The 57,671-nt window shown below is 63.9% G+C and carries 49 protein-coding genes and 1 tRNA gene (1 of these 50 running past the window's edge); 18 read left to right on the top strand and 32 right to left on the bottom strand.

Features of this window, described 5'->3' with window-relative positions; translation table 11 throughout:
* Positions 1-543, bottom strand: the start of a protein-coding gene (locus NKI79_RS19255) for a PAS domain S-box protein (RefSeq protein WP_352803453.1). The gene continues 1,545 nt to the left of window position 1, outside the view; the window shows 543 of its 2,088 coding nt (coding positions 1-543); its start codon is at positions 541-543; its stop codon lies beyond the left edge, outside the window.
* A 44-nt stretch (positions 544-587) separates the two neighbouring features.
* Complete coding sequence (locus NKI79_RS19250; protein WP_254817757.1) at positions 588-1,367, bottom strand: response regulator; 780 nt, start codon at positions 1,365-1,367, stop codon at positions 588-590.
* Positions 1,368-1,413: 46 nt separating this feature from the next.
* Between NKI79_RS19250 and NKI79_RS19245 the strand changes: the two genes are divergently transcribed.
* Positions 1,414-2,100: a response regulator transcription factor gene (locus tag NKI79_RS19245; protein ID WP_292663715.1), complete on the top strand. Its 687-nt coding sequence runs from the start codon at positions 1,414-1,416 to the stop codon at positions 2,098-2,100.
* Between the two features lie 76 nt (positions 2,101-2,176).
* On the opposite strand, the gene NKI79_RS19240 is transcribed toward NKI79_RS19245, so the two are convergent.
* The gene (locus NKI79_RS19240) at positions 2,177-2,344 is read right to left on the bottom strand and encodes a hypothetical protein (protein ID WP_352803450.1); all 168 of its coding nucleotides are present in this window, start codon (positions 2,342-2,344) and stop codon (positions 2,177-2,179) included.
* A gap of 600 nt (positions 2,345-2,944) precedes the next feature.
* On the opposite strand from NKI79_RS19240, the gene NKI79_RS19235 reads away from it, so the two are divergent.
* Complete coding sequence (locus NKI79_RS19235; protein ID WP_254817760.1) at positions 2,945-3,409, top strand: L,D-transpeptidase; 465 nt, start codon at positions 2,945-2,947, stop codon at positions 3,407-3,409.
* 69 nt (positions 3,410-3,478) lie between these two features.
* On the opposite strand, the gene NKI79_RS19230 is transcribed toward NKI79_RS19235, so the two are convergent.
* Together NKI79_RS19230 and NKI79_RS19225 are read right to left on the bottom strand one after the other, a co-directional pair.
* Positions 3,479-6,562: an efflux RND transporter permease subunit gene (locus NKI79_RS19230; protein ID WP_352690248.1), complete on the bottom strand. Its 3,084-nt coding sequence runs from the start codon at positions 6,560-6,562 to the stop codon at positions 3,479-3,481.
* Positions 6,559-7,836 (bottom strand): efflux RND transporter periplasmic adaptor subunit, encoded by a 1,278-nt coding sequence (locus NKI79_RS19225; RefSeq protein ID WP_502894189.1) that lies wholly within the window; start codon positions 7,834-7,836, stop codon positions 6,559-6,561. The genes NKI79_RS19230 and NKI79_RS19225 overlap by 4 nt, the downstream gene beginning before the upstream one ends.
* A gap of 150 nt (positions 7,837-7,986) precedes the next feature.
* On the opposite strand from NKI79_RS19225, the gene NKI79_RS19220 reads away from it, so the two are divergent.
* From NKI79_RS19220 to NKI79_RS19205, 4 genes are all read left to right on the top strand, one after another.
* Positions 7,987-8,523: a TetR/AcrR family transcriptional regulator gene (locus tag NKI79_RS19220; protein WP_352803446.1), complete on the top strand. Its 537-nt coding sequence runs from the start codon at positions 7,987-7,989 to the stop codon at positions 8,521-8,523.
* A gap of 210 nt (positions 8,524-8,733) precedes the next feature.
* A complete protein-coding gene (locus NKI79_RS19215) occupies positions 8,734-9,378 on the top strand; it encodes a carbonic anhydrase (RefSeq protein WP_352480025.1) in 645 nt (214 codons plus the stop codon).
* A 15-nt stretch (positions 9,379-9,393) separates the two neighbouring features.
* Complete coding sequence (locus NKI79_RS19210) at positions 9,394-9,801, top strand: nuclear transport factor 2 family protein (RefSeq protein WP_352803624.1); 408 nt, start codon at positions 9,394-9,396, stop codon at positions 9,799-9,801.
* Between the two features lie 90 nt (positions 9,802-9,891).
* On the top strand, positions 9,892-11,946 hold the full coding sequence (locus NKI79_RS19205; protein ID WP_352803623.1) for a M3 family metallopeptidase: 2,055 nt from the start codon (positions 9,892-9,894) through the stop codon (positions 11,944-11,946).
* A 297-nt stretch (positions 11,947-12,243) separates the two neighbouring features.
* On the opposite strand, the gene NKI79_RS19200 is transcribed toward NKI79_RS19205, so the two are convergent.
* From NKI79_RS19200 to NKI79_RS19185, 4 genes are all read right to left on the bottom strand, one after another.
* Positions 12,244-13,581 (bottom strand): LGFP repeat-containing protein, encoded by a 1,338-nt coding sequence (locus NKI79_RS19200; RefSeq protein ID WP_352803444.1) that lies wholly within the window; start codon positions 13,579-13,581, stop codon positions 12,244-12,246.
* 223 nt (positions 13,582-13,804) lie between these two features.
* Positions 13,805-17,017 carry an AfsR/SARP family transcriptional regulator gene (locus NKI79_RS19195; RefSeq protein WP_352509084.1) on the bottom strand — a complete coding sequence of 1,071 codons (3,213 nt, stop codon included), beginning with the start codon at positions 17,015-17,017 and terminating at the stop codon, positions 13,805-13,807.
* Positions 17,018-17,137: 120 nt separating this feature from the next.
* Complete coding sequence (locus NKI79_RS19190) at positions 17,138-17,596, bottom strand: hypothetical protein (RefSeq protein ID WP_352480022.1); 459 nt, start codon at positions 17,594-17,596, stop codon at positions 17,138-17,140.
* A 233-nt stretch (positions 17,597-17,829) separates the two neighbouring features.
* Positions 17,830-17,905: transfer RNA gene (locus NKI79_RS19185), tRNA-Ala, on the bottom strand.
* A 164-nt stretch (positions 17,906-18,069) separates the two neighbouring features.
* Here NKI79_RS19185 and NKI79_RS19180 point away from each other — a divergent pair.
* Together NKI79_RS19180 and NKI79_RS19175 are read left to right on the top strand one after the other, a co-directional pair.
* Complete coding sequence (locus NKI79_RS19180; RefSeq protein ID WP_023678162.1) at positions 18,070-18,360, top strand: YggT family protein; 291 nt, start codon at positions 18,070-18,072, stop codon at positions 18,358-18,360.
* A 13-nt stretch (positions 18,361-18,373) separates the two neighbouring features.
* Entirely contained in the window at positions 18,374-18,694 is a 321-nt protein-coding gene (locus tag NKI79_RS19175) for a DUF167 family protein (protein WP_352509085.1), read from the top strand.
* 254 nt (positions 18,695-18,948) lie between these two features.
* On the opposite strand, the gene NKI79_RS19170 is transcribed toward NKI79_RS19175, so the two are convergent.
* The 7 genes from NKI79_RS19170 to NKI79_RS19140 all read right to left on the bottom strand — a co-directional run bounded on the left by NKI79_RS19170 (position 18,949) and on the right by NKI79_RS19140 (position 26,101).
* Complete coding sequence (locus NKI79_RS19170) at positions 18,949-19,917, bottom strand: ABC transporter ATP-binding protein (RefSeq protein ID WP_352803442.1); 969 nt, start codon at positions 19,915-19,917, stop codon at positions 18,949-18,951.
* Positions 19,917-20,927, bottom strand: coding sequence for an ABC transporter ATP-binding protein (locus NKI79_RS19165; protein ID WP_352803621.1), 1,011 nt, complete (start codon positions 20,925-20,927; stop codon positions 19,917-19,919). The genes NKI79_RS19170 and NKI79_RS19165 overlap by 1 nt, the downstream gene beginning before the upstream one ends.
* Positions 20,924-21,841 (bottom strand): dihydrodipicolinate synthase family protein, encoded by a 918-nt coding sequence (locus tag NKI79_RS19160; RefSeq protein WP_352480019.1) that lies wholly within the window; start codon positions 21,839-21,841, stop codon positions 20,924-20,926. Before NKI79_RS19160 ends, NKI79_RS19165 begins: the two co-directional genes overlap by 4 nt.
* Positions 21,842-21,859: 18 nt before the next feature.
* Positions 21,860-22,762 (bottom strand): ABC transporter permease, encoded by a 903-nt coding sequence (locus NKI79_RS19155; RefSeq protein ID WP_352480018.1) that lies wholly within the window; start codon positions 22,760-22,762, stop codon positions 21,860-21,862.
* Positions 22,762-23,721, bottom strand: a complete 960-nt coding sequence (locus NKI79_RS19150) for an ABC transporter permease (protein WP_352803440.1) — start codon at positions 23,719-23,721, stop codon at positions 22,762-22,764. The genes NKI79_RS19155 and NKI79_RS19150 overlap by 1 nt, the downstream gene beginning before the upstream one ends.
* Before the next feature lie 65 nt (positions 23,722-23,786).
* The gene (locus tag NKI79_RS19145) at positions 23,787-25,367 is read right to left on the bottom strand and encodes an ABC transporter substrate-binding protein (RefSeq protein WP_352803439.1); all 1,581 of its coding nucleotides are present in this window, start codon (positions 25,365-25,367) and stop codon (positions 23,787-23,789) included.
* A 20-nt stretch (positions 25,368-25,387) separates the two neighbouring features.
* Entirely contained in the window at positions 25,388-26,101 is a 714-nt protein-coding gene (locus NKI79_RS19140; protein WP_352803437.1) for a FadR/GntR family transcriptional regulator, read from the bottom strand.
* A 100-nt stretch (positions 26,102-26,201) separates the two neighbouring features.
* Here NKI79_RS19140 and NKI79_RS19135 point away from each other — a divergent pair, with 100 nt between their 5' ends.
* Genes NKI79_RS19135 through NKI79_RS19125 form a run of 3 tightly spaced genes read left to right on the top strand, consistent with a single transcriptional unit; the run spans position 26,202 to position 29,105 of the window.
* On the top strand, positions 26,202-27,173 hold the full coding sequence (locus tag NKI79_RS19135) for a Gfo/Idh/MocA family protein (protein ID WP_352480014.1): 972 nt from the start codon (positions 26,202-26,204) through the stop codon (positions 27,171-27,173).
* The gene (locus NKI79_RS19130; RefSeq protein ID WP_352480013.1) at positions 27,170-28,165 is read left to right on the top strand and encodes a Gfo/Idh/MocA family protein; all 996 of its coding nucleotides are present in this window, start codon (positions 27,170-27,172) and stop codon (positions 28,163-28,165) included. The genes NKI79_RS19135 and NKI79_RS19130 overlap by 4 nt, the downstream gene beginning before the upstream one ends.
* Positions 28,155-29,105 (top strand): dihydrodipicolinate synthase family protein, encoded by a 951-nt coding sequence (locus NKI79_RS19125; protein WP_352649417.1) that lies wholly within the window; start codon positions 28,155-28,157, stop codon positions 29,103-29,105. Before NKI79_RS19130 ends, NKI79_RS19125 begins: the two co-directional genes overlap by 11 nt.
* Before the next feature lie 34 nt (positions 29,106-29,139).
* On the opposite strand, the gene NKI79_RS19120 is transcribed toward NKI79_RS19125, so the two are convergent.
* On the bottom strand, positions 29,140-30,087 hold the full coding sequence (locus NKI79_RS19120; RefSeq protein ID WP_352803434.1) for an LLM class flavin-dependent oxidoreductase: 948 nt from the start codon (positions 30,085-30,087) through the stop codon (positions 29,140-29,142).
* 555 nt (positions 30,088-30,642) lie between these two features.
* Here NKI79_RS19120 and NKI79_RS19115 point away from each other — a divergent pair.
* Positions 30,643-31,410 (top strand): SDR family NAD(P)-dependent oxidoreductase, encoded by a 768-nt coding sequence (locus NKI79_RS19115; RefSeq protein ID WP_352480010.1) that lies wholly within the window; start codon positions 30,643-30,645, stop codon positions 31,408-31,410.
* Between the two features lie 14 nt (positions 31,411-31,424).
* Here NKI79_RS19115 and NKI79_RS19110 read toward each other — a convergent pair whose 3' ends face one another.
* The 10 genes from NKI79_RS19110 to NKI79_RS19065 all read right to left on the bottom strand — a co-directional run bounded on the left by NKI79_RS19110 (position 31,425) and on the right by NKI79_RS19065 (position 44,408).
* Entirely contained in the window at positions 31,425-32,369 is a 945-nt protein-coding gene (locus NKI79_RS19110; RefSeq protein ID WP_352480009.1) for an ABC transporter permease, read from the bottom strand.
* Positions 32,366-33,421 carry an ABC transporter permease gene (locus NKI79_RS19105; RefSeq protein ID WP_352803431.1) on the bottom strand — a complete coding sequence of 352 codons (1,056 nt, stop codon included), beginning with the start codon at positions 33,419-33,421 and terminating at the stop codon, positions 32,366-32,368. The genes NKI79_RS19110 and NKI79_RS19105 overlap by 4 nt, the downstream gene beginning before the upstream one ends.
* Positions 33,421-34,905 carry an ABC transporter ATP-binding protein gene (locus NKI79_RS19100; protein ID WP_502909828.1) on the bottom strand — a complete coding sequence of 495 codons (1,485 nt, stop codon included), beginning with the start codon at positions 34,903-34,905 and terminating at the stop codon, positions 33,421-33,423. Before NKI79_RS19100 ends, NKI79_RS19105 begins: the two co-directional genes overlap by 1 nt.
* 211 nt (positions 34,906-35,116) lie before the next feature.
* Entirely contained in the window at positions 35,117-36,148 is a 1,032-nt protein-coding gene (locus NKI79_RS19095) for a BMP family protein (protein ID WP_352803428.1), read from the bottom strand.
* Positions 36,149-36,317: 169 nt separating this feature from the next.
* Positions 36,318-37,523, bottom strand: coding sequence for a 3-oxoadipyl-CoA thiolase (gene pcaF / locus NKI79_RS19090; RefSeq protein ID WP_352803427.1), 1,206 nt, complete (start codon positions 37,521-37,523; stop codon positions 36,318-36,320).
* Positions 37,524-37,716: 193 nt separating this feature from the next.
* Entirely contained in the window at positions 37,717-39,780 is a 2,064-nt protein-coding gene (locus NKI79_RS19085; protein WP_352803424.1) for a 3-hydroxyacyl-CoA dehydrogenase NAD-binding domain-containing protein, read from the bottom strand.
* 120 nt (positions 39,781-39,900) lie between these two features.
* Entirely contained in the window at positions 39,901-40,848 is a 948-nt protein-coding gene (locus NKI79_RS19080) for an ABC transporter permease (protein ID WP_352803421.1), read from the bottom strand.
* Between the two features lie 2 nt (positions 40,849-40,850).
* Positions 40,851-41,825 (bottom strand): ABC transporter permease, encoded by a 975-nt coding sequence (locus tag NKI79_RS19075; protein ID WP_352480003.1) that lies wholly within the window; start codon positions 41,823-41,825, stop codon positions 40,851-40,853.
* A 1-nt stretch (position 41,826) separates the two neighbouring features.
* Entirely contained in the window at positions 41,827-43,320 is a 1,494-nt protein-coding gene (locus NKI79_RS19070; protein WP_352803619.1) for a sugar ABC transporter ATP-binding protein, read from the bottom strand.
* A 74-nt stretch (positions 43,321-43,394) separates the two neighbouring features.
* Positions 43,395-44,408: an ABC transporter substrate-binding protein gene (locus tag NKI79_RS19065; RefSeq protein ID WP_254817784.1), complete on the bottom strand. Its 1,014-nt coding sequence runs from the start codon at positions 44,406-44,408 to the stop codon at positions 43,395-43,397.
* Between the two features lie 218 nt (positions 44,409-44,626).
* Between NKI79_RS19065 and NKI79_RS19060 the strand changes: the two genes are divergently transcribed.
* The 5 genes from NKI79_RS19060 (at position 44,627) to NKI79_RS19040 (ending at position 50,836) form a co-directional block, all read left to right on the top strand.
* Positions 44,627-47,053, top strand: coding sequence for a glucan 1,4-alpha-glucosidase (locus tag NKI79_RS19060; RefSeq protein ID WP_352803418.1), 2,427 nt, complete (start codon positions 44,627-44,629; stop codon positions 47,051-47,053).
* Positions 47,054-47,067: 14 nt separating this feature from the next.
* Positions 47,068-48,084 carry a phosphogluconate dehydrogenase (NAD(+)-dependent, decarboxylating) gene (gnd, locus tag NKI79_RS19055; RefSeq protein WP_352649406.1) on the top strand — a complete coding sequence of 339 codons (1,017 nt, stop codon included), beginning with the start codon at positions 47,068-47,070 and terminating at the stop codon, positions 48,082-48,084.
* A 22-nt stretch (positions 48,085-48,106) separates the two neighbouring features.
* Positions 48,107-49,483, top strand: a complete 1,377-nt coding sequence (gene zwf, locus NKI79_RS19050) for a glucose-6-phosphate dehydrogenase (protein WP_352479999.1) — start codon at positions 48,107-48,109, stop codon at positions 49,481-49,483.
* Positions 49,484-49,502: 19 nt separating this feature from the next.
* Entirely contained in the window at positions 49,503-50,207 is a 705-nt protein-coding gene (locus NKI79_RS19045; RefSeq protein WP_352509110.1) for an ROK family protein, read from the top strand.
* 164 nt (positions 50,208-50,371) lie between these two features.
* Positions 50,372-50,836: a Ros/MucR family transcriptional regulator gene (locus NKI79_RS19040; RefSeq protein WP_352479997.1), complete on the top strand. Its 465-nt coding sequence runs from the start codon at positions 50,372-50,374 to the stop codon at positions 50,834-50,836.
* Positions 50,837-50,993: 157 nt separating this feature from the next.
* Here the strand turns inward: NKI79_RS19040 and NKI79_RS19035 are convergent, their stop codons facing one another.
* Positions 50,994-51,278 carry a GIY-YIG nuclease family protein gene (locus NKI79_RS19035; RefSeq protein WP_352803617.1) on the bottom strand — a complete coding sequence of 95 codons (285 nt, stop codon included), beginning with the start codon at positions 51,276-51,278 and terminating at the stop codon, positions 50,994-50,996.
* 341 nt (positions 51,279-51,619) lie between these two features.
* Here NKI79_RS19035 and NKI79_RS19030 point away from each other — a divergent pair, with 341 nt between their 5' ends.
* On the top strand, positions 51,620-52,861 hold the full coding sequence (locus NKI79_RS19030) for an MFS transporter (protein ID WP_352803413.1): 1,242 nt from the start codon (positions 51,620-51,622) through the stop codon (positions 52,859-52,861).
* On the opposite strand, the gene NKI79_RS19025 is transcribed toward NKI79_RS19030, so the two are convergent.
* The 4 genes from NKI79_RS19025 to NKI79_RS19010 are packed head-to-tail and all read right to left on the bottom strand — an operon-like array spanning position 52,862 to position 57,261.
* Complete coding sequence (locus tag NKI79_RS19025; protein ID WP_352803411.1) at positions 52,862-53,578, bottom strand: glutamine amidotransferase; 717 nt, start codon at positions 53,576-53,578, stop codon at positions 52,862-52,864.
* 18 nt (positions 53,579-53,596) lie between these two features.
* Positions 53,597-54,076: a tellurite resistance TerB family protein gene (locus NKI79_RS19020; RefSeq protein WP_352803409.1), complete on the bottom strand. Its 480-nt coding sequence runs from the start codon at positions 54,074-54,076 to the stop codon at positions 53,597-53,599.
* 39 nt (positions 54,077-54,115) lie between these two features.
* Positions 54,116-55,732 carry a heme biosynthesis protein HemY gene (locus NKI79_RS19015; protein WP_352803407.1) on the bottom strand — a complete coding sequence of 539 codons (1,617 nt, stop codon included), beginning with the start codon at positions 55,730-55,732 and terminating at the stop codon, positions 54,116-54,118.
* An 8-nt stretch (positions 55,733-55,740) separates the two neighbouring features.
* Positions 55,741-57,261, bottom strand: coding sequence for a COG4223 family protein (locus tag NKI79_RS19010; RefSeq protein WP_352803404.1), 1,521 nt, complete (start codon positions 57,259-57,261; stop codon positions 55,741-55,743).
* Positions 57,262-57,671: the final 410 nt, after the last annotated feature.

Genomic DNA, 57,671 nt, shown 5'->3' with positions numbered 1-57,671 from the left:
GGCATCGCCGATGGCGAGTGCCACCATGTGCAGCGCCGCCTCTTCCTGGTCGGTCCATTCGCGTTCGTGGATGCAGTCGTTGATCGCCAGCGTGCCCCACAAATTACCGTGCGAAAAGACCGACACCGACAGGAACGACTTGATGTTCTGCTTTTCGAAATCCGTCCGCAGAAAGCCTTCGAGATCGCGTGTGTGCCCGGCGAAGATCTTGCCTTGACGCTCGTCCTCCGCCAGCCGTTCCAGCAATGGGTCCGAATCGACGACCGACTGCATGATAACGGTCGGTGACGCCAGCTCGCCGCCAAACCGGGGGGCGATCCAATAAGCGGCGACCGACTGGGCGAAGCCCTGGCCGGGCAGTTCGCGCAGGCGAAACAGGATGCCGCGGTGACAATCCATGGCTTCGCAAAGCGTTTGGAGGATACCCTCCATCTCGCGCTGCCAGTCACCGGCTTCGCGCAGCCGGCGAACCACATGCACGGCCACCATCGCCGCGCCCTGTCTGGCGCCCTGCACGTCCACGCGTGTTGTTTCAGCCGTCATGATCAGCCGTCATTTCCTGGCCGCGGCTTCCTCAAGCCGCCGCCTTAGTTATTTTCACCGACTGGCAGCGAGAAGATATAGCCTTCGCCGCGCACCGTGCGCAGGAATTTCGGATTGGCCGGATCCGCCTCGATCTTCTTTCTCAGCCGCATGATGCGGATGTCGACGGCGCGGGACGATTCCGGATCCTCGACGAAACCGATCGCCTCGGAGATCGCCGCCCGCGTCAACAGCCGGTTGGCGCGCGTCAGGAACACCTCCAGCACGTCGAACTCGCTCTTGGCCATGTCAATGACCGCGCCGTTGGCGCCGGTGACGAGCCTGCCGTCGAGATCGGCGTGAAAGGGTCCAAAGCTCACGGACCGGCGGCCGCCGGATGTTTCAGCCTTGGCCTTTTGTGGCTCGGTCGGCTCCGGAACGCGGCGCAGCACGCTGCGCACCCTGGCCAGCACTTCGCGCAATTCGTAAGGCTTGACGATGTAGTCGTCAGCGCCGAGCTCCAGTCCGACGATGCGGTCGAGCGCAGTACCGGCGGCCGTCGCATAGATGATGCCGATCGGCATTTTCGACCGCATCCAGCGCCCGAGCGACAGGCCGTCCTCGCCCGGCATGGCGATGTCGAGAATGGCAAGATGGAAGGACTGCACTTCCAAGAGGTCGCGCGCCGCCGCCGCACTTTCGGCCGTGGCCACATCATAGCCGCTGGCGCCGAGATACTCGGCGACCGCGTCCCTCAGGTCGGGCTCGTCCTCGACGATGACAATTCGTGCACGCACGATGCTTTCGCTCCCGCTTTCAGTGGAAAGTAGATTGGGTATAAACATGATGTCCAGCACTCTTCTTGGGTTGCCGTATGCGGGGTAGAAAAACATGGCTGCACGATCCGTTATCGCGCTTGTTTCCGTCGCTGAAGTAATTGCCACCGATCTCGCCGATCATCTCGAGCGGCGCGGTCATGACGTCCGTGCGGCACGACAGCCGTGGGAGGCCGAATCGCTGCTTTCGGAAAAGGGTATCGATGTCGTGGTTGTCGGCGACAGCGTCAGCCAGGCGGAGGGGCGCGACCTGCTCAGGCGACATGGCGGCGAAGGTGGACCGGATTTCATCCTGATCTGCCGCCCGGCCGATCTGGTCGACAAGGTTCTGGCGCTCGAACTCGGCGCCGCCGACGTCGTCGAAAGCCCGCTCAATGTCAGGGAGCTTGCGGCTCGCGTCGGCGGCCTTCTGGCTCGGCGCGGCAGGAGCGCCGGGGAACTGATCGTGCTGGAGAACGCGACCGTCGATCTCCGATCGGCCATTGTCATGCACCGCTCGGGAACGGAAGAACAGCTGTCCCCCGGGCAGGTGGCGCTGCTCAGGCTGTTCCTGGCCAGCCCGCGCAAGGTGCTGACGCGGGACGACATCATCGCCGCCGCGCCCGCCGAAAATGCCGAAGCCTTCGATCGGTCGATCGATTCGCGCATCGTGCGGCTGCGCCGCAAGCTCGATACCGAAACCATCACCACCATACGGGGTGCCGGTTACCGGTTCGATCCGCCGACGCAATTCGCCGATTGAATGCAGGACAGCCACCCTTTTGTCTTGAACATCGGGTTTTCCCAAAACCGGTTTCCACTTTGGGGTCCGATGCTCTTCAGCGCACCACGAGAAGCGATGGGCCGGACGGCATGTCACCGATCGTACTGACCTCGCCGGCATGAGCACGTTCCTTCAGCAGCACGGTGGCGAGGCCGGCAATGCCGAGCAGCCCCTGGACGTAAAGCAGGGCGGAAAGCACGGAAGCGGCGAATTTCGTTTTCATCCTGTTCGTTCCTCAAAATTGGAATTTACGGGCACTTCAGGGGACCCCCCGAAGCGCCCGCGCCGCCAGCGGAGCCCCCCGTTGCGGCGCGGGCCTTCGGTCCTCTCGGCTGCAAGTTGCCGGAGGCGCCGCGCATCCTCAACGGCCCTAAGCCGCCCCCGCCAGAGGGGCTTGAGCCGGTCGACGCGCAGGCTGGAAAGTGTCCAGATCAATCCAGGCCGTAGCGAAAACAGTGTTGGCTTCCGATCGTTCGTTGCCCGCTGTTTTCGTTAGATCAACTTTGCCTGTTCGCTGTATCCGGATCATGCCGCCGACGCTGCGCTTTGTTGCAGCTCGGTTTCGGAGTCAGGTGAATTCCTATCAAACGAAAGGCAATCGCGTATTGGCGCCGCGGTTTGGCCGATCCGCCTAGGCAAACACGCCACCCGTCATGACGACGTCGTGCAACTGCAAGCTGCTTTGCACGGACCTTTTCTGTTAACCAGGGGAAACAGAATCGAAACACAAACGAGCATCTTGCGAAATCGGCTTGAAACATGACGCCCCGATAAGCCGGTCATGAATTGGGCCGGCCCCGACCGGCAGAATAGGGGAGACATCATGTACACTGCCATTTCCGCCAAGCTCATCAACATCGCCGCCGCCGTCATCACCGGTACTGCCTTGCTTGTCAGTGCCGGCAACGGCGCAGCCCACGCCGCCGCCAACAAGATCGTCGCGCGTGTGTCGCTATCGCAGCAGACCATGGAAATTCTGGTCGACGGCCGGCCGACATTCGCCTGGAAGGTTTCGACGGGCGACAGGACGCACGTCACACCGACCGGTTCGTTCAAGCCGACCCGCATGCATGAAATTTGGTATTCGAAGAAATACGACAACGCCCCGATGCCGCATTCGGTGTTCTTCAACGGCGGCTACGCCGTACATGCGACAAGCGCCATCAAGCGCCTCGGCCAGCCGGCCTCGCATGGCTGCGTGCGTCTGCATCCGGACAACGCCGCCGATTTCTACCAGCTCGTCGAGGTCTTCGGCCCGGCCAACACCAGCATCGTCATCGTCAAGTGAGCGATGCTGCTCTCGTCGCTCTCAAAAAGGCCGGAAATCCGGCCTTTTATTGTACAATATCAGTACAATCTAATCCGGCATCGCCGGCATCAGCTTCGGATCCGGCTTTTCGGCGTGATGCGGCAGGTCCTTGCTGGCGATAAAGGTGTAGAACATCGGCACCACGAACAGCGTGAACATGGTTCCGACCAGGATGCCGGTGAAGATCACCAGGCCCATCGAATAGCGTGCCGCGGCACCGGCGCCGCTGGAGATGATCAGCGGCACCACGCCTAGCGCCATCGCCGCCGTCGTCATCAGGATCGGCCGCAGCCGCACCCTGGCCGAGGCGATGATCGCATCGCGCCGCCGCATGCCGTGCATTTCACGCTGCTGGTTGGCGAACTCGACCAGAAGGATGCCGTGCTTGGTGATCAGGCCGATCAAGGTGATCAAGCCGACCTGGGTGTAGATGTTGAGGGTGCCGAGCCCGATATTAAGCGGCACGATCGCGCCGAAGATCGAGAGTGGCACCGCCATCATGATGATCAACGGATCGCGGAAGCTTTCGAACTGCGCCGCCAGCACCAGGTAGATGACGAGCACTGCCGCCGCGAAGGCGATGATGATCGTGTAGCCCTGTTCCTTCTCCTGCCGCGATTGACCGGTATAGTCGATGAAGAAAGTGTCCGGCAGGCTCTCCTTGGCGATATCCTCGATCGCTTTCAAACCGTCGCCGGTGGTGACGCCAGGAAGCGGCAAGGCGGAAATCGTTGCGGAATTCAACTGGTTGAATTGCTCGATCGCCGCCGGCGACGCGTTGGTCGAGATCTTCACCACCGCAGAGAGCGGCACCATCTCACCCGAGACGCTGCGCACGAAATACTCCCCAAGTTTTTCGGGATTGTCGCGGAATTGCTGCGGCACCTGCGGGATGATGTCGTAGCTGTTGGATTCGCGGTCGAATTGCGCCACCTCGGCGCCACCGACCAAGAGGGTCAGCGTCCGGCCGATTTCGGCGATCGGCAGGTTGAGTGCCGCGGCGCGGTCGCGGTCGATCGTCACTGTCACTTGCGGCGCATCGTAGGACATGGAATTCTGCACGGCGAGGAAGCGACCGGAGGCCTGCGCCTTGTTCTTGATATTCTCGGCGGCCTCGTACACCTGGGAGGCCTCCCCGGTCGAGCGCACCACCATCGTGATTGGCAGGCCGCCGCCGGAGCCGGGCAGCGTCGGTGGTGCGAAGACGAAAGCCTCGACGCCTGCCACCTTGGCAAGGCGGGCAGTGATGTCTTCCTGAAGTTCCTTCGAGCTGCGCGCGCGCTCGGCCCAGTCCTTGAACGCAAAGCCGACGAAAGCGCTGTTGGTCGGGCCTTGGAACGCGACGGCGGAGAACCGTGCCCTGGTTTCGGGGATATCATTCACCAGCCCGAGAATCTGGTTCACATAGGTCTCGGTGTAGTCCGACGTCGCGTAACGCGGCGCGTTCACAATAGACAGCAAGAAGCCCTGGTCTTCTTCCGGCGCCAGTTCGCTCGCGGTCTTTGTGAACATGAAGCCGGTCGTGGCGACCAGTGCGATGACGATCATCAGCGTCACCGGGCGATATTTCAGCGAGCCGCTGACCAGCCGCTCGTAGACGTGTTCGACGCGCCCGAACGTGTTGTCGACAATGCGCTGGAAGCGGCTGTGCGACCCGGCCCTCAGGATGCGTGCCGACATCATCGGCGTGACGGTTAGGGCGACGACACCCGAAAGCACCACCGAGCCGGCAAGCGTCACCGCGAATTCGCGAAACAGTGCGCCTGTCAGGCCGCCGGTGAAGGCCAGCGGCGCGAACACCGCGGCCAGCGTTATCGTCATGGCGACGACGGCGGACGAGATCTCCCGCATGCCGTTGAAGGCCGCCTGCATCGGCGACAAGCCGTCTTCCTCCATGTGGCGGTGGATGTTTTCCACCACCACGATGGCATCGTCAACAACCAGTCCGATCGCCAGCACCATGGCCAGCAACGATAAAAGGTTGATCGAATAACCCAAAGAAAACAGCAGGAAACAGACGCCGATCAGCGACAGCGGAATGGTCACGATCGGCATCAGCACCGAGCGGAACGAGCCGAGGAAGAGCAGGATGACGACGATGACGATGGCGACCGCCTCGCCGATGGTCTTGAACACCTCCTCGATCGACGCGCTGATCTGCTCGGTCGAGTCGTAGACGATCTCGATCGTCATGCCGAGCGGCAGCGTCTCCTGGATCGTTGGCACAATCTTGTGGATCGCCGCCGCGGTGGTCAGTGGATTGGCGGCCGGCGTCGGAAAGATGGCGAGAAAGATGCCGGGCTTGCCGTTGAACGTGACCCTGGTGTCGGTGCTCGCCGCGGCGAGCTCGACGCGGGCCACGTCGCGCAGCCTCACCACATTGCCGTCTTTCGAGCGGAGCGGAAGGGCAGCGAAAGCCTCCGGCGTCTGCAGGGTCGAGCGAACCGTGATCGAGGAAGCCACATATTCGTTTTCGGTATCGCCGGGCGCGGAGAGGAAATTCGATTCGTTGATGGCGGTCAGCACTTCCGCCGCCGTCACGCCGCGCGCCGCCAGTTTGATCGGGTCGATCCAGACACGCATCGAATATTCGGCGGCGCCGAAAATCTGCACGTCGGCGACACCTTCGACCGTCGAGATACGCGGCCGCACGACACGCTCGATATATTCGGTGAGCTGTTCCGGTGTCATGTTCGGATTCTGCATCGATATGTACATCATCGCGAACTGCTGGCCAGTGCCCTTGACGATCACCGGGTCTTTGGTTTCGTCCGGCAGATCGCCGCGAACACTCTGAACCTTCGACAAGACTTCGTTCAGCGCGACGTCGGGGTCGGAGCCGAGCTTCATCTGCACCGTCACGGTGCTGGAGGACGGCCGGCTCGACGACGTGACATAATCGATGTTTTCGGTCGAAGCGACGGCACGCGCGATCGGCGCGGAAATGAACCCCTGGATCAGGTCGGCGCTGGCACCGGGATAGGCCGTGGTGATGGTGATGGCCGTTTCTTCAACCTCTGGATACTGCCGAATCGAAAGGTTGAAGATGCCCTGAAAACCCAGAAGCAGGATCATGCAGGCAAGCACGGTCGAGAGAACCGGGCGGCGGATGAAGAGGTCGGAAAAGCTCATTGCTGGGCTGCCTGCTGGTTCCCCGGCTTGCTCGGATCGATCGTGTTGTCGACGGCAACGGACATGCCGTTGGAGAGCCGGTTCTGGCCGGCCGTAACGACTTCGTCGCCGGGCTGGATGCCTTCCAGGATCTCGACCAGGCCGGCGTTGTGGCGGCCTGGCTTGACGAACACCTGGGCGAGCACGAGCTGCGGCTTCTGTTCTTCCGCTGCCGGCTTGGCTTCCGCTGCCGGTTTGGCTGGGGTAGCGGCCGGCTTTTCGTCGGGTTTTGCCGCGGGTGCTTCGGCCGCCGGCTTGGCAGCATCTGCAGCCGGCTTTTCTTCCGGCTTTGCCTCGGGAGCCGCGCCGTTGGCTTCGGCGGATTTGGCCGGGCGCACCACGAAGACGAAGTCGCCGTACAGGCTGGAGGTCAGCGCCGTCTGCGGCAGCGCCAGCACGTCGTTCTCCTCGGGCAGTTCGACGCGCACCTGGACGAACTGGCCCGGCGTCAGCTTACCTTCGGGATTGCCGACCTCCGCCCTTACCGTCACCAGCCGGCTGGTCGGGTCGATCTTCGGATCGATGCCGCGGATGCTGCCGGTGAACGGCATGTCGCCGCCGCCGACGCCCAACCGCACCCTCTGTCCGATCTTCAGCTGCGGAAGCTGCTGCTCCGGCACGGTGAAATCGACACGCATCGTATCCATGTCCTGCAAGGTCACTACGGCGGTGCCGGGTGTGAGATACTGGCCAAGGTCGATTTTCGGGATACCGACAGTACCCTTGAAGGGGGCGGTCAACTGCTTTTGGTCGAGCACCGCTTGCAGCTTGTTTACCTGCGCGGCTGAGACCGATGCTGCTGCCTGCGCCGTGTCGAGCGTAGCATCGGTGCCGACCCCGCGCTTCTGCAGCTCGAGAGCGCGCATCAGCGTCGTCTGGTCGGAGGTGGCTTGCGCCTTCGACGCGACGAGGTCGGCTCGCTCGACGGCATCGTCAAGTTGCAGCAGGACGGCGTTGGCGGCGACCTTCTGATTGGCATGGAACAGGATGTCCTTGACGATGCCAGCAGTTTCGACCGTCAGGTCGACGCCGCGCACGGCACTGACAGTGCCGATCGCCTCGATGCCGGGCGTCCAGGACATCGGTTTGACGATGACTGTCGACACGGTCGCGGCCGGCGGCTTCATGGTGGCGAAGAACTGTTTGATCGCATTGTCGCGAAACAGGTTGAAGCCGACGATGCCGCCGCACACCAGCACGAGCAGAATGAAGGCGATGATGAAGCGCTTGATCACGAACAGTTCCCTCGGCCATGGCCCAGCATAACGGTCGGATGACCGGAACACATACCTGTGACTGGTCCCAATTTCAAATGATGGCGATCTTACTGTACCGTCTGGACGGTCTTGTCAATTCCGCCTAAGCTAATGAATGGGGAACGATTGATGAAGGTCCGCAGAGCAAATTCGCGCGAAAAAATTCTCGCTGCTGCCGCCGCGGTAGCGCGCGAGACGGGTCCTGGCAGCCTGTCGCTGGACGCTGTTGCCAGCCGTGCCGGCGTGTCGAAGGGTGGTCTTCTCTACAATTTCCCGACCAAGGCGAAATTGATGCAGGCGCTGGTGGAGGATTATCTCAGCGCATTCCAACAGGCGCTGGAGGCCGCCCGCAAGAACAGCGGCAGCGGCGAGAGCCCGCTCGCCGCCTATATCAGGCTTTCGGCCGAGCATGCCGAGGAGTCGAAGCCATCGGCATCCTGGATATTTTCGGCTATCGCCGAGGATCCCGACTTCCTGACGCCGATAAAATCGTTCAGGCGGCAGGTGTTCGAACGGCTGAAGGAGGAGACGCCGAACCTCAAGGCGCTGCTGATCTGCTATCTCGCCATCGAGGGACTTCGCAGCATGAATCTGTTCGGTTCGGATATTCTTTCCGCCGACGAGCGCCGGCTGCTGATATCGACCCTGCTGGAGATCGCGGAATAGTCTAGGAATACGCTGGCCGGATTCAATTGCTTCGACTGTCGGGACGTGGCTGGAGCGAGGTGCGTCCACTTGGGGCAGAGTAGGCTCCACGCTTTGAACCTGCGTCTCGGTGCTTTCCGAAAATCGGTTCCGATTTTCGGGCCGATGCGCTAGAGCCTTTCGGGATTGACCCGAGCTGCCTTCAACCCGGAAAGGCTCCCACCGCTGCCCATGCCCCATCTTCCCGAGCATCTTCTCACCGGCTACCGCAGTTTCATGAGCGGCCGCTATCTCACCGAAAGCGGCCGTTATCGCTCGCTGGCGCGGGAGGGCCAGGCACCCGAAACGATGATCGTCGCCTGCTGCGATTCGCGGGCCGCGCCCGAAGCGATCTTCGACGCCGGGCCCGGCGAGTTGTTCGTGCTGCGCAATGTCGGCAATCTGGTGCCGCCCTATGCGCCCGACGATCAGTTCCACTCGACATCGGCGGCGCTCGAATTTGCCGTGCAGAGCCTCAAGGTCAAGAACATCGTGGTGATGGGCCACGGCCGCTGCGGCGGCATCCGCGCGGCACTCGACACCACGGCCGCACCCTTGTCGCCGGGCGATTTCATTGGCAAGTGGATGAGCCTGATCGCGCCTGCGGCCGAGACCGTATCGTCCAGCACCTTCATGACCGCGACCGAGCGCCAGACGGCGCTGGAGCGCATCTCGATCCGCTATTCCATAGCCAATCTGCGCACCTTCCCTTGTGTTTCGATCCTCGAAGGCAAGGGGCGGCTGTCGCTGCACGGTGCCTGGTTCGATATTTCGACCGGCGAGCTTTGGGTGATGAACAAGGACACAGGCGATTTCGAGCGGCCGGAGACGGAGTAGGAGACGAGGGGCATGATGCGAGCTCGGTTCGCGTTCGCGGCGGCGGCACTGCTGTGCTCAGCAAATGTTGCCGGCGCCGACGATAGCGCGATCATAGACCGCTGGTATTCGGCACTGCTGGTCGCCGACCGCACCGAATTGTCGGACCTGCTCGCCGACAACGTCCGCATCAAGCTCGACGACCTCGGCGTCGTGCAAAGCAAGCAGGAATTCATCGCCTCGATCGTCGAGTGGCAGGGCGCCGTCGCCGGGGCCGAAATCCGCCACCGGATCGAGAAGACGGAGGGCGGCGTCACCACTGTGATCGCCTGCTATGATTTTCCCAGCAACGACATGCTGATGCAGGAGACTTTCGCGGTCGCCAACGACCAGATCAGCGCCAGTTCGCAAGCCGCGATCGCCGAAAATTGCGACGGTTACTGACGGAACCATGAACTGGGGCCGCTGTTGCGCGCAACCGGCCGGCGCCTTACATCGGTGACGATCCATCTCCTCCCGCCACTCAGCGAAAGTTTGCCCATGCCATCCGCCGTCGACCTCGCCGCCCATCCGCTGACCGCATGGCAAGGGCCGCTCGGCCTGCCCGATTTCACGCGCATCGGCGATGGCGATTTTTCTCCGGTCTTCGACGCGGCCCTGAAGGCGCATGAAGCCGAGATCGAGGCGATTGCCGGCAACACCGGGACGCCGACCATCGAAAACACGCTTGCCGCGCTCGAGCTTGCCGGCGAGGCTCTCGACCATGTCTCGTCGATCTTCTGGTGCCGCGCCGGCGCCCACACCAACGAGGCGATCCAGGCGCTGGAGCGCGACATCTCGCCGAAGATGTCGCGGCACTTCTCGGCAATCTCGATGAACGGACGCCTATTCGCCCGCATCGACCACCTCTATCAGCGCCGCGATGCTTTGAAGCTCGATGCCGAAACGCTGCGGGTCTTGGAAAAGACCTGGAAAAACTTCGTTCGCTCCGGCGCCATGCTCGACGCCGAAGGCAAGAAGCGGCTGGCCTCGATCAACGAGGAATTGTCGTCGCTCGGCACCAATTTCGGCCAGAACGTGCTTGCCGACGAGCGCGACTGGGCGTTGTTCCTCGACGAGGCCGATCTTGCCGGCCTGCCGGAATTCCTGAAAAGCTCGATGGCGGAAGCCGCCGAGATGCGCGGCCAGAAGGGCCGCTACGCCGTCACTCTGTCGCGGTCGATCTACGAGCCGTTCTCGACCTTCTCAGAACGCCGCGACCTGCGCGAGACGGCGTTCCGCGCCTTCATCATGCGTGGTCAGAATGGCGGCGCCACCGACAATACGGACGTGGTGCGCGACATGCTGCGCCTGCGCGCCGAGAAGGCGAAGCTGCTCGGCTATGCTTCCTACGCCGCATTGAAGCTCGACGATACCATGGCCAAGACGCCGGAGGCGGTGCACGCGCTGCTCGATCCGGTCTGGGAAAAGGCGGTGGAGAAGGCCGCAAGCGACCAGGCCGAATTGCAGCGGCTGGCGGCCGAGGCCGGCAGCAACGAGAAATTCGCCGCCTGGGACTGGCGCTTCTATTCGGAGAAGCTGCGCGCAGAGAAATTCGCCTTCGACGAGGCCGAGCTGAAGCCGTACCTGCAGCTAGACCGCATCATCGACGCCTGTTTCGACGTGGCAACACGATTGTTCGGCATTTCTTTCGAAGAAAAGAAGGGCATTGCCACCTGGCATCCGGACGCACGTGTTTTCGTGGTGAAGAATGCCGACGGCAGCGAGCGCGGCCTGTTCCTCGCCGACTATTTCGCGCGGCCTTCGAAGCGCTCCGGCGCCTGGATGAGCGCGCTGAAATCCGGTTACAGGCTTGGCCCTGGCTCGAAGCCGGTCATCTACAACATCATGAACTTCGCCAAGCCGCCGGCCGGCGAGGCCGCCTTGCTGTCGGTCGATGAAGCCAAGACGCTGTTCCACGAATTCGGTCATGCTCTGCACGGCATGCTGACCGACGTCACTTGGCCGTCGGTCGCTGGCACCTCGGTCAGCCGCGATTTCGTCGAACTGCCTTCGCAGCTTTACGAGCACTGGCTGACGGTACCGGCGGTGCTGGAAAAACATGCGCTGCATGTCAAGACCGGCAAGCCGATGCCAAAGGCGCTGGTCGACAAGATGCTGGCGGCGCGCACCTTCGGCGCGGGCTTCGCCACGGTCGAGTTCACTGCCTCGGCGTTGGTCGACATGGCTTACCACGCCCGGCCGGATGCACCGGACCAGCCGCTTCGTTTCGAAGCCGAAACGCTGGAACGGCTTAACATGCCCGATACCATCGCCATGCGTCACCGCACCCCGCATTTCGGCCACATCTTTGCCGGCGACGGCTATTCGGCCGGCTATTATTCCTACATGTGGTCGGAAGTGCTCGATGCCGACGCCTTCGCCGCCTTCGAGGAGACGGGCGATCCGTTCAATCCGGCACTGGCCGAGCGGCTGCGCAAGAACATCTACGCCGCTGGCGGCTCGAAGGATCCCGAAGAACTCTACACCGCCTTCCGCGGCAAGATGCCTTCACCGGAAGCAATGATGGCCAAGCGCGGACTGGTGTGATGCGTGCCCGCTCTTGTCACGGTTCTCTTCTATCCTGATTGATGTCGGCCGTCATGGCGTCGGGTTGCGCGCCGCCTGATCCGGTTCTGTCGGTCCCGGCTCGGCCTCGCTGGCTGCGGCAGTGTCGTTGAGGTGACTGCCCGCTATGCTGATCGGCCGCTGGCGCATCCGGACCGCCTTGTGACGACCGCTACGGAAATAAATCTCTCAGTCGCGAACGTCAGCCCCGCCAACGGAAGGCGGGGCTGGTAAGTTGATTGTCCCGGCAAGCTTTTTTGCCGGGGCGATTGGCCTAGACTAGGCAGGCACAAAGCCAAAATAGGCTTTGTAGGACGCCCCTTCGCCGGAAATCAGGGGCGTTTCCACTTTGAACCCAATCCCGCTGAAGGTGGTATTGTTCGTACGTGCCGCGAGCAACACCATCTGCTTTGCGGAGATGGTCACTGTCGCGCTCCCGATCCTGTCATCGCCCCAATCGAAGAGATCGCTGATGGCGCCGCCGATCGATGGCATCAAGGATCCCAGGGCCGGGCCGGCTATTGCGGCAATGATAGGTCCTGCCACCGGAATGAGGCCCAAAGCCAGCGTACCCGCCGTATGGACGCCCATCACGACCTTCTGCACTTCGTCCTTGTACTTGTTTGGATCGCCGAAATCGTTTTCCATCAGCACCGTACCGATATTGATGCCGTAGGGCTTGCCTCGATAGACCTCCATCAGGTCGGGTCTCGTATCTCCCGCATCGACGTCGCCATAGACCTGGCTGCGCTTGGTGTCGGCCATCTGCGGCGTTGTCACGCTGACGATGACATAGGGCTCGTCCGCACTCGACCCCTGATCCCAGTCGGTCTCGCCGAAGCAATGGAGGCCGGTATAGTGGACGACGACATCTCGAAGGTCGATCGCGCCGGTGTCGGGCCACCAGTATATGCCGCCGTTTTCAAACAGATTGGCACGGCCACCGTCGGCAAATTCGGTCTCGTCGGTGGTTGGGTACCCCAGATATGACTGTTCCCAGCCCAGGCTTTCCCACTTCTTGCGGATGTCACCGTACACCACGTTGGCTCCGGTGTTCGGTGTCCAGTAGATCGAGCCGGCATTGGCAAAATGGTTGTAGCGCCCGACGCCGTCGGGAGTTCCGGTTTCGTCGGTGACCGGATAGCCGAGAACCGAGCGCTCCCAGCCCATTGCTGCCCATTTGCTGCGAATTGCCCCCCAAATCGCTTGAGCACCGGTATTCGGTGTCCAGTAGATCGAAGCGGTATTGTTGTTGAAGTGATTGTATCGCCCGACGCCGTCGGGAGTTCCGGTTTCGTCGGTGTAGGGAATGCCCCACGCGAGACCGCCAAGCGCAATCCATTTCCTGTAGATGTCGCCGTGGATCTCAAAGGCGTCGTGCATGGCATCGTTGTAACAAATGCATGAGCCGTTCTTGAGATACCAGGCTTTTCCAGTCTCCTTCCTCTCGATCTCGGCGAAGCCGGCGCCTCCAAGGGAGTTGTACTTTTGCTGTATGACAGCTTCGGGCGAGAGGAGCGACCAAGGCCCGATCCTGAGCTGGTCGGAAAGTCTTGTGGCTCCAGCGCGGATGGTGCCGGCACGCACTCTCGAAGTTGCTCTGGCAGTATACGGCATGACCTTTTCCTTCCTGTGAGTGTTGGTATCGGGGGCTTCAGGCCTCCGGCGATCGGTTTTGATCGACGGGCCGAGGTTCCCAGACCGCGACTTACGGACGGCTTACAGAGTTCTGAGCTGCGCCAGAGCAATTCCAGGAAAAGTGTGGACGGTTTTCCGTCCGGAACTGCGAAAAAATAAAGAGATAGAGCGGTTCGGCGTTTCCGTGAAACGATGAACCGGTCTAGAGAAACGGGCGCACGAGCGAACGCAGCAAAGGCGAGGGCTCGTCATCGCCGGTCGAAGCGAGCGCGCGTTCATAGCGCCGGTAATCCTCGATGGCGCCGGCGTGGTCGTTTCTGGAGAGGCTCTCCTGGATGAGCGTGCCATGGAGTTTGGCCGATTCCGGGTAGAAATCGAGCGCACGCCGGCACGCTTGGCGTGCCCGATCTGCGTTGCCTCGGCTCTGCCAGTGTTTGGCGATCCGCACGGCAAGCTCCACCAACCCGTCCCGCACCCGGTCGGCCGCGGCGTTCGACCAGGCGGGCGTCGGGCCATTCGAGAAAAGCGGGCCGACAAAGCCTTCCAGCAGCATCTCCTGCTCCTCGATTGCGCTGTCTCTTTGGCCCGACAGAACGGGTTTCAGCCGGTCTTCCCAATCCTGCAGATCGATCCAGACCTTGTCGGCAGCGAGCCGCAAACGGCCTTCTCTCAGCGTTACGAGTTCGCCTTGCCCGAGCAATTTGCGCAGACGATGCAGCGCCTGCTCCAAGGCCGCTTTGGCCTGGTCGCCGTCGAGGTCGGGCCAGAGCCAATCCTGCAGGGTTTCCACCGAACAGACCTGATCCCTCGACAGGCAGATAATGCGCAATATGTCGAGAGCGCGGGTAGGTTTGGCACCGGGCGCGACCTCGGCGCCATCGATCTCGAGGCGGAAGCCTCCCATCAAGTGTATCCTGAGCGGCCAAGGCCACTGGGCGGGGCGACCAGCGGGCGGGACCAGATATCGCGCCCGAACGACGCGGCGGCAGAGATCGACATCGATCTTTCGCTCCAGCGCATCGGCGATCAGCTCGGCTAGCAAGTCCGGCAGGTTGAGCAAGATCGCCGAGGGATTGACCTCGCGCAATGCCGCCATGAATTCAGCCAGACGAGTGCCATAGGACGCGCCGCCGTTCCACTTCTGCTCCAGGGCCCGTGCGGCTAGAATGCTGAGTTCGACACGCTGGCGAGGGCCGCCGCTCAGCCTTTCGGCGATCCCCTGAAGTAGCGCAATCGCCTCCGCCGGACGCCGGTCGGCCAGCAGGACCTGGTATTTGGTGACGTAATGCGGCCAGCGCTCGATCATCGGCTCGTTCGCCCGCTCGATCGCATCCATGAAGACATCGCAGTCGAGATAGGCCTTGGCGAAGTCGCCGTTGCGCGTGTGCATCGCCGCATGGCAGTCGGCGACGACCGCGACCTGGGTGGTGAACCTGCTGTCCGCGATCTCGCCCAGTCGGGAGACCAGCGCATTGAACTCCGAGAACCTGTTGTGAAGCTTCATCAGCAATTGGAGCTGGTAGAGGGCGCTGAACTCGACGCCCCGTAAGGCGTGCTGCTCGCCTATCGCCGTTGCGCGTCGCAACGCATCCTCGGCCGAGGCATAGACAAAACCGCGCCGCGAATAGGGGAAGTAACGGCCGCTGGCCGAGCCAAAGGACACCAGCCACATGCCGAGCACCAGCGGTGGGATATCCGGATGTTCGAGATCGGCGGCAACGCTGTCCACGGCATTGGCAAAAATGTCGCGCTGCCCCGACGAGGTCGCGTAGTCGATGAGCGCTTCGCTTGCCAGCAGGCGCAACTCGACCGAATCCTCGATCGGCAGATGTGTCAGGCGCTGCTGGATATCATTCACGAGGCGCTTCGCGTCATGGGCGTCGAATTCGCCAGGTTCGGCGAAATCGACGGCCCGCAGGATGCCGAGCCTGACCATCATGAGTTCCTCCGGATCCAATTCCGGCAACCCCTTGGCAAGAACCTGTGAGGCTCGGCGCGTCCAATCCGCCAGCCCCTCATGCGTACGCCAGCTGGCGGTCTTGACTACGACCGCCCGCGCGACCGTCAGGCATTGGCCGCGCATGTCGGTGTTCTCGAATGCTTGCCATGCCTTGGAGAAGTGCGGCTCGGCCTTCGCATCGTCCGACGCGAAGGCGACGCCCAGCCAATAATGGACCCACCCGTCCATCTCGTCGGGGGGCAGCCTGTTGCACCATTCGACGAAGCTGGCCCTGCGCCCTTGCGAGAGAACGCCGTTAGCGCACTCCAGAATGAGCTGGCGTGCCAGCGGCCAGGCGCCCGCCTGCAACGCCAGCACGATTGCCGCGTCGGTTTTGCCGGCCTCGTGCAGGACCTTTGCTGCCTGCTCGCGCAGCCTGGAACGGTCCGCTTCCGTCACGCGCCGGTCCAGTAGGCCGGCAAGGTATTCGCGCAACAAGTCATGCAGCTGGAAGGCGGCGCCGCCCGGACCGTCGCGCGTGATCAGCAGCTGGCGATGCTGCAGCCGCACCAGCAGGCGGGCAGCCTGCGGCGAACCCAGGAACGCATCGGCAAGGTCCGTGCTGATCTCCGGCAGAAGGTTGAGCCTGATCAGCAGATCCTGGTCCTCCGGCGCGATGTCGCGCAGGAAATAACGTCCGACAATCTCCCGAAGGCCGGCGCCTCCGGCAAGGCCGGTCTGCGAAAGCGGGTAGTACATTCCAGCATTGGCCAGCAGGAGAAGGCCCACCGCCCAGCCGCGCGCCTCCGAAATGTCGCCGACCTCGGACGGCGATTGCGAGCGGGCGGTGACGAGGTTGCGAGCCTCCGCAGGCGAAAACTCCAGCAGCGTTTGGTTGAGGACCGGCAACTGTCCCGACAGCACGAGGTCGGCGACATCGCCCTCGGGCAGCATCCGCGATGTGCAGATGCAGCGGACGGTATTGGGGCGTTCGCGCAACAGGATCGCCAGCGTCCGGCGAAAGCCTGGTGCATCGGCACGATGCAGATCGTCGAGGACTAGGATCGTGCCCGGATCAAGCCGCGAGAAATAGGTGCGGAAGAACAGCCGCGCGAAATCGTCGGAATTGTCGGCATATTCCGGACCAAAGACCGGCATGCCGGCATGCCTGCCGTCGAGCGACAGCGTCAGATAATGGAAAAGCCGCGCAACGTCCTGGTCCTCGGTGTCGACCCGATACCAGTTGTATGCCGATTCGCTTTGCTCCGGCCCGCCTTGTTCCAGCCCGCCGTGTTCCAGAAAGTCGATCACCGCGGTGGTCTTGCCGTATCCACCAGGCGCAGCCAGCCAGCATGCACCGCTGTCGAGGGCCTGCGAAAGCAGCGCCACTACGCGCGGACGGCTGACAATTCCCACTGGCCGGGGTGCCGAGAGCTTTGCTATCTCGCGCGGCGCGTCCCGGAAGGATTTATCCATTGTGAGGACTCTCGCAGCGCAGTCGCCTCGCGAAAACAGGTAATCGGTTCGCCCGCAACAACAAATCGCCGGCCGGCGTTGTGCTCGCCTGACGTGCCGTGCTCGCCGGCAAGGTCGCGGTTATCCCTTGTGCGACATGATATGCGAAACCCCGACACTCACGTCAGCGGTGTGTCTTGCCATCACTGCGTTCATTCGCATTGCAATCGTCGCATAGCCGTTTCGTTCGTGGTCGGTAACTTCCGAGGGCTTGAAGAGCCACGGAAGGGGTGCAACCTGCGCGTCTTCGAAATTGGCCGGCAGATTCGATGGCACCGCCTTTTTTCCTAGAGGCAGCTCTAGCCCAAGGTCACTAAATTCCTTCTCGAGGCTGGCGTGCAGATGAGAAAGGACGACATAGATCGCCAGCTTTGATCTAGTCCTTTCTGTGTTGTTTAGATTGTACTCTTGAAGAACCTCATCGAACGATGGCGATACGTCACTTTCGGCAGCGGTAGCTCGTGTTGCAACAGCACCGGCCAGGGCAGTCGCTGCCACTCCTGTAAGACCTACAAAATCACGTCTTGTCGTGCCGGTCATGGTGAATTCCCCTCGGTTTTGAAGACGGGCCAAGTCTGGCAAGGAGGAGGCGCAGTGGCAATAGGCCGCATACGCTATTGGTGTAGAGGGCCTTTACGTCGCCGATGTGAATCCACCCGGCGACGACAGTGCCAAGCCGGCAGAGGCTCGCGATGCATTCGGTTGCTTGATCTGAGGACCCATGGAATCCAAGAAAGGTTCCTCAGCATTCACGGGGGGTTCGAAAAATCCGCTGGTGGAGCTGAGGAGGATCGAACTCCTGACCTCGTCATTGCGAACGACGCGCTCTCCCAGCTGAGCTACAGCCCCGTCCAGCGGATTGGGCTTTTATCGGCCGCTGCGGTTTCCTGTCAAGGCTGCCCTTGCTGCCGAAATGCCGTTCGGCCGTTCGTGCGCCTCGCCCACGCGTCGGAACGCGGCTCTTGCCGCTTTCAGCTACAGTGGCTACATGTCGGCAACAATCGGAGACCGGCATGATCGCCCTCATTCAGACCATTGTCATGGCGCTTGACCTTTACTGGTGGATCATCATCGCCTCGGCGATATTTTCCTGGCTCTACGCCTTCAACGTCGTCAACTCCCGCAACCAGTTCGTCGATACCATCAGCAACATGCTCTATCGGCTGACCGAACCGGCGCTGCGGCCGATCCGCCGCTTCATGCCCGATCTCGGCGGCATCGACATCTCGCCGATCATCCTGCTGCTGATCCTGTTCTTCATCCGGCAGTTCCTGCTCACCACCGTGCTTTCGCTGGTCGTCTGAGTGCAGGCGTCCCATGCGCGCGCCGTTCCGGACGCGCGCCGACGGTATCGACCTGTTCGTCCGGCTGACGCCGAAATCAGCGATGGACAGGCTCGAGGGGGCCGAAACGACCGCGGATGGGCGAAGCCATCTGAAGGCTCGCGTTCGCGCCGTGCCGGAAAACGGGGCCGCCAATCGAGCGCTGGAAAGGCTGGTCGCCAAGGCGCTTGGCGTGGCCGCTTCGGCCGTCTCGATCGTCGCCGGCGGCACCGCTCGGCTGAAGACGGTCCGTGTGCTTGGCGATCCCGCGGCGCTGGCGAAACGCATCGATACGCTGGGCACGCCTGCGCCATGATCTCGGCTCGCTCACTAATCCCGTAGAAAAAAGGCCGGGCTGCAAAGCCCGGCCAGATGTGAAGGTCGAAAACCTTCAGAGGGGAACGCGCCGGACGAATGGGAGGAAACATCCGGCGCAGCGTGCATATGGGTCGGCATCGCTGACGTTTCAATGACGGGGAACGACAATAACAGCTTCGTGAAACCGGGCGGTGGATGTCGATGAACGCCTGGGATTGGGGACCTGTTTGACCGTTGTCTGGGCAATTATTCCTAAGCGATGTCGTCGCGAATGCAGGCCTTCAGATGGCCGTCGGCTGTCGCCCTCAGTGGCGGCACGGCCGCGGCGCAAGCCTCCAGCGCGAACGGGCAACGGGTTCGGAAAACACAGCCCGACGGCGGGTTCGCCGGACTGGGAATATCGCCTTTGAGCACCTGCCGGCCGTGCCTTGCCAGCGGATCGAGCGATGGAAGGGCTGACAGCAGCGCACGCGTGTAGGGATGCTGCGGTCGGGCATAAAGCTCGGCCGCCGGCGCAACCTCCATGATGCGCCCGAGATAGAGCACGATGACCGTGTCGCAGATGTACTCGACGACGGCCAGATCGTGCGAAATGAACAGCATGGTCAGGCCGAGCCGGAGCTGCAGGTCGCGCAACAAATTGATGATTTGCGCCTGGATCGAGACGTCGAGTGCCGAGACCGGCTCGTCGGCGACGATGAATTCCGGCTCGAGCGTCAGCGCCCGGGCGATGCCGATGCGCTGGCGCTGGCCGCCCGAGAATTCATGGGCGTAGCGGTCATAGGCGTCGAACGGCAACTCAACCGCGGCAAGCGCCTTCGCGGCCTTCGCCCGCCGCTCGGACCTGTTGCCAATGGCTTGAATGTCCAGGCCTTCGGTGAGGATCTGCCCTATCGTCATGCGCGGCGACAGGCTGGCGAAGGGATCCTGGAAAATATATTGCATCTTGCGACGCTGGCGGCGCAACTGGGCGGCACCCAGCCCGGTGATATCGGTGCCGTCATAGGTGATTTGGCCGGATGTCGGCTCGATCAGACGCAGCACCGAGCGGCCGATCGTGGTCTTGCCGGAGCCGGACTCGCCGACCAGGCCGACCACCTCGCCACGCCTGACATCGAAGGAAATGTCCTCCAGCGCCCTGACCACCGGGGCACGCGAGAATGCTGTCGGCGCAAAATGCTTGGTCAGGTTTTTGACCGAGAGGAAGGGAACGTCGGCCATCAGAGATCCTCCCAACGCAGGCAGCGGCTTTGCTGGGTCGGCGTCGCCGCAAACAGGGGCGGGACTGCGGCGCGGCACGCAGCGATAGCCATCGGGCAGCGCGGCGCGAAGGAACAGCCTTTGGGCAGCAGCGCGAGCGACGGAACATTTCCGGCAATGGTCGGCAGCGGCGTGCCCGCCAGCTTCAGTGCCGTGGCCTGGCCGAGCCGCGGCACCGAGCGCATCAACCCGGCGGTGTAGGGATGACGCGGACGGGTGAACACTTCGCTCACCGGACCTGTTTCGACGATACGCCCGGCATACATCACCGCTACCCGATCGGCGATTTCGGCGACGACGCCGAGATTGTGGGTGACGAACAGGATGCCCATGCCGCGCTGCGCCTGCAGCTCGGCCAAAAGATCGAGAATCTGGGCCTGGATAGTGACGTCCAGCGCGGTCGTCGGCTCGTCGGCGATCAGCAAGCCCGGATCGCAGGACAGGGCCATGGCGATGGTGGCGCGCTGGCGCATCCCGCCCGACAGTTCGTGCGGATACTGCCGCGCCCGCCGCTTCGGATCGGGAATGCCGACCTGTTCCAGCAGCCGCACCGCGTCTGCTTCTGCCTCGCGGTGCGATTTGCCGAGATGGATGCGGATCGGTTCGGCGATCTGCTCGCCGATCGTGTAGACCGGGTTGAGGCTGGTCATCGGCTCCTGGAACACCATGCCGATCTCGTTGCCGCGTATCTTGCGCAGCGACTCGGCATCGAGGTTGGTCAGTTCGGTGAGCGTGCCGTTCTTGCGCCGCAGCGCGATCGACCCCTCGGCGATATGTCCGACCCTTTTCGGCAGCAATCCGATGATCGACAGGCTGGTGACGGACTTGCCCGATCCGGATTCGCCAACGAGCGCCACGGTCTCGCCGGAGCCGATCGTCAGGTCGACATCCCTTACCGCCGCGATGTCGCGCCCCGCAATGCGGAACACCGCGCGCAGGCCGGAAATCGAGAGGATCGGCGTGGCGCTCAGCGGAGCAGCCCCACATCGCGAAGGATCATGTCGATCTTTGCGGTTTCCAGCTCGTTCAGGCTGCGCTGCGGCCGCGCCATGGTGTTCGAGGCGATGATGCCGAGGCTCTTCATCGCCGCCTTGAAGGCGCCGACGCCGGCCGAGCCGGCGCTGGTCCTGCCGAGCGAGATCCAGACGATCTCGAACAGTTTCAACAACCGCTCCTGCTCCAGGCGGGCTTCGGCAAGCTGGCCCGCCTGCGTCAGCTTCCATAGCCTGACATAACCATGCGGGTCGACATTGGCGAGGCCCGGCACGACGCCATGCGCACCCATCGCCAGCACGCTGTCGACCAGGATCTCGGAACCGGTCATGCCGAAAAAACTGGGATCGTCGGCCATGTCCTTGAGCACGTAACGCAGATTGCCGTCATCGCCGCTGGAATCCTTGATACCCGCAATGGCTCCTTCCCTGGCGAGACCGACCGTGGTCTTGCGCTCCAGCTTGACGTGCACGCAGACCGGGATGTCGTAGGCGATGACCGGAATGTCGAGCGCATCTTTGATGTAGCGGAAGTGATCGCCGATCTCGGGCTGGCTGGTGCGGGTATAAAACGGCGCGGTAACGACGATGGCGTCGGCACCGGCCGATCTGGCGATGCGGGCGTGGTTGATGACGCGGTCGGTCGTCGGGTCGATAACACCGGCGAAGATCGGAACCCGGCCGTTATTGACCTTGACCGCGTGCTCGAGGATGGCCCTGCGGCCTGCCTCGTCGTGGAAGACCACCTCGCTGGTCGAGCCCAGCACGAACAACCCGTGGACGCCGCCGTCGAGCAGATTCTCGATGGTGCGCGTGAACGACGGGAAATCGACGCTGAAATCGGCATTGAGCGGGGTGACGACAGGTGGGACGACGCCGGTAAACAGGGGCATTTTGATGAACCTTCGAGGTCAGTTGAGATCGGAGCGGGGATCGAATGCGTCGCGCAGGCCGTCGCCGATGAAGTTGATGGCGAGCACGGTGAGCACCAGTGCGGCGCCTGGGAACATCCATTGCCACGGATAATTTTCAAGCACGACGGTGGAGCGGGCGAGATTGAGCATGTTGCCCCAGCTGGCTTCGGGCGGCGCGATGCCGAGGCCGAGGAAGGACAGGCCGGCCTCGAGCAGGATGGCGTTGGCGATCTGCAAGGTGGCATAGACGACCAGGATATCGATGCAATTGGGCAGGCCGTGCCGGAACAGCAGATGCGGCAGCCCCGCGCCCATGCCGCGGGCGGCAACGACGAAATCGCGCTCGCGCAGTTCGAGCAGCCGGGCGCGCACCATGCGCGACAGAACCGGCCAGGAGAGCAGCGAGATCACCAGTATGGTGGGCGCGATGCCGGTGCCGGCTATCGAAGCCAGCACCAGCAGGAAGATCACCGGCGGCAGCGTCATCGCCAGATCGACCAAGCGCATCACCGTGCCGTCGACGAGGCGCCCGCCAAAGCTGGCGACGGCGCCGACCAGGAAGCCGATGACGGTCGATATGGCGACCGAGCAGACGGCGACCAGCAATGAGATCCGCCCACCTTGCAGCAACCGGGCCATGACGTCGCGCCCGACGCCGTCGCTACCCAGCCAATGAATGGCCGACGGCGCCTTGTTCATCGCCCTGAGGTCGATGGCGTTCGGGCCGAACGGCCACCACAAAGAATAGGTCGAAACCGCCAGCAGGATCGGGATGACGATCAAAAGCCCGGCACGCGCCGCGCGGTTTTCGAAAAAGCGGTCGAACGCGCGGCGGAGCGGCCCCTTGGTGTGCGGTAAGGCTGTCGGGTCGACCGTTGGGTCCGGCGCAGTGATTGCCATCACGCCACCTGAATGCGCGGGTCGACGACGGCATAGACGACGTCGGTCAACAGGTTGACCAGGATGACGCAAACGCCGATCACCAGCGTGGCGCCCATGATCACCGGGTAATCGCGGGTGCCAACGGCATTGACCAGAAGCAGTCCCATGCCCGGCCAATTGAACACGCTTTCCAGGAAGATGGCGCCGCCGATGGCGATGCCGATCGTCGAGCCGATCAGCGTGATGACCGGCAAGAGCGCGTTGCGGGTCGCGTGCTTGATGATAATCCAGAACTCGCGCACGCCCTTGGCACGCGCCGTCCGCACGTAATCCTGGTTGAGCACTTCCAGCAGCGAAGCGCGCATGTAGCGCATGATCAGCGCGGCATGGCCGATGGACAGCAGGCAAGCGGGCAGGATGAGGTGCGCAAGCACGTCGGTCATCGAGAACGACGCACCCGCGGTCTGCATGCCGCCGGACGGCGCCCAGCGCAGCAGCACCGAGAAAAAATAGAGGCCAAGCAGCGCCGTCAGAAAAGCCGGGCTGGAGATACCGATAAACGACAGCACCGACAGCGCGATGTCGGACGGTTCGTTACGGCGCACCGCGCTAAAAATGCCGGCGGAAATGCCGAGCACGATGGCGATCGCCAGGCCCGTGCCCATCAGCAGCGCGGTCGGGCCGATGCGCTCCATGACCAGCGGCAGCACGGCGACGCCGCTGCGCTGGATCGAAAAGCCGAAGTCGCCGCCCAGCGCCGCGCGCAGCCAGGCCAGATATTGCACGGGAAGCGGCCGGTCGAGCCCAAGCCGTTCGCGCAGCCCCTCGAGATCGGAGGCGGACATCGGCACCGACGGGTTGATATAGGCGTCGATCGGATCGCCCGGCGCCAGCCGCAACAGGATGAAGATGAGGACGCTGAGCGCGACCAGCATCAGCAATCCTGTAGCGCTGCGGCGGGCAATGAAGCTCAACATGGGCTATCCGTGGCGGTGGCAGGCGGCGCCAAAGTGGTCCGCCTGCTCGCTTCGTTGCGGGGTTCTTACTGGATATCCCAGCGCTCCGGGTGAGCTGCGTAGGGGCCGCCGCCCGGCGCCGGCGTCCAGACGAAGTCACGCAGCTTGTTGGAGGCCACGCCATAGCGGTTGGCCACCCACAGCGTTGCCCAGGGCAGGTCCTTGTTCATCACCTTGCAGACCTCCTGCCAGGATTGGTCGATCTTGGCCGGATCGGTCTGGCCGAGGGCGGCGTCCAATGCAGCGCTCAGATCGTCGAATTCGATGCGCATGGTGTTGAAGCCTGCCGGCGGGATCTGCGACTTGTTGAGGCCGGGGTTGAGGCTGGCCGGATTGGGGCCGTTCTGCAGGCCGGCATAGACCATCGGAAAGGCGTTCCAGTCCGGCGTGCCTTGTTTGTAGACGATGCCGTTATAGGTCGGCGTATCGACGACGCGCGGCACCACGTTGATGCCGACTTCGGCCAGCATCGACTGGATGGCGGCCATCACGTTGGCCGCTTGCGGCGAGCCGTAATAGGTCAGCAGAGTGATCGGTTTGTCGCCGTTGATCTTGTCCCAGCCCGCCTCGGTCAGCAGCGCCTTGGCCTTGGCCGGATCGTAGGCATATGGTTCGAGACCCTGGGGAACGAGATGCGGCGCGACATAGCCGCAATTGGCCGGCTTGGCGGCACCGCCATAGAGGCTGTCTATGATGGCGTTGCGGTCGATCGCGTACATGATCGCCTGGCGGACACGGATATCCCTGAACAGGTCGACCTTCTGATTCAGGCCGATATAGTTGACCACGTAGGAGGCACCTTCGATCACTTTGAAATTGCTGTCACTTTTGAAGGAGGCCGCATCGTCGGGCTCGACATAGGTGAACTGGATTTCGCCGGCACGGAGCGCGGCGACGGCCGCCGCCGGTGACTCGAAATAGCGGTTGATGAGCACGTCTACCTTCGGCTTGCCGCTGCGATAGTCGTCGTCGGCTGCCAGCTCGACATATTGGTCGCTCACGTAGCGTTTGAACTTGAACGGGCCGGTGCCGACCGGAGAGGTCGACCACCAGGTGCTGGTAGCCAGCGCTTCCGGCGACAGGGTGGCCAGGGCATGCTCCGGCAGGATCATCAGCTGCGAGAGGATCGATAGAAACGATCCGTTCGGTTTCGATAGCTTCACCACTGCGGTGTGGTCATCCGGGGCATCGACCGAGGCGATGTCGGCGAGGCGGGCGGCAAACAGGCTGCCGGAGGCCTTGTTCTTGGCAAGCTCGAGCGTGAACTTGACGTCCTTCGAGGTGAACGGCTTGCCGTCGTGCCAAGTCTCGTTGACCAGGTTGAACGTATAGCTCAGCTGGTCGTCGCTGATCTTGTAGTCCTTGGCGAGGTCGCCTTCGATCTCGGTCAGCCCGGCATTGTAGATGACCAGCGGTTCAAAATAGGTGCTGAGCCAGGTGTAGCCGCCGGTCGCGGCCAGCGGGTTGAAGTTCTTGGGAAAGCCGCCGGGACCGACGTCGAAGCCGCCGGCGATGGTTTTGGCGTTTTGTGCCTGGACGCTGGTCACTGGGGCAATGCTGGCGAGCAGCAGCCCTGCGATAGAGAATGCGGTGGTCCTGATGCGCATGGTTTCCTCCCTTGGCATGTTCAGGGTGTTCGGTTCTTGGCGATAACCTGCTGGATTCCCCGGTAATGGTCGTCGAGCCGCCGACGCGCCTGGTCGACATCCTTGGCGGCGACGGCCTCGACGATCTCGTGATGGTCGCGCCATGTCGCCAGCGGCGTCGGATTATCGAGATTGGCGAAATTCGAGGCCTTGTTGAACGCCATCCAGAAGATGTCGATCAGCGCGCTCAGCATGCGATTGTTCTGGCAGCGGAACAGCAGCTGATGGAATTGCTGGTCCTCTTCGGCGAAGCTCTCATGGCGCTGGGCACGTTGCCGCATGCGCTCGGTCAACTGGCGCAGCGCCTCGATGTCGTCGGCGCTGATCATCTCGATTGTCTTGGCGATGAGGCCGGTTTCCAGCACGCGACGGATTTCGCGCAGCTCTTCGACGTCGCGGAGCGAATCCTGCAAACCGTAGGCCAGGTTGTCCAGCAGCGGCTTGAACGAGAACTCCTTGACGAACACGCCGATGCCGCGTCGCGTCTCCAGGATGCCGATCGATTCCAGCGCCTTGATGGCCTCCCGCACGGAGTTGCGGCCGACGCCGAGCCGCTGCGCCAGGAACGTCTCCGGCGGCAAGGGATCGCCGGCCTTGAGCTGGTTGCTTTCGATATAGGCCCTGAGGCTTTCCTGCACGGTGACGTGAAGGAGCGGCGGCCTGCTCAACGGTTCGATCGACTTCGGTTCCGCCATCCCACTGCTTTCATCATCCGCTGGACTACCCTGCCCGCTGCTTGTCGTATAGCTACTTGTAGGATATCCTGCAAGCCCATAGCAAACATGTTGCTCCCGAATGAAGATAATCCTCGCCGGCTCGAGCCACTGGCACGCCGAAATGCACCTCGACGCCGCACGCTTTTACGGTGCGGAGATCGCCGGTATCTGGGATGAGAATCCTGGCCAAGCGCATGCGTTCGCCGCGCACCACGACCTGCCGTTTATTGAAGATTTCACGGAGATACTCTCCAGCCCGCCGGACGTGATCCTGTTGATGGGGCACCCTTCGACGGTGCCGGCGCGGGTACGTGCGATCATCGGGGCAGGGATACCGCTGATCCTGGAGAAGCCGGCGGCCAGCCATACGAGGGAACTGATGGCGCTGCGCGACCTCGCCCGACAGCACCAGGCCTTTGTCGCTGTGCCCCTGCCCAATCGTTTCGGGCCGGCCGTTGCCGCCTTTGAGCGGCTGCACCGGCAGGGCCGTGCCGGTGTGGTGGCGCATTGCCAGTTCCGGCTGGTCAATGGCCCGCCTGGGCGCTACATCGCCGACGGTGTCGCCTGGGTCGTCGACCCGGCGGTTGGTGGTGGAGGTGCGTTGCGGAATCTCGGCATACACGGCGTGGATGCTGCACTCAGCCTCGCAACCGGCAGGCTTGGCCTGAAGACCGTTTCGATCGCGAACCGCATCCATCCGGGCCCGGTCGAGGATCATGCGCTGCTGGTGCTGGAAGACGAGGCCGGCGCGCTGTTCATCGTCGAGGCTGGCTACACCTTTGCCTCGATGCGCCCCGGTGGCGACTTCGAATGGCGCATCGTCGCTGCCAATGCGACCCTGGTCGACCACGGTGATCGTGCCAACTGCGCCACGCTCGACGATGCGGCAATCGTCGATCTGCCGGTCGAATTGCCGGCAACCCGCTACCGTCTGTGCATGCGCGACACGCTTGACCGGCTGGCCAGAAAGGCGCCTCCGTCGGTGTCCATCGAGGATTATGTTGCGGCGATGTCGCTGATCGACGCCGCTTATGAAAAGGCAGGACCATGATTGGAATAGGAATTATCGGCGCCGGCGATTTCGGCGCAGCCCATGCGCGGGCAATCCGCGAGGTTGGAGGCATTCGCCTCGCCGCCGCCTCTCGTGGAAACGCCGATGCACTGCAGCAATTCACCGCCGAATATGGCGGCAGCGGCTACACCGACTGGCGTCGGCTGCTGGACGACAAGGAGGTCGACGCGGTCCTCATTGCCAGCCCGCATCACCTCCACGCCGAAATGGCCATCGGCGCGGCAGAGGCCGGCAAGCACATCCTGCTCGAAAAGCCGATGGCGCCGACGGCGGCCGCCTGCGATGCGATCAATGCCGCCGTGGCCGAGAGCGGCGTCAAGCTGATGGTCGCCCACCTCATGCATTTCGCCCTGCCCTGCATGGCGGCCAAGCAGGTGCTGGAGGAAGGAGTGCTCGGCCGGCCGCTCATCGGATCGAGCTGGATCATCAAGCTCTGGATGGAGCACAATCGCCGCGACTGGCATCTGCGCAAGGCGAGCGGCGGCGGCATGCTATTGACTGCCGGCATCCACGCGCTCGACCGCCTCGTCTGGCTGATGGATGACGATGTCGTGTCGGTAAGCGGCATGCTCGGCGCCAAGTTCCATGACCAGGAAGCAGACGACACCGCCTTGCTCGGACTGCGCTTCGCCGGCGGCGGCATCGGCCAGGTGCAGAGCGTCGGGTACCGCACCGGCGCTACGACCTACGCCATGGACCTTATCTGCGAGCAGGGAACGCTGCGCATCGACATGGACCGCGGCACGATGCTTGGCCGCGATACGGTCTCGACCGAGCTGCCCGGTTCCTTTGAGCCGAACTGGATGCATAACGCGCTGGTGCGCGAATGGCGCGCGATGCGCGATGCCATTGCCGACGACACGCCGGTGCCGGTCGACGGCGCCTATGGGCGCAAGATGATCGCCATCATCGAGGCCGCCTTTGCCTCGAACGAAACCCTCCGCGAACACGAGATCGCCGGTGGACGCTGATCTTAACGACCACCTGGCCCGCTTGCCCGCACACGCGCCGCGCGGCGTCTGGGGCGCCGTGATGCTGGCCATTGATGATCGCGGAGCGATCGACTGGCAGGCGACGAAAGAGACGATCGCCCGGCTCTGCGCATCGGGTGTCGACGGCGTCTATTCCAATGGCACAGCCTGCGAATTCCATTGCCAGACCGAGCCCGAATTCGACCGGCTTTGTGAGCTGGTTGCCGAAACAGCCGGCCGCGCGCGCCTTCCTTTCCAGATCGGTATCAGCCAGTCCAATCCGCGCGTCGCGCTGGAGCGGCTGACGCGGGTCGCCGCACTTCGCCCGACGGCGGCTCAATTCACCTTGCCCGACTGGTGGCCGCCCAGTGACGACGAGATCATGCGTTTTGTCGGCGGCCTCTGCGAGGCCGCGCCCGAAACGCCGCTGGTGCTCTACAACCCGCCGCACGCTAAGCGCCGCCTGACGCTCGACGGCATCGCCAGGCTGCGTGCGGCCGTGCCATCGCTGGTCGGCGCCAAGCTGCCGGGCGGCGACGCCGGCTGGTATGCCGATATGCGCCACAAACTTGACGGATTCTCGGTCTTCGTTCCCGGCCACACGCTGGCGACAGGGTATGCCGGAGGGGCTCACGGCAGCTATTCCAACATTGCCTGCCTCAACCCGAAGGGCGCGGTGCAGTGGTGGCACATGATCCGCACCGACAGGGTCGCAGCTGCCGAGGTTGAGGCCCGCATACGGGCCTTCCTCGCCGCACATGTTCTACCGTTTCGCACCCGTTACGATGTCGGCGATGCAGCACTCGACAAGGCGATGGCGGCGGCCGGCGGCTGGGCGCCGCTCGGGCCGCGATTGCTCTGGCCCTACAGCTCCGTTCCCGATGAGGAAATCCCGACCTTGGCCAAGGCCGCTCACGCGACTTTCCCGGAATGGCAGTAGCGCCGTCAGCGAGGTGCGTGACGACGGCGGCTCTTCAGCAGCCGGCTCTCGCGCCCTGTGTCGCGCGTGACGCAAACGCCCCCGGCTGAGGGATATCGGCCTCGCGCCGTGCCAGCGAATTGCGCAGCAGTGCGATCGCCTCGCGGCCGGCCGTCGCAATCTCGCGTGGCCTGTCGACGCCGACGATCATGAACTCCTTGATCCCCAAAGCGACGTAGGAAAGCAGCGACAGCGCGACCTGCGCCGGCGGCCCGGCCAGTTCGACCGCCTTCTGGCAGGAAGTGGCCGGTTTGTCTTCCGAACGGATTTGGACGGGAAGCGCGAAACGCAGCTTGCCGGCCCGGCCGTGTTCGGCGGCGGCGCTGCGTACACGCTCCATAGACTGACGGATTTCTGCAAGCGGGCCCGGCGCCAGCTCGAACACGTCCGCATGCCTGCCCGCGACCCTGAGCGCCGTGCCGGACCGTGCGCCCATGCGGATGTTTACGTCGGCGCCATGCGGCCCCTTGCGCGGCACATAGCCGCCTTTGATGCTGTAGAAAGCGCCTTCATGGTCGAACGGTCTGTCGTTCGACCACAACCGCTTCAGCAGCACTAGATATTCGTCGATGCGTTGCCAGACCACCGTATGGCCGGCTGGACGTGCCTCGGCATCGTCGTCGCCGAACGGCTCGCTGAGCATCCTGAGCGACAGCCGGCCACCGCTTCTCGCGTCGAGGGCGGCGAGCTGCCGCGCCGCCACGATTGGTTCGATCACGCCCGCCCAATGCGTGAGCACGACCTCCAGGGAGGAGGTACGGTCCAGCGTCTGGGCGGCAAGGTCCATATTGGTCAGCAGGCCGGCTTGGTCGTCGATGACGATCCTCTGGAATCCGGCATCCTCGATCAGTGACAGTTTCGTCGCGGTCTCGACAAAGTCATAGAAAAAGCTGGCGTCGGCAGCGTGGATCTTACCGGGAACATGCGTGAACTCGATCGGCATTGCCATCTCCTCCATCACGTTGGAATCAGGGCGCGCAGAAGCGCACCGGCATTCAGTTCATCAACTCCGGAATTTCTGCAAACGGCAGGCCGCTATCCCGAGGAAGCCTCGACGATCAAGGCCTCAATAGTCAGGGAATCAGCCCGAGGACCACTGCCCCGGTGAATACAAACGCAAGGGCAAAGACGAGATAGGCGAAAGCGCCGGCGTAGGCCGGCCGCCATACCTGGTCGGAACCCAGCCTTTGACCTCTGCGAGCAGTCTGAGTGTTCTGGCTATAGGACATATCGACCTCCGTCTCGACGCTTAATCTATAAAATCAGTAGACTTTGTCGAGTGCTATTTTCGCGCGATCCTTAGAACAATTTTCTCCAAACGGCGGACAAATTAGTGCTTTTACTGCTTAGCGCGCTGCCTTTTGAGGCAGGCGGGGTGACGGTAGAAAATGGCAGGTCCACGTGTCTGTGGCTCCTTGGCCAGCCATTGGATGAGGGATAGCATCGCTGCCTCAGTGGAAAGCCGCGACGTCACGGCAAGGCAGCAGGGAGCAAAACCATGGGCACAAGACTGGCCGGCAAGGTCGCCATCATTTCGGGTGGCGCGACGGGCATGGGCGGTGCGGCCTCGGAGCTTTTCGCGGCCGAGGGCGCCAAGGTGGCGATCATCGACCGCAACGGCGAAGCTGCCGCCGCTACCGCAGCGGCAATCAGGCAACGCGGCCATGTCGCCGAGCACTGGGTCGCCGACGTATCGGACGAGGCGCAGGTCGAAGCGGCGGTGAAGGGCGTGATGGAACAATTCGGCCGGGTCACGGTTCTGTTCAATCACGCCGGCACCATCGTCATAAAACCCTTCCTGGAGACCACGCTGCAGGAATGGGAATGGCTGCATGCCGTAAATGTGCGCTCGATGTTCCTGATGACGCGCGCCGTGCTACCCGGCATGATCGCCGCCGGCGGCGGTTCCATCGTCTGCACCTCGTCGATCTCGGCGGTGGCGGCGACGCCGATGGAGGTGCTCTACGATACCACCAAGGGCGCCTGCCATATGTTCGCGCGTGCCATCGCCATCGAGTTCCGCGACCGCAACATCCGCTGCAATGCGGTCTGTCCAGGCTTCATCAGGACACCGCATGGCCTGCGCGAGGTCGCCGATCTCGACAAACTCGGCATCGATGTCTCCGACGCGGCAATGGCGGCGCAGCAGGGGCGGATCGGCGAGCCGGAAGAGGTGGCGAAGGCAGCCCTGTTCCTGGCCAGCGACGAGGCCAGCTTCGTCAACGGCGCGCATCTGTTCGTCGACAACGGCTTCACCGCGATGTGAAAGGCGAAGCGCCGTTACCGCTCTTCGCGCCGGAACGGCTTGAGCAGCGCCGAGGGCGCCACCGCATTGCGCGACATCACCGCCATAGCGACGATGGTGAAGATGAACGGCAGCATCAGGAACGCCTCGTAGGGGATATGGCCAAGCCCGCTCGCCTGCATGCGCAACTGCAAGGCGTCGACGAAGGCAAACAGCAATGCCGCGCCTGCCGTGCGCCAAGGGTCCCAGCGGCCGAAGACGACGAGCGCGATCGCCACCCAGCCACGCCCCGAAACGACGCCGAAGGTGAACGCGTTGAACTGCGCCATCGACAGGAAGGCGCCTGCGAGCCCCATCAAGGCACCGCCGAGGATCACCGCCTGGAAGCGCGTTGCGATGACGCTGACGCCGGCCGAATCGGCGGCCCGCGGGTTTTCACCGACCATGCGAACAGACAGGCCCCATGGCGTGCGGTAGAGCACGAAGGCGGCCAGGGGAATAGACAGCATCGCCATGTAGACCAGCGAAAACTGGTTGAACACCGCCGGCCCAAGCACCGGTACGTCGGACAGGATTGGGATCGGCAGCGTCTCGAACCCCTTGATGTTCGGTGGCACCGATTGCTGGCCGAAGATCAGCCGGTAGAGGAAATAGGCAAGGCCCGACGAGAACAGCGTCACGCCGATGCCGCAGACATGCTGGCTGAGGCCGAGCGCTACCGTGAACAGCGCATGCACGGCACCCATCAGCGCCCCGGTCAGCACCGCCGCAAGCACGCCGAGCCACAGGCTGCCGCTGAGGCTCGCCGCGGTGAAGCCGGTCATTGCCGACAAAAGCATGATGCCTTCGATGCCGAGATTGAGCACACCGGCGCGCTCGGAAAACATTTCGCCCAGCGTTGCGAAGGCAAGCGGCGTGGCGATGCGGATGATCGCGGCCAGGAAACCGACCTGGAAGATCTGTTCCAGCACCACGCTCATCTGGCGGCTCCGACGCGGCGGATGCGATAGGCGGTGAACAGCAGCGCCACCAGCATGGCGAGCAGCGCAGTTCCCTGGATGACTTCGCTGAGGAAGGCCGGAACGCCGGTCGCCCGCGACATCGCCTCGGCGCCGGTCATGACGGCGGCAAGGAAGATCGCCGCCGGCACCACGCCGAGCGGATTGAGCCTCGCCAGCATGGCGACGACGATGCCGGAATAGCCATAGCCCGGCGAGATGTCGCTCATCACCTGGAAATGCACGCCGCCGACCTCGCCGACGCCTGCAAGGCCGGCCAATGCGCCGGACAGCAGCGCCGTCGAAATCAGCACCCGCTCGACATTGATGCCGCCATAGCGCGCGGCTTCCGGGTTCTCGCCGGTGACCCTGATGCGAAAGCCGAGCGTTGTACGCGCGACCACGAACCAGATCAGGGGTGCCGCGACCAGCGCCGCGACGACGCCGAGATGCAGCCGCGTGCCTTCGATGAGTACCGGGAAATTCGCTGAATCCTCGATCGGCGGCGAGATCGGGTAGCCGCTGAAACTGTCCTTCCATGGCCCCTCGATCAGCGCCATCAGTGCGTAGAAAATGACCGAATTGAGCAGCAGCGAGCTGACCACGTCATCGACCCTGAATTTCACCCGTAGCGTCGCGGGGATCAGCGCGACGGCAGCGCCGGCGGCCCCACCCGCCAGCGCCATCAGCAGCATGGCGAGCGGCCCCGGCATCGGGACGGCGCCGACGGCACAGCTCGCCACCGCACCGGCGAGCAATTGCCCTTCGGCGCCGATGTTCCAGAATTTGGCGCGGAAGGCGACCGCCACAGCAAGCCCTGTGAAGATCATCGGGGTGGCACGCACCAGCGTTTCGGTGACGGCGTAGCTGTCACCCAGCGACGCCGAAAACATCACGCTATAAGCCTCGACGACGCCGGCGCCAGCCAGTGCGATGAGGCTGCTGCACAAGATCAGCGTCGCCCCGATGGCGAGCAGCGGCAGAGCCAGATTGAACCAGGCGGGCGTTGAGGTGCGGGCCTCGAGACGGAACATCACGCCTCCGCTCCGGTCATCATCAACCCGAGTCTGGCGACGCTGGCGTCGGCACTGTCGAGCGTGCCGACGATGCGGCCCTCATACATCACCGCGATACGATCCGAGAGCATCAGCAACTCTTCCAGGTCCTCGCCAATGACGATGATGCCGCAGCCCTTGGCGCGCATGTCGAGGAATTTTTCGTGGATGAAGCGCGCGGCGCCGATGTCGAGGCCGCGAGTCGGCTGCGAAACGATCAGCACCTTCGGATCAAAGGCGAGTTCGCGCGCCAGAAGCGCCTTTTGCAGATTGCCGCCGGAAAGCGCCCCGGCGCGCGTCATCGGGCCGGGGCAGCGTATGTCGTAGGCCTTGATCTGCGCCTCGGCGAAGGCGCGGATCGCATCCGGCTTGAGCAGGCCGTTGCGGCTGAACGCCGCCGTGCCGATGCGCGGCAGCACCATGGAATCGGCAAGCGGCAGATTGGTGACCAGCCCTGTCGTCATGCGGTCTTCCGGGATGCGGCCGAGGCCGAGCGCCTGGACTGTGCTCGGCGAGAACCGCGAAACCGCTTTGTCGGCTATGGTCATCTTCCCGGCATCAGGCGCACGCACGCCGGAGATGACCTCGGCAAGCACGCGCTGGCCATTGCCGGAGACGCCGGCGATGCCAAGGATCTCGCCGCCACGAACCGACAGCGAAACATCGCGCAGCGCCATGCCGGAATGATGCGATGTCGAGATATCGTCGAGGGTGAGCACGGCCGCACCGGGCATCGACGGTCCTCTGGCCGGAGGCACGATCTCGTGGCCGCACATCAGCCGCGCCATCTCCGAAGACGTCGTGCTGGCCGGCGCATCGACGCGACCGGCAACGCGCCCATGCCTGAGCACGACGCAGCGATGCGTCAGCGCCCGCACCTCGTTGAGCTTGTGCGAAATGAAGATGATGCCGAGCCCTTGTGCCGCCATCGAGCGAAGCGCCGAAAACAGTCCGTCGACCTCTGTCGGCGCCAGCACCGCCGTCGGCTCGTCGAGGATCAGCAGCCTTGCGCCGCGAAACAGCGCCTTGACGATTTCGAGCCGCTGTTGCTCGCCGACCGACAGCGCCGAGACGGGGAGGTCCGGGTCGAGCGTCAGCCCGTGCTGGCGGCCGATCTCGGCGAGCCGCGCCAGCCCGCCGGCGCGGTCGATCCGGCCCGATCTGCCGGGAATGCCGATCAAGAGGTTCTCCAGCACCGAAAGCCGCGGCGCGAGATGAAAATGCTGGTGCACCATGCCGATGCCAGCGGCCAGCGCATCGGCCGAGCTGTTGATCGCCAGCGGCCGGCCCTGCACCAGGATCTCGCCGGCATCGGGCGCATAGGCACCGAACAGCACATTCATCAGCGTCGTCTTGCCGGCACCGTTTTCGCCAAGCAGCCCGAGGATTTCACCCGGCGCGACGCTGAGATCGACGGCTTCGTTCGCCTTGACGGCGCCAAAGCTCTTGGAGATGCCGCGCATTTCGATGAGAGGGGCAGGCGTTGACAAGGCGGGATCCTGGTGGCGTTGACGCCGATATCCCTCCCCCTTGAGGGGAGGGTGCCGAGCGAAGCGAGGCGGGAGGGGTCGTCTCAACCGCCTCGACGTTTAGACCGAAAAAGATGGAGCGCGTCGCCGAGAACCCCACCCGGCCCTGCGGGCCACCCTCCCCTCGAGGGGAGGGATGCGCCGCTCAGTCCGAGACCGGCGTATTCTCATCGACATCGACACGGAAATTGCCGTCGAGGATTTCGGCCTTCTTCTTTTCGACCAAGTCCTTGACCTCGGCCGGCAGCGTCTTGTCGAACTTGTGATAGGGCGCGAGGTAGGAGCCGCCCTTGGCCATGCGCGAGAAATCACCGTAATCCTGCGCCGTAAAGACGCCGGCCTTGACCAGCTTGATTGCCTGCTCGACCGTCGGATGCATGTCCCAGACCGGCCCGGTGATCACCGTGTCGGGGCCGAGGCTCGATTGGTCCGACATGTTGGAGATAGCGAGGATCTTTTTCTCGACCGCCGCTTCGATGACGCCAAAGCGCTCGGCATAGATGACGTCGACGCCGGCGTCGATCTGGGCGACAGCAGCTTCCTTTGCCTTCGGCGGATCGAAGAACGAGCCGATGAAGGCGACCTTCTTCTTGATGTTGGGATTGACCTCCTTGGCACCGGCAAAGAAGGCGTTGACCAGCCGGTTCACTTCCGGAATGCCCATCGCCGCGACGGCGCCGATCGTGCCCGATTTCGACATTTTTCCGGCAATCATGCCGGACAGATAGGCCGGCTCGTGGATCCAGTTGTCGAAAACCCCGAAATTCGGCTCGGCCGGCCCGGCGCCGGAGCCGAACAGGAAGGCGGTCTTCGGGAATTGCTTGGCGGTCCTGCGCGATTCGCGCTCGGCGGCGAAGGCATCGCCCAGCACCAGCTCATAGCCGCCCTGCGCATATTCGCGCATGACACGGCTGAAATCGGCGGTCTGCACCTTCTCCGACCATTTGTATTCGATGCCGAGTTCCTTCTCGGCCTTCTGCAGGGCGACATGGATCTGGTTGTCCCACGGCTCCTCGATCGGCGTGGCGAAGATCGCCGCCACTTTCAGCTTCTTGGTCTTGGCAAAGGCGCTGCCCGGCAGCATCGCCGCCGCCAGGCCGAGCGCGCCCAGCTCCAGCACGTTGCGTCGCGAAAGCCCTTCGCGTTTCGATTGGATTCTGCTCTTCCCGTTGTGCATTGCATGCCCCTCTGATTGGCGCCGTGTCGAGCCGGCTCTCTTCTCTGGAATATCGGCGAAGGAACTATGGAACGGTGCCCGGCTTTTGTCCACATGGTCAAATTTGGCCGGACGGAACTGCTGTAAACGTTCGTGTAATCGCACCTTTAGAACGACCGGAGCTGCTTGCTCACAATCTCTCGAGCGCCACCGCGATCCCCTGGCCGACCCCGATGCACATGGTCGCGAGGCCGTAGCGGCCGCCGCGTTCGCGAAGCTCCAGCGCAGCCGTGCCCGTGATGCGCGCCCCGGACATGCCGAGCGGATGGCCGAGCGCGATGGCGCCGCCATTCGGGTTGACGTGCTCCGCATCCTCGGCAATGCCGAGTTGGCGCAGCACGGCGATGCCTTGCGAGGCGAAGGCCTCGTTGAGCTCGATGACATCGAATTGTCGCGGCCGCAGGCCGAGCCGGGCGCATAGCTTTTGCGTGGCCGGCACCGGGCCAATGCCCATGATGCGCGGCGCCACGCCGGCGGTGGCACCGCCGAGAATGCGGGCGATCGGCGTCAACCCGTATCTTTTCACGGCCGTTTCCGAGGCGACGATCAGCGCTGCGGCACCATCGTTAACGCCCGACGCATTGCCGGCGGTGACGGTGCCGCCTTGCCGGAACGGCGTCGGCAACTTGGCTAACGAGTCGATCGACGTGCCCCCGCGCGGATGCTCATCTCTGTCGACAACGACCGGATCGCCCTTGCGCTGCGCGATCGTCACCGGCGTGATTTCCTTCGCCAGACGACCATTGGCTTGCGCGGCTACGGCCTTGTCCTGGCTGCGCGCGGCAAACGCATCCTGGTCTGCGCGAGAGACAGCGAACTCTTCCGCCACGTTCTCGCCGGTCTCCGGCATCGAATCGACGCCGTATTGCTTCTTCATCAGCGGATTGATGAAGCGCCAGCCGATCGTGGTGTCATAAATCTCGGCATTGCGCGAAAAGGCGCTCTCGGCCTTCGGCATGACAAACGGAGCACGGCTCATCGATTCGACGCCGCCTGATACTATCAGCTCCGCCTCGCCGGCTTTGATGGCGCGGGCAGCAATCATCACCGCATCCATGCCCGAACCGCAGAGGCGATTGACGGTCGAGCCGGGAACCTCCTTGGGCAGGCCGGCCAGCAGCAGGGACATCCTCGCCACATTGCGGTTGTCCTCACCGGCCTGGTTGGCGCAGCCATAGACGACGTCGTCGACGGCGGCCCAGTCGATGCCGGGGTTGCGCTCGACCAGCGCCTTCAGAGGTATCGCGCCGAGGTCGTCGGCACGCACCGTTGACAGCGAACCGCCGAAGCGGCCGATCGGCGTGCGGATGTAGTCGCAGATATAGGCCTCGGCCATTATGCAGCCATCCCGTTTGCGCTGATGATTTCTGCTCCCGGCCCAGCCATGTTGGCCGCATTTTCCTTGAGACGAAAGCACATCTTGCCGCCGGCCGTTCGGCCAAAGACAATTTCAGCTGCCGCCCGCCGGAGCGGCGGATCAGCCGATGCTTTCACCGCCGTCGATCACCAGCGCCTGGCCGGCGTTGATACTAGCCGCCGTCCCAGGAACCGGTTTCGGCCATTTGCCTAAGCAGAGGTGCCACTCGAAAGACGTCCTTGCCGGTCTGCTCGTGCCAGTGATGCAGCCGCTGGATGATTTTGTCCACGCCTTCGAGGCTCGCCCAGAACATCGGCCCGCCCTTGCCGACCGGGAAGCCGTAGCCGTTGACCCAGACAAGGTCGATATCGGACGCGCGGGCGGCAATCTTTTCCTCGAGGATTCTGGCGCCCTCGTTGATCATCGGATAGAGCGTCCGCTCGATGATCTCCTCGGCGCCGATTGGCCGCGGTGCGATGCCGCGTTCGGCAGCCTTGTTGCGGATCAGCGTCTCGACCTCGGGATCGGGCAGCGGCGTGCGCGAACCGTTCTCATAACGATAGAAGCCGCTGCCGGTCTTCTGGCCGAAATGTCCCTGTTCGCACAACGCATCGGCGATCACGGCCGTCCGGCCGCGCGCCTTGCGGTTGCGCCAGCCTATGTCGAGGCCGGCGAGATCGCTCATCTCGAACGGCCCCATCGGCCAGCCGAAATCGGTGAACGCCTGGTCGACCTGGCGCGGCATTGCGCCTTCCAGCAGAAGCGTCTCCAGTTCCGAACCCCGCGCCGCCAGCATGCGGTTGCCGACGAAGCCGTGGCAGACGCCAACGACGACCGGCACCTTGCCGATCCGCCGTGCCAGATCGACGATGGTCGCCAGCACGTCGGGCGAAGTCTTGTCGGTGCGGACGATTTCCAAAAGCTTCATGACGTTAGCCGGCGAAAAGAAATGCATGCCGAGGAGATCTTGCGGCCGCGACGTCGAACCGGCGATCTCGTTGACGTCGAGATAGGAGGTGTTGGTGGCGAGGATCGCGCCCGGTTTGGCCACCGCATCGAGCCTGCCGAAGACATCCTTCTTGACCGCCATCTCCTCGAATACGGCCTCGACGATCAGGTCGCAATCGGCGAGGTCGGCATAGTCGGTGCTGCCCCTGAACAAATCCAGCCGCTCGCGCTTGGCGTCTTCGCTCAGCGATCCGCGGATAACGGAAACGGCATAATTCTTGTCGATCGTCGTCAGTCCGCGTTGCAATGCTTCCTGCGTCGTCTCCAGCAAGGTCACGGGAAGACCGCCATTGGCGAACGCCATGGCGATGCCGCCGCCCATGGTGCCGGCGCCGATGACGCCGACCCGGGCGATCTTGCGCCTGACGACATCCTTGCCGGTAATCTTTGCCGCCTCACGTTCAGCGAAGAACAGATGCCGCTGCGCGCGTGACTGGTCACCGGCGACAAGCTTGAGGAACAGGTCGCGCTCCGCCACCAGCGCTTCGTCGAAGGGCAGCGTCAGGGCGTTGCGGACCGACTGCGCACAGGCGATCGGCGCCTCGAGGCCGCGTGCTTTTTTGGAAAACGCTGCCGCCTGCTTGTCGAAAGCCGGCAAGTCGGCCTGGTCAAGGCGATCATTGCGGTCGCGCACGGGCGTGAACGGACCGCCTTTCGCGGCCGTTTCGCTGGCGAAACTCACCGCTTTCGCGATCAGGTCGCCATCGAAGACGGCATCCACCAGGCCGTCGGCGAGCGCCTCGGCAGCACCGATCGGCGTTCCCGAAACGATCATGCTGAGTGCCTTTAGCGGACCAACCAGGCGCGGCAGACGAACCGTGCCGCCGCCGCCCGGCAGCAGGCCAAGCTTGACTTCCGGCAGGCCGAGCCTTGCCGTTCGGTCGGCAACACGGAAATGGCAGCCGAGCGCCAGTTCCAGGCCGCCGCCGAGCGCAGTGCCGTGAATGGCTGCGACCGTCGGCTTGGTGATAGTTTCCAGCACGGCGACAATAGCGCGCAATTCCGGCTGCTGCGCCGGTCTGCCGAATTCGGTGATATCGGCGCCGGCGACGAAGGTCCGCCCGGCGCAGGCGATCACGATTGCTCCGACCGACGGCTCGTCCCGCAGGGAAACGAGCGCCCGCATCAACGGCTCGCGCACATGGAAGCTCAGCGCGTTGACCGGCGGATTGTCGATGATCACCACCGCGACTTTGCCATGCCTTGTGGTGCTGACGAAATCGGACACGCAAACCTCATACAACGATGTTGGCCAATAGCGCGACGGGATTTACAGCGCTGGCATGCGGATGGGAACCACGTGTTTTGCGGGCCGGATCGTTATCCCCTCGCCGCCGGGTGCCTTGCCTTAGCGCAGCGCCTTCTGCCCACCGGCGGCGGTGATGACGCCGACGATGATCAGCCCTGTCAGCACCAGGCGGACGCCGACGCTGACGCCGAATGTGTTGAGCATGGTCAACAGCAGCACGAGAAACAGCGCCGCGCCCCAGACCCCCGGCACATTGGCCTTGCCGCCAGCCACCGACGTGCCGCCGATGACGACGACCGCGATCGAGGCCAGCAGATACTCATTGCCGATATCGACATTGGCGCCGCGGAAATAGCCGGCGAGCAGTGCGCCGTCGAGGCCGCCGAGCGCGCCCGACAGCGTGTAGGTGAGGAAGCGGGTGCGGCCGACATTGACGCCGGCCAGCCAGGCGGCGCGGATGTTCTGGCCGATCGCCAGCACCGAGCGTCCGTAGATCATGCGCTGCAAAACGATGCCGGCGCCGATGGTGAACAGCACGGTGAGGATCGCCAGCACCGGCATGCCGAACACCTGCCAGTTGGTGAAGTCGGCAAAGCCCGGCGGCGGCTTGATCTGCAGGCCCCGCCCATAGCTGATATCGACCGACTGGATGACGAAGCTGGCCGACAGCGTCGCGATGATCGGCGGAATGCGCAGCGCCCATATCAGAAGGTAGTTGACGGCGCCGATCGCCATGCCGCAGGCAAGCGCGGCCAGCAGCCCGACCGCGATCATCGCATCATTGCCGTCCATGACCTTCATGGCGACGGCGCTGGCAAGGCCGATGTTGGCCGGCAGCGACAGGTCGACATTGCCCGGTCCGAGCGTGATGACGAACATCTGGCCGACGCCGACGATGACGGTGAAGACGGCGAGCGACAGCGCCGCCGTGATCATGCCGCCGCCGCCATAGCCGCCGGTGAAGGCGATGGTCGCCAGCCACACCAGCAGCGCCCCGAAGAATGACCAGATCCAGGGTCTGGCGAGCAGGGTCCGCAGCGAAGCCATGCTCACCTCTCCCTGCGGCTGATCAGCACCCGCGCTGCCAGCACGATGATCAGGATGGCGCCATTGGCGGCGACCTGCCAGTCGGGCGGAATGTGCATGAAGGTCAAGAGCGGCGATGCGGCCAGAGCCAGCGTCAGCGCGCCGATGACGGCGCCGATCGGCGACACCCGGCCGCCGACGAACTCGCCGCCGCCGAGGATGACACCGGCGATCGAAAGCAGCGTGTAGCCATTGCCGATATTGGCATCGGCCGAGGTGGTGATGCCGATCAGCGCCATGCCGGACAAAACGCCGAACAGACCGGTCAGCGCAAACAGCGCGATCTTGGTGCGCAGCAGCGACCAGCCGGCGCGCTTGAGTGCGGCTGAATTGCCGCCCGATCCACGCAGGATGACGCCATAGGAGGTGCGCATCAGGCCAAAGTGGACGACGGCCGCGATCAGCAATGCCGCGATGATCGGGAACGGAATGAAGGGTGGCTTGAAGGCCATCAGCGCCAGCAGCCAGTCCGGCGCCTTGCCGCCGGGCTTGGGCAGGATGAGGATGGCCATGCCCTGCCAGACAAAACTCATGCCGAGCGTCACCACGATAGAGGGCAGGTTGCGCAGATGGATCAGCGCGCCGAGCAGCGCGTAGACGCCGATCGACCCGAGCAGGATGACGACGCCGAGCAGCGGCGCGTCCTTCAGCCACGTCGCCGTGACACAGCCTACGAAGCCGACAAAGGTGCCGATCGACAGATCGAGCTCATTGCCGGCGATGACGAACATCTGGGCGATCGTCGCCAGTGCGATCGGGATCGCCAGATTGAGCATCAGGCTGAAGCCGAAATAGCTGATGGCGCGCGGGTTGAGCCAGGCGATGGCGATGAGCACCAGCGCCAGCGACAGTGCCGGCAGCAGGCTGCGCAGCATACGCGCCCGCCTCGTGGCGCGAGCCGAAGATCTTAGCCCATTCTCGACAGATGCCGCTGTCATCTCAGGCCGCCTCGCCGAACGACGACTGGATGATTTTTTCCTCCGTCAGTTCGTCGCGACGGAGGTTGGCGACAATCCGGCCGTTCTTGAACACATAGATATGGTCGCAATTGTCGAGCTCTTCGGTTTCGGTGGTGTACCAGAGGAAAGTGCGGCCATGGCGAGCCTCTTCGCGCACCAGGTCGTAGACTTCGAGCTTGGTTCCGATGTCGACGCCGCGCATCGGATCGTCCATCAGCACGATCTTGGCGTCGGAGCCGAGCGCCCGCGCGAACAGCGCCTTCTGCTGGTTGCCGCCGGACAGCGAGAAGATGTTGTTGTTCATGTCGGGCGTACGGATGCCGATTTTCCGCTGCCACAACTCGGCGAGCTCGGCTTCGCGCTGCGGCGAGATCAAGAGGCCGTTGCGCAATCGCGCCAGCGAACGGATGCCGATGTTCTCGGCAATCGACCACTGCGGAAAAATCCCGTCCGACTGGCGGTCGCCGGCAACCAGCGCCACCGGCGCGGTGACCTCGATGCCGGTCCTGGCGCGGGAAGCCGCCGCAAAGATCGCCAGCAAAAGATCGGTCTGCCCGTGCCCGGCAAGTCCGGCAAGGCCGATGATCTCACCGGCACGGGCAACAAGCTCGTTGCCGTCCTGCTGTCGCGCCGGCCGCGCCCGGACCCGCAGCGGACCGGGCTCCGGCTTGCCGCTCGCAATCTCTGCGGCGGCCTTCTCGCGTGCCGCAGCTCCGCCCATCGCCGTCACCAGCCTGTCGCGGTCGAATTGATCGGCCTGCCCCGCGGCGACGACCTTGCCGTCGCGCATCACGACGATGCGGTCGGCATTTCCGAGCACTTCGCCGAGCACATGCGAGATCAGGATGCAGCTCTTGCCGGCGGCTACGAAGCGGCGCACGAACGCCAGCAGCTGGCCGGCGGTATGCGCATCGAGCGAGGACGTCGGCTCGTCGAGGATGACCAGTTCGAGCGGCTCCTGCGTGACCGTGAAGGCGCGCGCCACCTCCACCATTTGCCGGGTGGTGATGGAAAGATCACCGACGATGTCGGATGCCGAGATGCTGTGGCCGGGGAATATCTCGTCGAGCTTGGCGGCGATCAGATCGGCCGCCTTGCGCCGCCAGCCGAAGCCATTAAGCGACGCGTGGTTGATCCGCGTGTTCTCTGCGACGCTGAGGTTCGGGCAGAGCGACAGTTCCTGGAAAACACAACGTATGCCGAGCTGCTGTGCGCGCGGCACCGAATAACTTGCCTCGACACCGCCGCGGACCGCGATCTGCCCGCTGTCGGGGGCAAGCGTGCCTGCCACCATATGCATGAGCGTCGATTTTCCGGCGCCGTTATGGCCGACGAGACCGACGCATTCTCCGGCACGAACGCTGAAATCGACACCGGCGAGCGCCCTGACGGCGCCGAAATGTTTTTCAGCTCCGTCCAGTCTTATGATGTCCAAACTGACGGCGCCGAAAAGCTTTTCGGCGCCGTCCGGCATGATGATGTCTGCATTGGCCTCGGGCATCCCTCAACGATACCCGGTTATCCGTGGCGGCAACAATAGTGCCATGCTCACTTGATGTTGGCCTTGATCGCGGCGATGGCGTCTTCCTGCGTGTATTCGTGGCTGGCGACGCCGCCCTTCGGAATCTTCGGCAGCGCGGCCTCGAAATCATCCTGTGTGAAGGCAAGATAGGGAACCAGCAAGTCGTGCGGCACGTCGGTGCGGCCGTCGAGCACCTGCTGCGCCACCCAGAAGGCAAGCGTCGATACGCCCGGTGCGATCGATGCCGACCAGGTCTGGTAACCGTCCTTTTCCTTCTGCTCCTTCCACCACTGCAATTCGTCCTGGCGATTGCCCATGATGATGGTCGGGCGCGGCTTGCCGGCGGCGGCGAAAGCCTGCGCCGCGCCGTAGCCGTCACCGCCCTGGTCGACGACCCCGACAACATCCGGCAGCGACGGCAGGATCGTTGCGACGGCTTTCTGTGCCGTTGTCTGGTCCCAGTCGCCGGTCACCGAGCCGACGATCTTGAACTCGGGATGGGCAGCGACACCCTCGAGGATGCCGGCGTGGATGGCGTCGTCGATCGAGGTGCCGGCGAGACCGCGGATTTCCAGGAGATTGCCACCCTTGGGCTGGAACTTGGCCATCTGTTCGACTTCCTGCTTGCCCATGTCCTTGAAGTCGACGACGACGCGGTAGGCGCAGGGTTCGGTGACGATGCCGTCGAACGAGACGACGACGATGCCGGCGTCGCAGGCCTGCTTGATGGCGCCGTTGAGCGCATCCGGAGACGCCGCGTTGATGACGATCGCGTCATAGCCCTGCAGGATCAGGTTCTGCACTTGGGCTGCCTGCGTCGGCACTTCCTTGTCGGCCGTCGTGAAGACGTCCGCGGCGCCGACCACCTTGTCGGCAACCGCCTTCTTGGTGACGATGGCGTAGCTGTCCAGCATCGCCTGCCGCCAGGAATTGCCGGCGTAATTGTTGGAGAAGGCGATTTTCTTGCCGCTGGTGTCGGCAAGCGCGGTGCCCGAGGCGAGCATTGCCGCAAGGGCGCCCAAAACGAATATTTTCTTCATGTCATACTCCTCCCGTGAGTTGCTGTCTTACTGGTGGCTAATGGCTGGCTGGTGGCTAATGGCTGATACGCTCGCAACGCTGTTTTTTATCTATTATCAGACAAATGCAGATGGGCGACAAGCTGTCAACAGCAATCCATGGCCGGCGATCAACTTGCGGTGCAATCATTGTAAACGGTTCGGCTCCTGGTCTAGGGATGGCACTGGAGACCGATTGAATGGCAGCGAACCTTGCCCCGGGTGCACCCGGCATTCCGGCGCGCTGGACCTCGAGCGCCAAGAGCGGCGTCGGCACTGCGCTCTCGCCGGCCTGCCCGATCTGGTTCACCATCAGTCACGGTATTCTCAACGAGATCTACTATCCCCGCCTCGACAGCGCCTGCACCCGCGATCTGGGGTTGATCGTCACCGGACCCGACGGCTATTTCTCGGAAGAAAAGCGCGACGCCGAGCACAGCATCGAACCACTCGAGGACGGGGTGCCTGCCCATCGGCTGGTCAACACCGCGGCCGATGGAAGCTACCGGATCCAAAAGCGGATCATTACGGATCCGGAACGTCCCGTCGTGCTGCAGGAGATCATTTTCACGCCGCTCAAAGGCGTGGCCGCCGGTTACTGCGTCTACGCGCTGCTGGCGCCGCACCTCGTCAACGCCGGCATGGGCAACACCGCCTGGATCGACGGCCATGAAGGACAGCCTGTCCTGTTTGCATCGGGACGCGGCGTTTGCCTGGCGCTCGCCTCGTCGCTGCCGTGGAAGGCGTGCTCGGCCGGCTATGTCGGCGCCTCCGACGGCTGGCAGCAGCTTCGTCAAGGCGGCCGGCTCGATCCGGCCTGCCGCAGGGCCGAGGATGGCAATGTCGCGCTGACCGGCGAGATCGGCTTTTCGGCCGCGAATCCAAAAATATTGCTGGCGCTCGGCTTCGGCACGACACCGCAACAGGCGGCGGAAACCGCTTTCGCCAGCCTGAGGCAAGGTTTTGAGCCCGCGGTCAGATCCTATGGTCAAAAATGGCACCAATGGCAGGCCGGATTGCTGCCGCTGGACCGGCATGCGGCGTCCGGCCTCAATCCCTACCGCATCAGCACTGCGGTGCTGGCGGCACACCGCTCGTCGACCGGAGCAGCCGTCGCCAGCCTGTCGATCCCGTGGGGCTTCAACAAGGGCGACGACGATCTGGGCGGCTATCACCTGGTCTGGCCGCGCGATCTGGTCGAAACCGCCGGCGGTTTCCTCGCCGCCGGCGACCCGGCGGAAGCCTTGCGCATCCTTGGCTATCTGCGCTCGATCCAGCAGCCGGACGGGCATTGGCCGCAGAACGCCTGGCTCGACGGTTCGGCCTATTGGCCGGGAATCCAGATGGACGAATGCGCCTTTCCGCTGCTGCTCGCCGACGCGCTGCGCCGCGCCGGGCATTTGCCGCCTGCAGTACTCTCCTCCTTTATGCCGATGATCGAGCGCGCGGCCTCCTACGTCGTGCGCAACGGCCCCGTCACCGGCGAAGACCGCTGGGAAGAGGACGCCGGCTACAGCCCGTTCACGCTTGCCGTCGAGATCGCCGCTTTGCTAGCGGCTGCGGACATGTTCGATGCCGTCGGCAAAACAGAGCCGGCAAACTACCTGCGCGAAACCGCCGATGTCTGGAACGATCAGATCGAGCGCTGGACCTACGTCGCCGGTAGCTCCTCGGGCAATGAAGCCGGCGTTGAGGGCCACTATGTCCGCATTGCGCCGCCCGACAAAGCCGGCGCGGCATCGCCGAAGGACGGCTACGTCCCGATCAAGAACCGCCCGCCGGCCGATACGGACCGGCCGGCCAAGGCGATCGTCAGCCCCGACGCGCTGGCGCTGGTCCGCTTCGGCCTCAGGGCGGCCGACGATCCGCGCATCCTCGACACGGTCAAGGTGATCGACGCGCAATTGCGTTGCGAGCTGCCGCAGGGGCCGCTCTGGTACCGCTACAACGGCGACGGCTACGGCGAGCATGCGGACGGCGCGCCCTTCGATGGAACCGGCCAGGGCCGGCCCTGGCCGCTGCTGGTCGGCGAGCGCGCGCATTACGAGCTGGCGGCGGGGCGCAAGGACAAAGCGGCAAGCCTGCTCGCGACGTTTGAGGGCTCCGCCGGGCCGGGCGGCCTGCTGCCGGAGCAGGTCTGGGATGGTCCAGACATGCCGGAGCGCGAATTGCGGCATGGCGGCCCCTCCGGCAGCGCCAAGCCGCTGGTTTGGGCGCATTCCGAGCACATCAAGCTGCTGCGTTCGCTCCGCGACGGCGCCGTCTTCGACATGCCGCCACAAGGCGTCAAGCGCTATATCGAGGGCAGAACGGTGTCGCGCCTCAGGGCATGGCGCTTCAACCACAAGATCCGTACCATCCCGGCAGGCAAGGCGCTGCGCATCGAAGTTCTGGCCCGGGCGGTGGTTCATTGGAGCAGCGACAATTGGGCTACCGTCCATGACACCGAGACCGCCGCGAACCTTTTCGGCATCCATCTCGCGGAGTTGCCGGTTGCCGACGCCGCTCCGGGCAATAGCATTGTCTTCACATTCTTCTGGTCCGATGCCGGCCGTTGGGAGAATGTCGACTTTTCCGTTGGTATCGACGATGCGTCACAGCCACTAGATCATCGATCCCTCAAGTAAGGCAGGACGAGACCATGCAGATAGGAATGATGGGACTGGGCAGGATGGGCGCCAACATGGTTCGGCGCCTGCTGCGCGATGGCCACGAATGCGTCGTCTACGACATCAACCCGGCGAGCGTCGCGGCGCTTGTGACCGCCGGGGCGGTCGGAGCCGCCTCGATGGAGGACTTCGTCGGCAAGCTGACGAAGCCGCGCAGTGCCTGGCTGATGCTGCCGGCGGCGATCACCGGCCGGATCGTCGACCAGGTGGCCGCCCTGATGGAGCCGGGCGACATCATCATCGACGGCGGCAATTCCTATTATCATGAAGCCGTCGACCACGCCGCGCGCCTGGCCTTGAAAGGCTTGAGCTATGTCGACGTCGGCACCAGCGGCGGCGTCTGGGGCCTCGAGCGCGGCTACTGCCTGATGATCGGCGGCCCTGACAGCGCGGTCCAGCATCTCGATCCGATCTTTGCCACGCTGGCGCCCGGCGCCGACGCCGCTTCGCCTGCCCCTGGCAAGGACGCCGGAACCGCTCCCTTCGGCTATCTGCATTGTGGGCCGAGCGGCGCCGGCCATTTCGTCAAGATGGTCCATAACGGCATCGAATATGGTGTCATGGCCGCCTATGCCGAGGGCATGAACATCCTGAAGTCGGCGAATGCCGGCAAACGGCAGCGCACCGCCGACGCGGAGACCAGCCCGCTGGAAAACCCGCAATATTACCAGTTCGACATCGACATCGCCGAAGTGGCCGAGGTCTGGCGGCATGGCAGCGTCATCGGCTCGTGGCTGCTCGACCTGACGGCAGGCGTGCTGAAGGCCGATTCAGCGCTGACACAGTTCGGCGGGCGCGTCTCGGATTCCGGCGAAGGCCGCTGGACGCTGAAGGCGGCGATCGACACCGGCGTGCCGGCGCCGGTGCTGTCGTCGGCGCTGTTCGACAGGTTCTCCTCGCAAGGCGAGTCCGAATTTGCCGACAAGCTTCTGTCCGCCATGCGCTATGCCTTTGGCGGTCATGTCGAAAAACCGAAGGCCGGCTCGTGACGGGCGACAGGGAGGCACGCCCATGAGCCAGGAACGGTCCGACACGCTGGTGCTTTTCGGCGCCACCGGCGATCTCGCCCACAAGAAAATCTTTCCCGCCCTCTACGCCATGGTGGCCAAGGGAACGCTGAACGAGCCGGTGATCGGCGTCGCCTTCGATCCCTGGGACCTCGCCAAGCTGCAGGCGCGCGCCCGCGACGGTATCGTCAATGCCATCGGCAGCATCGACGAGAAGATCTTCGCCAGGCTTGCCTCGCTGCTTCGCTATGTCAGCGGCGACTACCGGGCGCCTGCGACCTTCGAGAAGCTGAAGACCGCGCTGGGCAGCGCTGAGCGGCCGCTGCACTATCTGGCGGTGCCGCCGGCCATGTTCGAGGTCGTCGTCCAGGGGCTGGAGCAGTCGGGCGCCGCCCAGGGCGCGCGCCTGATGGTCGAAAAGCCGTTCGGCCACGATCTGCAATCGGCGCGCTGGCTGAACCGGGTACTGCATCTGGTCTTCGACGAGAAGTCGATCTTCCGCATCGACCATTATCTCGGCAAGGAGGCGATCCAGAACCTGCTCTATTTCCGCTTCGCCAATTCCTTCCTCGAGCCGATCTGGAACCGCAACTTCGTCGAGAGCGTGCAGATCACCATGGCCGAGGATTTCGGTGTCGAGGGCCGCGGCCGCTTCTATGACGAGGTCGGCTGCATCCGCGACGTCATCGAAAACCACCTGCTCAATATCCTCTTGCTGCTCGCCATGGAGCCGCCGGTCGGCCGCTCGGCCGACGATCTGATCGACGAGAAGGTGCAGGTGCTGCGGGCGATCCGGACGCTGACCAGGGACGATGTCGTGCGCGGGCAGTTCGACGGCTATCTCAACGAGCCGGGCGTCGCGCCGAACTCGCCGGTCGAGACCTTCGCGGCGGTGCGCTTTTTCGTCGATACCTGGCGCTGGCAGGATGTGCCGTTCTTCATCCGCGCCGGCAAATCCCTGCCGGTGCACGCCACCGAGGTCATCGTGCGGCTGAAGCGGCCGCCGCTCGACGTCTTCGATCCAATCAAACCCGGCGAATGCAATCACGTGCGCTTCCGCATCGATCCGCAAGTGGCGATCTCGATCGGAGCCCGGCGCAAGGCACCCGGCGACGACATGGTCGGCGAACAGGTCGAGCTCACCGCGCTCGACGATTCGAAGGGCGACATGCCGCCTTACGAGCGGTTGATCGGCGACGCCATGAACGGCAACGGCCAGCTGTTCACCCGCCAGGACGCCAGCGAGCTCGCCTGGCGCATCGTCGGTCCGGTGCTCGGCGACACCACGCCACCCCCTGTCTACGCGCCAAAGACGTGGGGGCCGGCCGAAGCCATGGCTGGATTCGGGCCGCCGAACGGCTGGATCAATCCAGCGAAATGATTTCTGGGAGGCGAAAGCGATGGCCAAAGCGGTGAAGCGACCGGCACCCGACGCTGAACAGATCGTGCTTGCGATCGACATCGGCGGCTCGCACGTCAAGATCCGCACCAGCGCCGGCGCAGAGGAGCGCAAGACCGCTTCCGGACCGGAGCTGACGCCGCAGCAGATGGTCGCTGCGGTGAAGACGCTCGCCGAAGGGCTGCACTACGATGTCGTCTCGATGGGCTATCCGGGTCCCGTGCACCACAACCGGCCTTTGACCGAACCGGCCAATCTCGGCAAGGGCTGGGTCGGCTGCGATTTCGCCGCTGAGTTCGGCAAGCCGGTGAAGGTCGTCAACGATGCGCTGATGCAGGCCGTCGGCAGTTATGAAGGCGGCCGCATGCTGTTCCTTGGCCTCGGCACCGGCCTGGGGGCCGCGATGATCGTCGATAACGTCGCCCAGCCGATGGAGCTTGCCCATCTTCCCTACAAGAAGCGCGGCAGTTTCGAAGACTATGTCGGCGAACGCGGGCTGCAAAAGCGCGGCAAGAAGAAATGGCGCAAATACGTCTTCGACGTCGTCGACCGGCTTCGCACCGCCATGCAGCCGGATTACGTGGTCATCGGCGGCGGCAATGTCGATGAACTCACCGACTTGCCCGCCGATTGCAGACGCGGCGACAACACACGCGCCTTCGAAGGCGGATTTCGACTGTGGCGCGACAAATCCCTGATTATCTGATATTGCTGATTGTCTGATATTATCGAGCACCGGCTCAGGGTTGTTAATCCCGCGCTGCCGTTAGTATTATTATTCAAAATAATGTGTGACGTGGCGCGGCGTCATTGCATTGCGCAGATTTGCCGACTAGGAATTTCTGCGACCCCCACGGACGGAGAGATAGATTGACCGACGACAACAACAACGCTCGCAAAGACATCGACCTGCTCGAGCTGACTGCCCATATCGTCTCCGCATATGTCGAGAAGAACCGCTTGCCGGCTTCCGGCCTCGGCGATCTCATCGCCAGCGTCAGCGCTTCCATAGGTGGGCTGGGGCAACCGGCAGTGCCGGTCGCCGCGCCGCTGACGCCTGCCGTCAATCCCAAGAAATCGGTGACGCCGGACTACATCATCTGCCTCGAGGACGGCAAGAAGTTCAAATCCTTGAAGCGCCATATCGGCGTTCATTTCGGGCTGACGCCAGACGCCTACCGCGCCAAATGGGGCCTGCCGTCGGACTACCCGATGGTCGCTCCCAACTACGCGGCCTCGCGTTCGCAGCTGGCCAAGGCGATCGGCCTCGGCCGCAAAGCCGCCCCGCCCGCGCCCGTCAAGAGCCGGGGCAGGAAGGCCAAGGCGACGGCTTGATACCATTAGATCGAGCGGGATGCACATTGAACGCGTTCCGCTGGTCGGTCTGTTTGTGTTCAGCGGAAGCTGCGACGCTCGAAGCTAACCGCATGGCATCCTAGGGTCTGCGCCGTTACCTCGCGGCAGTGCGCCTGCGGACCAGAACCGAATGCTATCACCCCGTCCCGCGAAAAAGCTCGAACCATTCCGGATTGGTCTTCTCGATCAGCTCGATCTTCCATTGGCGTGGCCAGCGCTTCAGCGACTTCTCGCGCTGGATGGCGTCGACAATGTCGAAATGTTCCTCATACCAGACCAGACGCTGCACACCGTAACGGCTGGTGAACCGCGAGCCCTCGCCGGATTTGTGCTCCGGCATGCGGCGGCCGAGGTCGTTGGTGACGCCGATATAGATCGTGCCGCGCTTCTGGCTTGCGGTCATATAGGTATAGCCGGTCATGGTTGAAGGGTAGCTGGCGCCGGTGCCGACGCAAGTGCCGTTCTGAACCGTTGCATTCTTCGGCAGATGCAATGGCATGGATCCCAGGGTCTGCGCCGCGTCGCTTCGCTCCTTGCTCCGCCCTGGGATGACGAAACGAGAGGTGTTTCGGCTAATCTCGAAAGTTTGCGATTTGCGATCCGCCGCCATCCGCTTGTTATCTGCAACAACGAAATTGTTGATCCAGGCCGGATTTTTGCGCGCGCCTTGCGCCGAACTGCGCTAAAGGCTCTCTTGGCCGGACCAGCGCCCATCGTGGAAGTGCCCCGCCGGCCGACATCGCCGCCACGGGGCCTTATTCCATGACCGCAGAATCCCAAGTACCATCCGACCAGCGCTATGCCGCCTTTCGCCACCGGCCGTTCCTGAGTTATTGGGCGGCGCGCTTCCTCTCGACATTCTCCACCCAGATCGTGTCGGTCGCCGTCGGCTGGCAGATCTACGACCTGACCCGCGACCCGTTCGACCTCGGCCTTGTCGGCATCGTCCAGTTCCTGCCTTCGCTGCTGCTGGTGCTGGTCACCGGCGACGTTGCCGACCGTTTCGGGCGCCGGCTGATCATGGCGCTGGCGGTGCTGGTCGAGGCGGGCTGCGCCTTGGCCCTCCTGCTGCTGACGCTGCGCGGCCTCTCCGGGCCGATGCCGGTCTTCATCGTGCTCGCCATGTTCGGCATTGCGCGCGCCTTCTTCGGGCCGGCCTCGTCATCGCTGTTCGCCAATCTGGTGCCGCCTGAGGATTTCGCCAACGCCATCGCCTGGAACTCTTCCGCCTGGCAGACGGCAACCATCGTCGGGCCGGTCGCCGGCGGCCTGCTCTACGGGCTTTCGGCCGAAGCTGCCTACACCACAGCGGCCGTGCTGATGCTCATTGCCGCCGTGCTGATCTTCACCATCCCGAAGCCTGCCCAGCGCAGCAGGACCGACAGGCCGACGGTACAGACCCTGTTCGCCGGCTTCGGCTATATCTGGAGCGAAAAGATCGTGCTCGGCGCGATTTCGCTCGACCTGTTCGCGGTGCTCCTGTCCGGCGCCTCGGCGCTGCTGCCGGTCTACGCGCGCGATATCCTCGAACTCGGCCCGTGGGGGCTCGGCCTGTTGCGCTCGGCGCCCGGCGTCGGCGCCATCTGCGTCGCCATCTGGCTGGCCGGACACCCGATCCGCAACCATGCCGGCCTTGTCATGCTCGGCTTCGTTGCGCTGTTCGGCGCGTTCACTGTCCTGTTCGGCCTCTCGACCATCACCTGGCTGTCGATCGCTGCTCTCGCATTGCTTGGCGCCACCGACATGTTCAGCGTCTATATCCGCGAGACGCTGATCCAGCTGTGGACGCCGGACGACGTTCGCGGCCGCGTCAACGCCGTCAACCAGGTGTTTGTCGGCGCCTCCAATGAGCTCGGCGAATTCCGCGCCGGCACCATGGCCGCGCTGATCGGCACGGTTCCGGCCGTGGTGGCCGGCGGTGTCGGGGCGATCGCTGTCGCCGGGCTATGGGCGGTGCTGTTCCCGCAGCTGCGCAAGGTGCGTCATCTCAGGGGGCGAAACTGATTATCGCAGCGCTGGCTTGCCGAAAATCATCGGCAGGAACTCGCCGAGCCAGCGCTTGAGGTGCATGTCCCAGATCAGCCGGCCGCCGAGATGGTCGCGGCCGGGCTGCGCGCCGGGCAGTTCGAAGCGGTGCGCGCCGCGCACCACCCAGCGCTGCATCATCGCCCGGGTCAATTCGCCATGGAACTGGATGCCCCAGGCATTGTCGCCATAGCGGAAGGCCTGGTTGGGATAGGTTTCGGCCGTCGCCAAAAGCGTCGCGTCCTTCGGCAGCGAAAAGCCCTCGCGATGGAATTGATAGACCATCTCCGGCCAATGCATCAGCCTGCTGCCCGCTTCGGTCGCCTTAAGCGGATACCAGCCGATTTCGACGAGGCCCTCGCCGTGGCCCTCGACCCTGCCGCCAAGATGCTTGACCAGCATTTGCGCGCCGAGGCAGATGCCAAGCAGCGGCCGGTTCTCGTCGAGCGGAATTTTAAGCCAGTCGGTCTCGCGGCGGACGAACTCGTCGCCGTCATTGGCGCTCATCGGGCCGCCGAACACCACTGCGCCGGCATGGCCATCCAGCGTCTGCGGCAAGGCCTCGCCGAGCGGCGGTCGGCGGATGTCGAGGTCGAAGCCTTCCTCGATAAGCATATGGCCGACCCGTCCGGGGCTCGAATGCTCCTGATGCAGCACGATCAGGATCTTTGGTCTCGGGCTTGGCTTGGGCGGCATTGGAAGGCTGGACCCTGTCTATTCGTCGCTTGACGTTCCGGCAGCACCAGGAGCCGCGGCGGCCGCCTTGAGGCGCGCCTTGACACGGTCGCGACGTTCGACGCCGATCAGCTCGGCGACCCGCCAGACGGTATTGTCCTCGAGTTCGTGCAGCTCGCCATCGGCATAGACGATCTCCCACATCAGGCCGATGAAGGCCTTTCGCGCGTCGGCGTCGAGATGGCGCTTGAGCACGCTGGTGAAGGCGTAGAGGTCGATCGCCTCATTGTCGGCCCGCTCGCCGGCAGCCGCCAACGCGTCGAGTTCGTCGCCGCTGATCGAGTAGCTTTCCGCCAGCACCTTCTTGAACCGTTCCCATTCGGTATCCTGGCGCACCCCGTCGGCGTTCATCACGTGGAAAAGCAGGGCGGACGCGGCAACGCGCGGATCGTCGGCGCTGGCGCTGGCGCCACCACCGGACGGCAGATCCCTTAGAAACGACAGAACGCGTTCGAACATCAAATCATTCCCAATAAGGCCGGGTCCACTCGACCCTGATCAGAACAAACGAAACCGGCGCGTCGATTTGTCCGCCGCGTCGTCGGGATCGACGCCGGGGTCGTCGGGCAGCCGCGTCAGCTCCTGCGCCGGCTCGACGGCCTCGGCATCTTCCGGCACTTGGGCAAACGCCGCCGCGGTGATTGGTGTCACATGATCCTCGGCGGCACGGTTTTCGGTCCTCACTTCGGTCGCTGTGCCCGGTGTCTCGGCAGCAACGGCTGTGTGCTCGATCGCCTCGGCTGTTTCCTGTACCGGTTTGGCTGGAGCCGCGATGGCCGGCATCGGTCCCTCCGGAGTCTCTTCATGGCTGTCGATCAACTGGCCGAGCCGCTCCATCGGCGCCCGCCATTCGAATGCGTCGAGCCTGCCGGTGATCGGCGATACCGGAGCCCAGCGTTCGGAGACGACGCCGTCGGCGACCCAGGCAGGGTCGCGCGGCGCTCTCACCGCCTTCGACAGCAACTGCCGCACCTTGCCCTGGTCACCGCTCTCGGCCTCCTCGATGTCGGCCAGCAGCAGATAGGCGCCTTCGCGGCGATCCATGCGGATGGCGGCTTCCGCCTCGCGGCGGGCGGTTGCAAAATCCTGCGCATCGAGCGCGGCGCGCGCCACGGCCAGCGAGGACTCGGCATGATTCTTCTTCAGCTCCTGCAGCTTCTTTGCCCGGTTCAGCCGGTCGAGCACGGCATCGCCCGGCCTGGCATGGACATAGAGCTCCGCGATCTCCGGGTGCGGCTCGGCCTTCCACGCCGCCTCGAGGATTTTCGAGCCTTTGCGCACGTCGTTCTGCCGAAACAGCAATTTCGCCGCGACAACCGCCGCCGGTGCGAAATCCGGCCGCAGCCGGTTGGCTTCGAGCGCCGCCGCCCTTGCAGCATTGGCATCGCTGTCGATCAGCGCCTGTGCCTTGGCAGTCAGCAGCACGGCGCGACGCCGGTTGGCCGCATCGCGCTCGATCTGCCGGGTCGACTTCTGGGCATCGACCAGTTTCAGCGCGCCATCCCAGTCGCCACGCCCGGTCAGGTCTTCCAACGTCGATTCGGCCGCCCAGGCCAGTTGCGGCGCCACCGCCGCTGCCCGGCCGGCATAGTGGCGGGCCGCGTTGCGGTCGCCGAGCCGCTCGGCCTCGAGATAAAGCCCGCGCAGGCCGAGCAGCCGCATTTCGGGATCGTCGAGCATGGTCTCGAATTTTTCACGGGCGCCATCATGGTCGCCTTCAAGCAGCGAGGCCTGCGCGTCGAGCAGCTGGATCAGCGGCTCCTGGTCGGAGCGGATCAGCTTTGCCGCTTCCTTGGTCTTCTTGCGGGCGAGCGCGCCGTCACCGGCGCCGGCGGCGATCATCCCGGTCGACAGCGCCTGATAGCCGCGGTCGCGGCGACGCACGCGGAAATAGCGCGAGATCGTATAGGGACTGTTCCACAGCGCCTTGACCAGCCACCAGACGATCATCACCGCGGCAACCACGGCAACGACCGCCACCGCCGCGACCATGAGGCTGACCTGGTATTGATAGCCGTTGAAGGTAACGAGCATTTCACCCGGCCGGTCGGCCAGCCAGGCGAAGCCGAGCCCGAGCGCAAAGACGACGGCAAGGAAGGCGAGGATGCGGATCATTGGGTTCCTCACGCCTTCATCGCGCCGGCGATGAGCGAATCGATCTGTGTCTCGACCTCCATCCGCGCTTTCAGTTTCCCGGCAAAGTCGGCGCCGGCGGCCTTGGCCGCCTCGGGCAGGGCTTCGTATTCACTGAGCGCCTTGGCGTAGTCGCCCTGATTGACAGCGACCTCCATGCGGGCAACGGTTTCCGGGACGCCGGTGCCTTCGACGGCGCCGATCGGCCTGACCTTGACCAGCGATTCGGCGCTCGACAGCAGCTTTTGCAGGATGCCGGCATTCTGGTCGACAGGCGTCGCGGCAGCGACCATGGCGTTGGCGGCGGCGTCCGCTTCGGCGGCAATCTCGGCCCGCGTCGGCACCCCCTTTTCGGCATAGGCGCGCAGCGTCGCGATCTCGGGCGCATCCGGTGAGATCGCGGCAAAGGTTTCGAGTTCGGCTGCGAACGGTGCACCTCGGTCGAGCGCAGCCTTGAGCGCCGAGGCGGCAATGGCCAGCGCGATCTTCGGCTGCGAAGCCTGTGCATCGACCTTGCCCGAGAGCTGGGAAACCGACTGTTCCAGGGCCGCAAGCCGGCCTTCCTGCGCCTTTGCCGTTTCGCCGGCTGACTTCACCAGGGCGTCGAGCGCGGCCAGCCTTTCGTTGAGCGGGCCGAGATCGACTGGCGCCGTGCCGCCGGCCTTGCCGAGGGCCGCGACCGCCTGCTCGATCTGCCGGACCTTGTCGCCAAGTGCCGCCAGCCCGGCATTGTCGCCGGCGCCGCCTTGTTCGACGGCCGACTTCAACGCCGCGACGTCCGCCCTGACCTGGTCCAACGCCGACGACAGCCCGTCCACCTTGGCCGAGGCGTCATTGTTGGCGTCGGCCTGTCTGAGGTCCGCGACCTCGCGTTTCAGCGAAACGATCTCGCCATTGACCGCGTCGAGCGACACGCCGCCCGACCCCGGCGCACCGAGCAGGCCGGCAAATTGCAGCCCGCCGGCTGCGGCGAGCGCGATGACGCCGCCGACAATGCCGGCGGCGATGCCGCTGATGCCGCTTCGCTTCGGCTGCGCTGCCATATGGTCGTCCCTCGTCTCAGCTGTCTTCTCGCCGGAGCCTGGGATCCCCGGTTCGTTGGCCCCGGTTGGGCTGGATGCATCTTCGAAACTGTAGTCGGAAGCCGTGGAGCGCCCGGCCGGCGCATCCGAACCGGCGGGATAAGAGGTTTCCGTTTCCCGGGTAGGATCGGCGCCGGCATCCGCCGGCTCTTGCGTGCCGGCCGGCGCGGCTGCGTCGGCATGTTCCCATGGCTCGAGATCGGTCTGGTCGGCATGCACCGGCTCTTCAGGCGGCTCGGGCTGCGAGGCGTTCGCCGCTTCCTCGGCTTTCGCCTCGTCGGTTTGCGCCCCCGCTGACTCTGCATTGTCTGGCTGCTGTTTGCCGGCTTCCTGTTCGGCGGCGACTCGCGAGACGGCGCCGGGCTCGAGCTCGATGGTCACCGGCTCACGGCGGCTCTTGGAATGCCGCATCTTCGGCGTCTTGACCATGCTCGGGCTCCGCAAAATTCGCTTCGGATGGTTTGAAGGGTCTAGCACATCACCAAGCGGTGAAAAGGGGCGGCGTGATGACGCCACGGCTTTGGAATTCAGTTTTGGCAAAACGCCGCAGCGATTTTGGGACACGGCATGCGGGACCAGAAATGAAAAACCCGCCTCGGCGGCGGGTCGTTGGCGCGAATCAGCACCTAAGTGATTTTCTAGCATAGCTGCCGGCACAAAGCAAGAACAAAATGTGGCTCGAGGGCGAATCGTCCTTGTTGGCGCTGCCCGCCAAGCTGCCGATCTCCCCCCTTGCGGCAGGGGAATCGCATATGGCGATTTTGGGGTTGAGTTTAGGCTGAGAAAGGATTCTTTGGAGAGGCAGTTGAGCGAAGGAGCGACTGCCATTTCCTGCCTTG

Origin of the sequence: Mesorhizobium sp. M0340 (assembly GCF_040321535.1) — a bacterium.
GTDB lineage: Bacteria > Pseudomonadota > Alphaproteobacteria > Rhizobiales > Rhizobiaceae > Mesorhizobium.
This window is presented reverse-complemented; position numbering and strand designations above follow the sequence as displayed.

Coding starts and splice junctions, on each gene's coding strand:
- NKI79_RS19250 (WP_254817757.1), bottom strand. CDS start 1,367: ATGTTTATACCCAATCTACTTTCCACTGAAAGCGGGAGCGAAAGCATC.
- NKI79_RS19245 (WP_292663715.1), top strand. CDS start 1,414: ATGGCTGCACGATCCGTTATCGCGCTTGTTTCCGTCGCTGAAGTAATT.
- NKI79_RS19240 (WP_352803450.1), bottom strand. CDS start 2,344: ATGAAAACGAAATTCGCCGCTTCCGTGCTTTCCGCCCTGCTTTACGTC.
- NKI79_RS19235 (WP_254817760.1), top strand. CDS start 2,945: ATGTACACTGCCATTTCCGCCAAGCTCATCAACATCGCCGCCGCCGTC.
- NKI79_RS19230 (WP_352690248.1), bottom strand. CDS start 6,562: ATGAGCTTTTCCGACCTCTTCATCCGCCGCCCGGTTCTCTCGACCGTG.
- NKI79_RS19220 (WP_352803446.1), top strand. CDS start 7,987: ATGAAGGTCCGCAGAGCAAATTCGCGCGAAAAAATTCTCGCTGCTGCC.
- NKI79_RS19215 (WP_352480025.1), top strand. CDS start 8,734: ATGCCCCATCTTCCCGAGCATCTTCTCACCGGCTACCGCAGTTTCATG.
- NKI79_RS19210 (WP_352803624.1), top strand. CDS start 9,394: ATGCGAGCTCGGTTCGCGTTCGCGGCGGCGGCACTGCTGTGCTCAGCA.
- NKI79_RS19200 (WP_352803444.1), bottom strand. CDS start 13,581: ATGCCGTATACTGCCAGAGCAACTTCGAGAGTGCGTGCCGGCACCATC.
- NKI79_RS19195 (WP_352509084.1), bottom strand. CDS start 17,017: ATGGATAAATCCTTCCGGGACGCGCCGCGCGAGATAGCAAAGCTCTCG.
- NKI79_RS19190 (WP_352480022.1), bottom strand. CDS start 17,596: ATGACCGGCACGACAAGACGTGATTTTGTAGGTCTTACAGGAGTGGCA.
- NKI79_RS19180 (WP_023678162.1), top strand. CDS start 18,070: ATGATCGCCCTCATTCAGACCATTGTCATGGCGCTTGACCTTTACTGG.
- NKI79_RS19175 (WP_352509085.1), top strand. CDS start 18,374: ATGCGCGCGCCGTTCCGGACGCGCGCCGACGGTATCGACCTGTTCGTC.
- NKI79_RS19170 (WP_352803442.1), bottom strand. CDS start 19,917: ATGGCCGACGTTCCCTTCCTCTCGGTCAAAAACCTGACCAAGCATTTT.
- NKI79_RS19160 (WP_352480019.1), bottom strand. CDS start 21,841: ATGCCCCTGTTTACCGGCGTCGTCCCACCTGTCGTCACCCCGCTCAAT.
- NKI79_RS19155 (WP_352480018.1), bottom strand. CDS start 22,762: ATGGCAATCACTGCGCCGGACCCAACGGTCGACCCGACAGCCTTACCG.
- NKI79_RS19150 (WP_352803440.1), bottom strand. CDS start 23,721: ATGTTGAGCTTCATTGCCCGCCGCAGCGCTACAGGATTGCTGATGCTG.
- NKI79_RS19145 (WP_352803439.1), bottom strand. CDS start 25,367: ATGCGCATCAGGACCACCGCATTCTCTATCGCAGGGCTGCTGCTCGCC.
- NKI79_RS19140 (WP_352803437.1), bottom strand. CDS start 26,101: ATGGCGGAACCGAAGTCGATCGAACCGTTGAGCAGGCCGCCGCTCCTT.
- NKI79_RS19135 (WP_352480014.1), top strand. CDS start 26,202: ATGAAGATAATCCTCGCCGGCTCGAGCCACTGGCACGCCGAAATGCAC.
- NKI79_RS19130 (WP_352480013.1), top strand. CDS start 27,170: ATGATTGGAATAGGAATTATCGGCGCCGGCGATTTCGGCGCAGCCCAT.
- NKI79_RS19120 (WP_352803434.1), bottom strand. CDS start 30,087: ATGCCGATCGAGTTCACGCATGTTCCCGGTAAGATCCACGCTGCCGAC.
- NKI79_RS19115 (WP_352480010.1), top strand. CDS start 30,643: ATGGGCACAAGACTGGCCGGCAAGGTCGCCATCATTTCGGGTGGCGCG.
- NKI79_RS19110 (WP_352480009.1), bottom strand. CDS start 32,369: ATGAGCGTGGTGCTGGAACAGATCTTCCAGGTCGGTTTCCTGGCCGCG.
- NKI79_RS19105 (WP_352803431.1), bottom strand. CDS start 33,421: ATGTTCCGTCTCGAGGCCCGCACCTCAACGCCCGCCTGGTTCAATCTG.
- NKI79_RS19100 (WP_502909828.1), bottom strand. CDS start 34,905: ATGCGCGGCATCTCCAAGAGCTTTGGCGCCGTCAAGGCGAACGAAGCC.
- NKI79_RS19095 (WP_352803428.1), bottom strand. CDS start 36,148: ATGCACAACGGGAAGAGCAGAATCCAATCGAAACGCGAAGGGCTTTCG.
- pcaF (WP_352803427.1), bottom strand. CDS start 37,523: ATGGCCGAGGCCTATATCTGCGACTACATCCGCACGCCGATCGGCCGC.
- NKI79_RS19080 (WP_352803421.1), bottom strand. CDS start 40,848: ATGGCTTCGCTGCGGACCCTGCTCGCCAGACCCTGGATCTGGTCATTC.
- NKI79_RS19075 (WP_352480003.1), bottom strand. CDS start 41,825: ATGACAGCGGCATCTGTCGAGAATGGGCTAAGATCTTCGGCTCGCGCC.
- NKI79_RS19070 (WP_352803619.1), bottom strand. CDS start 43,320: ATGCCGGACGGCGCCGAAAAGCTTTTCGGCGCCGTCAGTTTGGACATC.
- NKI79_RS19065 (WP_254817784.1), bottom strand. CDS start 44,408: ATGAAGAAAATATTCGTTTTGGGCGCCCTTGCGGCAATGCTCGCCTCG.
- NKI79_RS19060 (WP_352803418.1), top strand. CDS start 44,627: ATGGCAGCGAACCTTGCCCCGGGTGCACCCGGCATTCCGGCGCGCTGG.
- gnd (WP_352649406.1), top strand. CDS start 47,068: ATGCAGATAGGAATGATGGGACTGGGCAGGATGGGCGCCAACATGGTT.
- zwf (WP_352479999.1), top strand. CDS start 48,107: ATGAGCCAGGAACGGTCCGACACGCTGGTGCTTTTCGGCGCCACCGGC.
- NKI79_RS19045 (WP_352509110.1), top strand. CDS start 49,503: ATGGCCAAAGCGGTGAAGCGACCGGCACCCGACGCTGAACAGATCGTG.
- NKI79_RS19035 (WP_352803617.1), bottom strand. CDS start 51,278: ATGACCGGCTATACCTATATGACCGCAAGCCAGAAGCGCGGCACGATC.
- NKI79_RS19030 (WP_352803413.1), top strand. CDS start 51,620: ATGACCGCAGAATCCCAAGTACCATCCGACCAGCGCTATGCCGCCTTT.
- NKI79_RS19025 (WP_352803411.1), bottom strand. CDS start 53,578: ATGCCGCCCAAGCCAAGCCCGAGACCAAAGATCCTGATCGTGCTGCAT.
- NKI79_RS19020 (WP_352803409.1), bottom strand. CDS start 54,076: ATGTTCGAACGCGTTCTGTCGTTTCTAAGGGATCTGCCGTCCGGTGGT.
- NKI79_RS19015 (WP_352803407.1), bottom strand. CDS start 55,732: ATGATCCGCATCCTCGCCTTCCTTGCCGTCGTCTTTGCGCTCGGGCTC.
- NKI79_RS19010 (WP_352803404.1), bottom strand. CDS start 57,261: ATGGTCAAGACGCCGAAGATGCGGCATTCCAAGAGCCGCCGTGAGCCG.